We start from the raw sequence: 57,159 nt of genomic DNA on the forward strand, positions 1-57,159 counted from the left end.
GTCCCGGCCGAGGAGCTGTCCAACGGATGACAAATGAATTCAGAACACGTGATGCCCTTTGCCGGCAGTTCGATCCGGAACGTCGGCAACTGGCTGGAGGTCGACGTCGGCGGTTTCGAGTCGCGGAAATGGAGAGCGCGAACTCGGCGATCCTCGCCGATCTCTACACCGTGTGGGCAGGAGCACGCCGCATTCCGATCAATGGCGACGTGTGAGAATAGGCGTGATTGATGGTCGGAAGGAGCACTGACAATGGATTCTTCCTCGGAAGCGTCGTCCATGGCACAAGGACTTCGGATTGTGCGGCTGGTCGCTGACCGGGAGAAGTGGGGGCGACGGCTTCTCGGCGTTTCCCAGCTCGCCTCCGAGCTGGACATGGAACAAAGCCGCGTATCCCGTCTTACCCAGGAACTGTGTGATCTGGGACTTCTGGAACGTGTCGAACGGGGTCCGTTCCGGACAGGCCCACGATTTTTCGATCTCGCGGCTTCACTTAATACTGGCTGGGTTCGCGAATCAAGAACCGAGCTGGAGGCTTTGGTGGCCACGCTAAGCCTCCGATCCAGGGTTTCCGTCAGGGAGGCCTTCCGGGTAATTCTCCTGCGCGCGTCCAGCAATGACGCGCTCCCCGGCGGCTTCGTAAAACCTGGCATGGTGACGCCCATATGGTGTACAGGGTCGGGCCGCGCTCTTTTGTGGGACCACGAGCAGGTCGCGATTCAAGATCTCCTCAAGGACGTCAACTTCATCGGCGTCGGCGGGCCGGGCGCGGCCCACTCGGCCCTGGAGGTCTGCGAACTCATGGACCGGGACAGGGCCCGTGGCTTCACTTTGGCAGCGGAAGAATTCGAGCACGGCGTCTACGAATTGGCCCTGCCCATCCGCAACCGTGAAGGAACGATTCTTGCTTCACTTAGTGTTCTGGGCAGCAGGTCCGAGATCGAACCCAGGGCCGGGAAAATTGCCAAGGTTCTGACGGAGTCAGCCGATCGGCTGGGATCTCGCGATCACCGCAGGGGAGACAGTACGGGAGGCGCAGGCCTTGCGAGCTAGGCCTGCGCCTGCGCCAACGACTGACCCAGCGTCGATTCCAGCCACTTTCCCCACGACACAAGAGCCGAGGCGCAGAGCTCCCGCCGCGGCTCCAGCCGTGTCTTAGGACCCACTACCTGCAGGGCCGCCACTACGTCCCCCTTGAAATCCCGGACCGGAACCGCCAAAGAATACAAGCCTGGTTCGGCTTCCTCGTCGACGATGGAATACCCCCGGCTCCGAGCCTCATGCAGCCGCGTCAGGAAGTCCTCGACATCCACTGGAGTCTTGGGGCCGTGACGAACAAACGCAGCAGACCCGAAAACTGTTCGTACCTCGGCGTCGGACGACTCCCAAAGCAGTGCCTGGCCGGCGTCACTGCAGTAGGCCGGGTACGGCCGGCCCAACCACGAACCGACCATGTTGCTGCTCGCCGGAATGCGCTCACCGACCGTCACTGTGCTGTCGCCGCTCAGAACTCCGAGGAAGCATCCTTCGTTCGTTTCACCAGCAAGCCCCTCCAAGGCGGTTATTCCGTCGGTCTGCAGCCGTTGTTCGGTCAAAAGCTGGGCGTCGGTAAATAGTGACCAGCTCAGGGTGTAGGACCGCCCGTCCGCGCGTTCCAGAAAGCCTTCCTGCTCGGCGCCCCGGAGGCTTCGCGAAACCTGGCTGCGGTCTTTGCTCAGATCCCCTGCAATGTCGGCGACTGTTCCGCCGGAGAGGCCTTCCGCGTTGCGGGAACCAACTGCAAGGACAGCCATGATTCCCCGTCCCATGCTGGATGTCTTAGGCATGGATTCGATTCTAGCCACCAGATGGCGCACCTCAGTGGATAGCAAACACCCGGGCCGGAAAGCCGCTGCCCTGAAGGGGCTTGGGCCACGTTGCAACAAGGGCGGCACCCTTTTCGGGAAGATCGCCCAGGTTCGTCAATAGCTCGATCTGCCAACGGTTCTGTTCCAGCACGTATGTCTCAAGACTGAAGTCCTTGCGGGAAGTGGCCACCCCCGGGTCGGTGTCCGTCTGTTCGTGACCTACAGCCGCAATCGACCGTTGTTCAAGCAAAAACGTGAGGACTTCCTGCGACCAGCCAGGCGTATGACTCACGCCTTCGCTGTCTCTGTTTGCCATGGCGTCTGCATCGGGCCAACGTTCGCTCCAGCCCGTCCGCAACGCCACAAAGCAACCCGTCGGGACAGTACCGTTTCGGCTTTCCCATGATTGGAGGTCCTCCATTGTGGGGGTGGCATCGGCATCAGCCCTGACCTTTTCGGTGATGTCCAGGACAACCAGCGGAAGGACCATGTCCTCTACCGGAATTTGGTCCAGGGTCCGGCCCCCGCGGATGAAATGCGACGGGGGATCGACGTGGGTTCCCCATTGCCCGATGATCGAATAGCGATGCGCGGTGAAACCGTCGCCCTTCTCCAGATCGAACACGGCATCCCTGGTCTCGTTGGGGAAAGCGGGGAAATGCGGCTGGCCAGGGTGGAATGCGTGCGTCAAGTCGGTGAACGTCCTTCCCGCTAGCAGGGGCCGGAGTCCGTCCCAAAATCCCGTCGTGGCGTGTTCGGTCATGATGCGGCTTCGCTCTCATATGCCGCAAGGGGCGCGGTGGCGGAGACACTTACGACGCCCGATAGCTCTATGACGGGCACCTCCCAGGGGTGGATTTCCACAAGGCGACGCATGAACCGCTCCACATCGGCATCGTCAAGTGATGCGTCGAAATAGGTGGTGAAGACAAAGGTCGGCGAAATGGTCCGCTGGCCTATTTCCCCCAACGTAGGGTTGGCGCCTGGCCCCACGGTGAATCCTTCGAATCCCACGCCAGACTCGAAAACATGCCTGTAGTTTCCGAAGTCCCCCAATTCCGGAGAGTCCGCCAGGGCCTGGAGCAGCGCCGTGATGCCTTGATCGTTCCTCAACGCCCCGTCCTCGCCCCTTGTTAGCCCGGAGAAAGTCTCCGACGTGATAGGCCAATGCACGCGCAGCTTGCGCACTGATTTCATTTTGATACCCAAGGTGATTCCTCTTCCCTCCACAGCTCGCAGATTGCTTGACTGCCATGGTGGCACAGCAAGGTTGATCATTACAAGCATTTACAAATGCTTATTATGATCACTATATTGAGTGAGTGGTCACGCCAAGGACATCTCGTCCGCACAGGCTTGAATTAACATCAACTGCTTGGAGATCCGAACGATGCCCCGTATCACCACGTTGTCCCACATGCTCGACGCCGGGTCGAACCTGACGGTGGACGGCGCGCTTGCCACTGAACTCGAGGCGCGCGGCTGCAATTTGGAGGACTCTCTTTGGTCGGCCAAAGTGCTTCGGGAACAACCGCAGCTGATCAGGCAGGTGCACCGCGACTACTTCAGTGCAGGTGCCAAAGTTGCAATCACAGCGAGCTATCAGGCCACGCCACAAGGATTTGGACAGCGCGGCGTCGGCGAAGTGGAAGCCTTGGAATTGGTGGTATTGAGCGTACGCCTGGCCGACGAGGCGAGGCGGGAATACTTGGTTGAAAACCCGGAAGCGGGACCCCTGCTGATTGCCGGATCCGTGGGCCCTTATGGCGCCTACCTCGCCGACGGGTCGGAGTACCGGGGCGACTACTCCCTCAGCCGGAGCGAGTTCATGGAGTTCCACCGGCCTCGGATCGCGGCGCTGGTGGAGGCTGGAGTGGACTTGCTGGCAGTAGAGACGTTGCCATCAGTGTCGGAGACGGGAGCTCTGGTGGCACTAGTGGAAGAATTCGATGTCGAATCGTGGTTCTCCTTCACGCTACGGGACGGGCGGCACATCAGTGACGGCACGCCCCTTGCCGACGTCGCAAGGCTCTGTTCGACGCAGCCGAGGGTTGTCGCCATCGGTGTAAATTGTGTGCCGTTGGACTTGGTCTCTCCGGCGCTTGAGGCCCTACACAAAGTCACCTCAACTCCATTGATCGCGTATCCGAATTCCGGCGAAAGCTATGACGCGCTAACCAAGACCTGGACACCCGGCCCAGCCGTGCGCGGCGCTGATGGCAGGCAACCTGCAAGCCTTGCGGAAGGAGTCGGCATCTGGCAAAAACTTGGTGCTCGGCTTATTGGCGGGTGCTGCAGGACGACACCGCAAGATATTGCTGGGATTTGGCCCGGATAGGTGAGCGAGCGTCTGGGATTTGGCCCGGATAGGTGAGCGAGCGTTCGGGGGCGGCGCCCTTCGGGCTTAGGCCTCCAGGACGTACGTCCGGAGATCGTCCAGGGTCTGCTGCATGTGCGCGTCCATGGCCTCGCGGGCGCGGGGAGAGTCGCCGGCTTCGAGGGCTTTCAGGATGGCACGGTGGTGTCCGATGGCGTGCTCCTGGATCTCCGGGATTTGCGAGGTCTGGGTGCGCCGGGTTTCCAGGACGCGGTGGAGGGGTTCGAAGAGTACGGCCACAAACACGTTGCCGGAGGCGTGCAGGATCACGTCGTGGAACCCGAGGTCTGCTTCGACGAACGCGCCTACATCACTTGAATCGTGGGCTTTCTGCATGGCGGATACATGGACGTGCAGCTGCTCGATTTCCTCGGGGGAGACCCGTGAAGCTGCGAGTTCGCAGGCGCCGGTCTCGAGCATGCGGCGCAGCTCGATGAGCTGGACGGCCGCTGCGGCGTCGTTCTTTCCCTCCGAAGCCGCGCGCAACACTGCTTCGAGGGATGCCCAGCGGTTCAGGGGATTGACGAACGTTCCCCGGCCACGCTCCACGCTCAGGATTCGCTGTGCCTCGAGGGTCTTCATGGCCTCTCGGACGGTCATGCGGCTGACTTCGTGTTTGGCGCTCAATTCGAGTTCGCCGGGAACCACAGTGCCCGGCGGAAATTCGCCCGCGACGATGCGGTCCAGCAGCTCGTCAGCGACGACGCCGACCAGCGACTTGCGTGCCATGGTGCTCCGTTCCTAGATGTCTGACATCTTACGCTGGCGGTTGCCGGCTTTCGTTCCAAAACGCGCCGAGCGCCAGGGCGCAAGCATGCGGTTGCTCCCAGTGGACGCTGTGTCCGGCGTCCGGGACTGCCACGAGTCTGCGAAGCGGACTGGCCGCGACGAAGGCTTCCGCTTGGTCCAGCGAGCGAACGAGGTCCCCGACGCCGGCAATCACGAGCGTCGGCGCTGACACCTTTTCGGGGACCTCCGCCGCCACCCCAGCCATCGCCGCGAGGCCGCTGGGGCCCAGGACATCAAAGGGTAGTTCGAATCCCTGGCCCAGCAAACGATGGTCCTCAGGGGACAACGCCCCAAACCAGGCCTTCATGCACTTGGAGCGCGTCGCGTCGTCAATGAAGCCTTGCCGCAGCTGCGATTCGAGCATCGACTTGAAGGCATCGTTCGGCGGAGCCGGAACCATGCCGATGAGGGCCACGCTCGCCACCAGCTCCGGACGCGCGGCCGCTAACGTCAACGCCACGCTGCCACCCATTGAATGACCGACGACGTGGACGGGCGAGGGGTTCCGGGCGGCAACTGCCGCCACAGAAGCCGCCGCCGCCTCCAGGGTCCACTCGAATCCCGGAGGCAAAACCTCACCACGGTGATACCCGGGCAACTCGACGATCCACACTGAACGTCCGGCGTCGAGCAATTCGGCGGCGAGCGGCTCCCAATAGGCCGACGTCGAGGCCCAGCCATGCAGCAACAGGACGGGAGGCTGGGACAGTTGTCCCGGCGTCGTGCTAGCGGCCGTTGGAAGGCGCATGTCCACATGTAGCGCCGCGACGGTGGGAGGCTCTTGAAGCATGCGCCAAGCATAGTGACGACTGACACTTGCACAGCCGAAAGCGGGTGTGTCACACTAGCATTCAAATATTAGATGTCTGACATCTTACATTTACTTTCAGAAGCAAAGATTTCCCACGATGGAGTGCACAGTGACCCTTGAAGCCGATGTTCTGGCCGCCTTCCCGGCTGAAGTCCAGATCCCCGCTCAGCTGGTTGCCGACGCCGTTGCAGCGTCTTCCGCAGCCTCGCCCCGCGTCCTTGTAGTCCTCGACGACGACCCCACGGGCACCCAATCAGTCGCCAACCTGCCGGTACTCACCCGCTGGGAGGTTGCCGATTTCACGTGGGTATTCGCCCACATTGTGGAAAGCCAGTCCCAGCCCGCGGTCTATGTGCTGACCAACACGCGCAGCCTGGACCCGGTGGAGGCTGCTGCCCGCAACGAGGAAATCGTGCGCAACGCCCTTGCCGCGGCGGGCAGCGCTGGTTCGAGGCTGCGCCTCGGTTTCGTCAGCCGCTCCGACTCCACCCTCCGCGGCCACTACCCGCTGGAACCGGACGTCATTGCCGCCATGGTCGCCGACGTAACAGGCGAGTCCACAGACGGCGTCGTGATGGTCCCAGCCTTCCCCGACGCCGGTCGCGTCACCATCGGCGGCGTGCACTACATGCGCGGCACCGGGGACGACGCCGGCAAGCTCACCCCGGTTGCCGAGACCGAGTTCGCCAAGGACGCGAGCTTCGGCTTCGCTAACTCCGAGCTGGCCAAATATGTGGAGGAGAAGTCGCATGGCCGCTTTCCGGCCGGCGATGTGATCGTCCTCGACCTCAACATCATCCGCGCCGGTGCGGCTGCTGCGGACGGATCGGCCGGAGATCCCGAGCTCTCCGCCAAGGCCATCGCCGACGCGATCGAACCCGCCACGAACTCCACGCCCATCGTCGCGGACATCGTCACCGAGAACGACCTCCGCGCGCTGGCCCTCGGACTGGAAGAAGCCGAACGCCGCGGCAAGAAGCTGCTCTACCGCGTGGGCCCGCCGTTCGTCCGCGGCCGCATCGGCCAGGAAATCCGCCAGCCGCTCAGCGGCGAGGAAGCCTACGAAGGCAACACTCCCTCCACGGCCGGCGGACTGATCGTTGTCGGCTCGCATGTCGGCCTCACCACGCGCCAGCTCAACGTCCTCACGGCCCAGCACAGCTCGGCACGCATCATCGAGATCGACGTCGAGAGACTCCTCGCCGCCGAAATCGAAGCTGACGCTTACATCGGAGCTGTGGTCGCCGCCGTCGTCGACGCCCTCCACCACGGCGACGTCATCGTCCACACGAGTCGCCTGCTGATCAAGACCGACGACGCCGCCGCGAGCCTGAAGATTGCCCGCAGCGTCTCTGCCGCCGTCGTCGCGGTCGTGAACCGGACGCTCAAGACCTTCCCACCGCGCTTCGTCATCGCCAAGGGCGGCATCACGTCCTCGGATGTCGCCGCGCACGGCCTGGAAATCCGGCACGCGATTGTCCGCGGCCCCATGCTGCCGGGCATCGTCTCCCTCTGGGAGCCGGTGGACGGACCCGCGAAGGGCATCCCGTACATCGTCTTTGCCGGCAATGTGGGCGACGACGAATCCCTGGCGCAAGTCACGCGCAAGCTCAGCAACACCTTCTAGAACCAACCGCCGCATTCAATGGAGAACACCATGACCAGCAACTACACCGTCGCCGTCCTCGGCCTGGGCGCCATGGGCCTGCCGATGGCCACCCGCCTGGCAAGCCAGCTCACCGTCCACGGCTTCGACATCGCCGAACCGCGGCTGAAGCTCGCCGCCGACGCAGGGATCCGCACCTTCGCTTCGGCCCGCGAAGCCTCTGAAGGCGCCGACGCCTTGCTCCTTGCCGTGCGCAACGGCGAACAGCTCGACGACGTCCTCTTCGGCGAGAGCGGCGTCGCCCCGGTGCTCAAGTCTGGCGCCGTCGTGATCCTCGGCAGTACGGTCGGTACCGAAGCCATCCCCGCCACCGTGGCCCGCTTGGCAGAGTACGGCGTCGAACTCGTTGACGCACCCCTTTCCGGCGGCCCCAAGCGCGCCGGCGAAGGCGACCTCCTGATCGTGGTGGGCGCGACCCCGGCCGCACAGGAAAAGGCCCGACCCGCCCTGGAACTGCTGGCCTCCACCCTGACTATCGTGGGCGACAAGCCCGGTGATGGCCAAGCCCTCAAGACCGTCAACCAGCTCCTCTGTGGCGTGCACATCGCCGCAGCCGCGGAGGCCATGGCCCTCGCCGATGCCCTTGGATTGGACCAGGCCAAGACCCTCGCCGCCCTCGAAGCAGGTGCCGCGGGCTCGTTTATGCTGTCCAACCGCGGTCCCCGCATCCTCGAGGCATACAACGACGAAGGCGCCGAGGTCCTCAGCCGTTTGGACATCTTCGTGAAGGACATGGGCATCGTCGGCAAGGCGACGCGCGCCGCCGGCCTGGCCGCTCCGGTCGCCGCCGCCGCCGAACAGCTCTACCTCCTCGGCCAGGCCCAAGGCCTCGCCGCCGCCGACGACTCCGCCGTCATCAAGGTCGTCGCTCCCACCAAACGCACCGCCTAGAAAAGCACCCCCAACAAAGCGTGCGACGACGGCGGTCCCCCTCCGCCGTCGTCGCCCCMTCTCGCCGGCCTCGAGTCCAGGCCGGTGTTGTCAAAGGAGACACATCTGATGAACCCCCTCATCCATTCCTTGGCAGTCCGGGCAGCTGATGCCCCTGCCATCAAGCCAGCCGTGGACCTTGGGACTCCGCTGCTGTTGACCATCGCCGTCGCAGGCGTCGCGCTGTTGCTGCTGATGATCATCCGCTTCAAGATCCAGGCCTTCGTGGCATTGCTAGCCGTGAGCATCCTGGTGGCCGTCGCCGCGCAGATCCCCTTGGCAGACGTTTTTACAGTTGTGGCCAACGGCGTCGGTGGCACCATGGGCAAAGTGGCGCTGTTGATTGCCCTCGGAGCCGTGCTAGGACGCATGATCGAAGTGTCCGGCGGCGTGCAATCGCTGGCCAACCACTTCACAGCGAAGCTCGGAGCCAAGCGCGTTGCCGTAGCCCTCACCGCCGTCGGCTTCCTCGTTGCCATCCCTGTGTTCTTCGAGGTGGGCATCATCGTGCTGGTGCCGATTGTCTACGCCTTCGCGAAGATCGCCAAGCTGCACCCCATCAAGTTCGGCCTTCCCATGGCCGGCATCATGCTTTCCATCCACGTTGCGGTTCCTCCCCACCCCGGCATTGTTGCCGGGGCGGGCGTCATGGGCGCCGACATCGGACTCATCGCGATGATTTCCCTCATCATCTGCGTGCCCTTGGGCTTCCTGTCCTACTGGGTTGCCAGCATTATGAACCGCAAGGACTACGAACTGCTTCCGGGCGTCCGCGACCAGATTGAAGAATTCGGCTCCGATTCCCTGGTGCGCGTCGGCCATGACGGTCCTGGCGCCAAAGTCGTCGCCCCGCCGCGTCCGGGCCTGATCATCTTCCTCATCGCCGCACCGATCGTGCAGATCCTCCTTGGGACGGCAGGTACGCTCCTGATCAACAAGAAGGACTACTGGTACGGCGTCGCGTCCTTCGTGGGCAACCCCTTCTTCGCGCTGCTGGTGGCCGTTGCGCTCGCCTTCTTCCTGCTGGCTGTGCGTGGCGGCTGGTCCCTGAAGGACACAGGCGAGATCTTCGAAGGCGCCCTGCCTCCTATCGCCTCCATCCTCATGGTGGTGGCCGCCGGTGGCGTGTTCGGCGGTGTCCTGCAGGTCTCCGGCATCGGAGCGGCGCTGTCCCAGACGCTTGATTCCCTGGGGGTACCGATCATCCTGCTCGGCTTCATCATCTCCCTGGCATTGCGTGCCGCGCAGGGTTCGGCCACGGTTGCCATTGTCACCACCACGGGCCTCCTCTCGGCTGCCGTTGCACACGGTGGCTACACCCCCGCGCAGATCGCCGTGATCGTGATCGCGATCGGCTTCGGCGGCCTGGGCTTGTCCCATGTGACCGACGCCGGCTTCTGGGTGGTGGTGCGCTACTACGGCCTCACAGTGTCCGATGGCCTCAAGACCTGGACCGTTCTCACCACCATCCTTGGCGTCGCCGGCTTCCTGCTCAGCTATGTGGCCTGGATCCTGGTGGGAGGCTTGGCCCACTAATGCGTGTACGCCTTGACGAGCTCGTAGGTTCCGCGCTGGAGCGAGGGGCAGCGGTCCCGGCCTTCACGTGCTACGACTTCACCACCGCCCTTGCGGTGGTGGCCGCAGCCGAAGCGTCAGGCCGGGGCGTCGTTCTGCTGGTGGCGCCGAAGACGGCCGCGTCTCTTGCCGGTTTGCGGCTGATCAGGGCGCTGCGTGCCCTGGCCGACGACGCCAGCGTCCCGGTCTCAGTACAGCTGGACCACGCCTCAGACCTGGAGGTCATCCGTGACTCAGTGGCTGCCGGTGCCGACGCCGTCCTGGCCGATGGTTCGTCCCTCCCGTTTGAGGAGAACATCGCCTTGGTCCGTTCGGTGCGTGAGGTCTTGGACGCCTCTGGTGGCTCCGACGTCGTGATCGAAGCGGAACTCGGCGGGCTGGCCGGTGACGAGGACAAGGCTTTCGGGGTTGATGTTCACGCTCATCCCGCAGGCCTGACGGATCCCGGCCAGGTGCAGAACTTCGTCTCCCGCACCGGCGCCGATCTTTTGGCCGTGGCCGTGGGAAATGCGCATGGCCGTTACACCGGCGCGCCCAAGCTGCACTGGGAGGTGCTGGAGGACATTGCGTCGCGCACGGAGCTTCCGCTTGTGCTCCACGGCGCGTCAGGCATCCCCGCCGCGGACCTGGTCAAGGCCACGTCGATGCGGGTGGGCAAGGTGAATTTCAACACCGAGTTACGTACCGGCATCCTCGCGACGCTCGAGGCTGAGACCACCGCGCACCGGGCCGACGGCGAGAACCTCCAGGGCCTGTTGGGCCGCTGGAACTTCTCCGCGTCGACGTTCGCCGAAGCAACACTGAACATGCTCAGCCGTTAGGCGAGCGTGGCACGGCTCGCGGCCGCTGGGTCGCGGCTCAAAGCAATACAGGGAGGCTAGGATCAGCACATGATCCTGGCCTCCCTGTTTTTTGCCCTCATTGCCGGCCTGCTGCATGTCTACATCTTCAGCATGGAGTCCATCACGTGGACCCGTCCGGCCACGTGGAAGCGTTTCAGCGTCACCTCCCAAGCCGACGCCGAAACCACCAAGCCCCTCGCTTACAACCAGGGTTTCTACAACCTCTTCCTTGCGATTGGCGCGCTCGCCGGGATCGTCATCGTCGCGCTCGGCCACCCGCAGGTGGGCTGGACCCTCGTTTTCAGCTCGTGCGGTTCCATGCTGCTGGCGGCAATCGTGCTTGCCTTGAGCGGCAAAAAGTACCTCCGCGCCGCGGTCCTCCAGGGCACGACGCCGCTACTCGCCGTCGTGCTCGGCATCCTGGCCGTGGCGCTCGGCTAAGCGAAACCCTCGCTCACGTATGTGGCACTTTCCCCCGACGCTCGCTCACCTATGTGGGCTTTTGGGGCGATCCTAGCTCACTTCTTGTGCGCGAGCGTTGACACTATCTGGCCGAAAAGTGATGGAGCGTCGGTGGATTGGGGTCGATATCTGCAGGAGCGTTTGACGAAGAACGACGCCGGTTGGCGGGCAAGGCGCCCACCGGCGCCCGCCGCCCTCAACACTGCCGTCAAGTGCCAGCTGGTTAGGCTGCGCCACCCGTTAGCACCCTAAACCCCAGCTCCGGATTGAAGCCGTGGATCTCCCGCGTATCCAAGGCCGACATGAAGGCCAGGATCTCCTCCGTGATGACTTGCCCCGGGACCAGGACGGGGAATCCCGGCGGGTAGGGGGTGACGAAGGAGGCAGACACCATTTCCTCGCCAGCAGCGACCCTGCGCGCAAGCTCTGCCGCGCTGAAGTACTCGCAGGAACCGGCTTTGTAGCTCTCGAAGTAGGCTGCCCGCATGTTCCCGTCGGGCGTTTCTGCGTCTTTCCGGAATCGCTCGGCGAAGCGGCTGAAGTCCGGCAGAGGCGGCGGTGTGCTGGTCAGCGCGGCGACTCGGGCATTGCGGGCCCGCTGCCCCAAGCCGCTCAAGCCGGACTGCTCGTCTTCGAAGGTCTCGGCCAGCTTGACCAGGACCTCGACGAGGTAGGCGACGGCACTCCGGGAGGTACCAATGTTGGTCATGAAAAGCACGCTGTTCCGTGACGTCTTGTTGACCTGGATCCCGTACTTGTCCATCAAGTAGTCATGCTTGAAAGTGTCCCCGTCCACGCCGGTGAGGCCGATATGCAGGGTCAAACGACTTGGATCGACGACAAATTCGTCCCGCTCCCAGGCCTCCGCCATCGCGGCCAGCCCATCGCGGAGCGGCATTTGCCGGCTGGTCTCGCGGTACTGCGCCGGAATAAGGTCCCGGGTGCCGAGGACGCGGAAGTACTTCCTCAGCAAGGGATGCCTCGCCACCGCATGGGCGATGCTGACGGCGAGATCCGCCTGCCGTTGCACTAGCTCGTATCCTTCGAACTCGACCTGACGCCGGCCCATGTCCAGCGAGGCCAGGATCTGGTAGTTGGGCGAGGTGGAGGTGTGGGTCATGTACGCCTCGCGGAAGCTCTCCTCATTCAGTTGACCGAAGTCCTGGTCATGGATGTGGATCATGGACCCCTGCCGGAGCGATGTCAGGGTCTTGTGGGTCGACTGCGTTGAGTAGACCCGCAGACGGGCCTTCGCTGGATCGGGCAGCAGCCGAGTTTTCAGGAGCAGCTCATCGCTCACGGGCCCGACGCCGGAACCCGGGCCGCCGCCGTCGGGCTCGCTGCCGCAACCGCCTGCCGCCGCCCCGCCTGCCGCCGCCCCGCCTGCCGCCGCGGCAAGCTCCCGCAATTGCTCGGCGTGGCGCCGAGCGTAGGCCGGATCCGCAAAGGATTTCTCGAGTGACCGGGCCGAAGCCATTGCTGTGCGGCGGCGGTAGATGTGGTGGAAGCCCGCGAACGCGAACCACGCCTCGTCCCACAGGAATACCAGGTCCGGTTTGATGGCGAGGCACTCTTCCATCACTCGTTCGACGTCGTACACAATGCCGTCGAACGTGCAGTTGGTGAGGGCGAGCATCTTGACCTCGTGGAGCCTGCCTGCGCGGCGGTAATCCAGGAGCATCCGCTTGATGCTTTCCAAAGGAACCGCGCCATAGAACGAGAAATCGTTCAACGGGTAGGCGTCCAAATAGGAGACCTGCGCGCCAGCCAACATGAGGGCATAGTGGTGCGATTTATGGCAGTTCCGGTCCACCAGCACAACGTCTCCAGGCGCAAGGATCGATTGGTGCACGATCTTGTTGGCCGTTGAGGTTCCGTTGGTGACAAACAGCGATTTCTGCGCACCGAATGCCCGGGCCGCCAGCTTCTGGGCCTGCTTCAGGGATCCATGGGGGTCCAACAGCGAATCGAGCCCGCCGGAGGTTGCCGATGTTTCGGCCAGAAGCAGATTGAGGCCATAGAACTCGCCGAGGTCGTTGATCCACTTGGAGTGGATCACTGATCCTCCTCGAGATACTGGCAGGGCGTGGAAAACCCCGGCTGGTTTGCGGCTGTATTGCTGGACCGCGTGGAAGAACGGCGCCTCATATCGTTCGGCGACGCCTGCCAGCAAGGACAAATGGAGTTCCAGCCCGTCCTGGCGCCGGAATATCCGGCGGAATTGCCGGGTCAAGGAACCGGCGAGCTCTTCGATCCCCACCCCTGCCACCAGGTAGAGATCAAGCTCGGGGCGGAGCTGGCCCAGCTTTTCCGCCAAGCTCAGGATGCGGTCCAACGGTCGCTGGGGGAGCGCCTTACCCAGGAACCCGCCTAGGAAACTGCGCACATCCCGGCTCAGCCGCTGCTTGCTGTTGAGGACAAAACCTGGCCGCAGCACGCACGCCTGGATATCGGGGTTCAGCAAGATGGCCACGATGGCGTCCTCGAAGCTTGGCACGAACACCAGCTCGTAGTTGAAGGCGTCCGCAGGGCGCCGCTGGCTGAGAAGTTCCGCTTGAAGGTCTTCACGGTCCACGTTGGAGACGTCATCGATCACGAGGACCTCGAACCGCTTCCGCGCATCGGCGGGTTCTTCAGTCCTGTCCGTTTCGCGTTCAGAGTCCGCTGAGGGTTCCTGGGCGTGTTGGTTGTGGCCAGCTACTCGCCGCGCGACCGGTTCGATGAGGCTGAGTGCCTCAGGAAATTCCCCGGCTTCCAAGCTTCGCCGCAGTTCCGTGACATATTGCTGCCCTGGAGATGCCCAATACATTTCGAGGGATTCAAGCAATGGCAGCAATCTTCGAACCTCCCGCGGCAACTCGCGCGGCATGCGGGCGCCGGCCGCTGGCCGGGCGCTGGCCGCGAGCTGCTTCACGGCGTAGCCAAGGAACTCCCAAGCGTCAGCCCGTACCCGCCAGGCACTGCTGGGGACCTCGCCGCCGGCTTCTGAATCGTCGGAGGCGCTTCGTTTCGCCGCCGATTCAGGGCCGAGGCCAAGTGCCGTGCCGCCAGCGAGGACGGGGGCTGGAGCGATGGGAGAGAGGGCTGACTGCACTGTCGCGAAATCGGCGCGTGCCACGATGACTCCTTTGTCATGGATTGATGCACTCTCTACTAAACGCCGGGACTCGCCGCACCGCAGGGCAATTGCGGGGGTTGCAGTCTGGGTTTCCAGATGCACCAGACCCTCCTTCACTTTTGGGGGCCAAAGCCGCAACTCTCCTTCAGTTCACATCTGCAGGAGGGGTGCGGCATTTCCGGTCATTGGTGAGTGAGGGTTGGGGGAATTGGGGTCATTGGTGAGCGAGCGTGTGGAGCCGCCTCGCGCCCTTACCCTTCACGCCACAGCGGCAACGGGACTACCCTGCGGCTGCGCCCGGTTTCGTCCAACACGTGCCCGAGGCGTTTGTAGTTGCGAACCACAGCTTGCCGGGAGATCACGGCGCTCCCGGGCGCGCGCTCCGCCAGTTCGCGCTCGTGGCTTTGGACTTCCAGGTAGTCGCGGACCCAAAGCGTCACGAGCAAGTTCTGGGCGCCCAGAACTTGGGCGCTGAGCCTGCAGTTCGGCAGCGCAGCGAAGTAGCGCCCGACGGCGTCAACATCGCGTGCGGGCACGTTGAGGATCAGGCTCACTTCCCGAAGCCCTTGTTGGGCCGAAGCGGACGTGTCGCACCTCAGCGTCATGTAGCCGGACGCGAGGAACCGCTCCACCCGCCGTCGTGCGGTTTGGGGAGAGACGCCGCAGGCGGCCCCCAGCTCCGCCCAACTGGCCCGCCCGTCCCGGGCCAGTTCTTCCAACAGGGACGCATCCAGCCGGTCGGGTGCGTAGGCGGCCGGGGCGGGCAGGGGATCCGCCGACATGAGCCGGGCCCTCGCCGGTTCAAGGGTGCCGCTGCGCCAATCGGAAGCCTGCCGGTACAGCTTGGTCACGAAAACGACCTCGCGGTGGGTGACGCCGGGGAGCCCGGCGAATGAGCCCGTGACGATGTCCATGAGCTCTTCGTGGCTTGAGGCGAAGCAGTCCACGAAGAGGTCGTGCGAGCCGGACACCAGTGAAACGGTGCCGAATGCGGGCTCCGCGCAGAGCTTCCGGACCAAGGCTTCGTTCTCGCTCGGAAGCGAAGAAAGGCTGATGAACGCAGACCAGCCCGCACTTAAATAGCGCGCCCCCGGTGCCGGGGTGATCCACGCCAGTCCCTGCTCGGCGAGGGCGTTCCACCGGCGTGCGACGGTAGGCCCGGACAGCCCGAGGACATCTCCAACCCGACTCCAGTCGGCCCGTGGATTGATCTGCAGCGCATTGACGATTTCAAGATCTGTTTCGGAGATCATGGACGATTCCTTCAAATTTCACGATTCTCAGATGATTTCAAACAAATTCTTAGCCAGTGTAGACGGCAAAACTAATGTTGTGACTCGCATCACCCGCTCGCATCCCAACACGCAGGCAACGACCCCCCCAACACTCAAGGAAGCACATGGCAAGCAAGACAGCACCTCCAACGACCGCGGCCGTCGCACGCAGGACCATCACTGGAATGATCGTGGCGATGGCCCTGATCGAATCACTCAGCGGAGTCACCCAGGGCTACCTGAACCCGATCCTCCCAGCTTTGGGGCCGACCTTCTCGATCGACGACCCCACCATCAACGGCATTTTCCTGATCTCCAACGTCAGCTTCGCCGTGCTCACGCCGATCATCTCGCGGCTCGGTGACAGCTACGGCTACAGGCTGGTACTGCGCTGGTCGACGGCGGTAGTCGCGGCGGGCGTCGTCATGATGGCGTTGTGGCCGTCGCTGTGGACGGTGACTGCCGGAGTCGTCATGCTCACGTGCGTGGTTGGGTTCATTCCGCTGATGATGGGCATCCTGCGCGTGAGCAACCCCGGGCAGACCCGCACCGGCGTCAGCGTGATGATCGGCATGCTCATGATCATGGTGGGCGCGGGCGGACTGCTCGCCGGGATCATCGGCGTCGACGATCCCACCCTCGGTTTCTGGGTAGCGGTGCCATTCGCCGTCGTCGCCCTTGTCTGCTCCTTCGTGCTGCCCGACGCCGGAACCCCCACCCGCGAGGGACTCGCCCTGGTGCCGCTTTTGGCGTGTTCGCTCGGGCTGATCGGCTTTGTGGTGGCCCTTTCGATGGGCCCGGACTGGGGCTGGCTGGATGGGAAGACCCTCGGAGCCGGAATCCTTGGCCTCGCACTGTTGGCTTACTGGGTAGTGCTGGATGCTCGGGGCACCCACGGAAAGCGGTTCATGGACCTGCGAATGCTTGCCATCCCGCGCATCCGGACGGTCTCGCTGGCCACCTTCTTCTTCGGCTTCGCCTCTATCAGCTACTTCGGAACCAATGGCATCTTCCTGTACTCGAACCCGGACAAGACCGGCTATGGGTTCGCGCTGAGTCCCCTCATGATCGCCATTGTCCTGGCGGTGGCATCGGTCCTCTCGCTCCTTTCCTCACTACTGACGTCAAGGGCTCTTAGCCTGTTCGGCGAGCGTGCCACCCTCGTGTTTGCGGGACTCCTGCTGGCAGGCGGCTTCTTGGTCATGGCAGCCGGTCACGCCTCCCTGGCCGGATACTGCGCCGGCTTCGCGATGTTCAACCTGAGCCTCGGCATGTACCAGGCGGGGACCCGGGCCCTGTCCGTGGAGGGCGTTCCGCTTGAGGAAACCTCGACGGCGGCCGGCCTCAACGAGCTGGCACTGTCTGTTGGCATCGCGGTGGGCGCCGCCGTCGTGAAACTCATCTCCTCGTCCTCCGTCCAGGCCGGGCACATCAGCGAGGGCGGGCTGCTGTCGATCTGGATCGCTCTGGCCGTGGCGGCCCTGATCGCTGCGGCAGCAGCCGCCCGTTACCCGAAGCGCCAAGCAGTAGGGGTCGCCGCATGAAAGCCGTCTCCATGGAAGTCGCTACCCCGGAAACCGCAACGCCCGTCGCTGCGTCTCGAGCCGCCGTCGAACGCTCCGTCTCTGCCGCGCTGGAAAGATGGGCGCCGGAAATCCTTGGACTGAGCCACGCGATCCATGCCGATCCAGAACTCAGCGGCCAGGAGTTCCGGGCGGTCAAGCGGGTTGGCCGGCTCCTCCGGAGCGCGGGCTTCAGCTTCGACTGCCCGCAACCGCTTCTCCCGGCTTCGTTCAGCGCGCGGTTCGGGACCGGGGAGCTTGTGGTCGCGCTGTGCGTTGAATACGACGCTTTGCCGACTATCGGCCATGCGTGCGGACACAATGTCAATGCGGCCTGTGCCGTGGGGGCGGCGATTGCGCTCGCTTCCGTAGCCGACGAGCTCGGGATCACCGTCAAGGTCCTCGGCACCCCGGCAGAGGAGACCAGCGGTGGCAAAGTCGACCTCATCGGTGAAGGGTTCTTCGAGGACGTGTCCCTCGCCATGATGGCCCATGCCGGCGGCGAAGACGTTATCGGCGGATCGTCCTTGGCCATGGGTATGTGGGACGTGCTCTACGAAGGCCGCCCGGCGCACGCAGCCGCCGCTCCCTCCCAGGGGGTCAACGCCCTCGACGCCCTCGTGGTTGCACAGACGGCCATTGCCTTGGCGCGGCAGCAGCTTCCGCCCGGCTCCGTTGTTTCGCTGATCGTGACCGAAGGCGGTAGCGCCGTCAACGTCATACCCGGACGGGCGCGTGCAAGCGTGGAAATGCGTTCACCCAGCATCAAGAATCTGCGCATCATCGAGGAACGGGTGCGGCGTTGCCTGGAGGCTGGCGCGCTTGCCAGCGGGAGCACCCTCAAGGTCACCCCCATGGGCAATGCCTACGCCGAACTCACGCAGGACCGGTTTCTTTCCGAGGCCTACCGGGACGCGATGGCGGCCAGGGGGAGGGCTGTTTTGTTCAACGAAGAACCAGTGGCTTCCACAGACATGGGCAACGTCTCGCAATTGGTTCCGAGCATCCATCCGCTGCTCGGCTATGACGTGGGCGGGGCCGCCCACCACACGGCCGAGTTTGCTGCCCACGGCTCCTCGGCCTCCGCGGACCGGGCGGTCCTGGACGGCGCTTTCGGCCTGGCCCTGGCCGCGAGTGCGGCGGCCAGCGATCCGCGGCAACGCGAACGGCTGCTGAACGTCCGTCGCTAAACGCCAAGACCGTGGGTGCGGTTCCACAGCTGCGTTCCGGAACGCGGCTCGCGGGCCGCATCCACGAATTCACCCTGTCCGCCCGCTCTGGTTCCCACCGTCGAGCGGGCGGACAATGGACTCAGCAGTTTGCAAGGGAGCGCAATGGGATTCTTGAGGCAACAGAAGGTATCCGCGGGCCGGGCTATGCCCGGCCGCTCACGTGATCCCGTGATTGATCTCGCCAGGTTCTTCTGCCTCATCTTGGTGGTGCTCTCGCATTGCATGATGGTCAGCCCGGTCCTGCACCCGGACGGCACCGTGACCACCGAAAATACGCTCATGGAACAGCGCTGGTTCGAACCCGTGCTGTGGGTGTTTCAGGTGATGCCGTTGTTCTTCGTCCTCGGCGGCATCACGGGACTGGGATCATGGCGGAGGCTCCGTGCGCGCGGCGGCACCGGCGTCGACTACGCGCAATTGCGGCTCCTGCGCCTCATCCGTCCGGCAACTGCGCTGCTGGCCTCGATGTTCGTGGGACTGTGGGCAGCACTGCTCCTGGGTGTTGACCCGCAGGTGGTCCAATTGATCGCGACGGGCGCGGGCATGCCCCTGTGGTTCCTGGCTGCTTACCTCGCGACACAGCTAAGCGTTCCCTTGCTCGCCCGGCTGCACGGACATTCCCCCTGGCTGACCCTCGGCGGACTGGTGGCCGCCGTGATCACGCTCGACTCCCTGCGCGGGGCGTTTCCGATGCTCGCCTTCGTCAACATGCTCTTTGTCTGGTGCGCGGTCCAGCAATTTGGCTTCTTCATTGCCGACGGCATCTTCGCCGGACGCAGCCGGGGTTGGTTCGTGGGCTTGATTGTGGGCAGTAACCTGCTGCTGGGCTTCGTGACCGGGATTGGCGTCTATTCCGGGAACATGATCGTGGACCTGAATCCGCCCAACTTCTGCATGCTGCTCCTGGGCCTGTCGCAGGCTGCCACTCTGCAGTTGCTGCGTCCGGGCCTTACTTGGGTGGCTGGCGTCCGCTGGATCCGGTGGGTGGTGGCCGTGGCGGGCCGACGGTCCATGACGGTTTATCTGTGGCATTTACCGCTGCTCGCTGCCATGTCCGGGCTGCTTCTGCTCACGAATTTCCCGAAGCCGGCGGCAGGTACCGCCGAATGGTGGTGGGCCCGTCCGCTGGTGCTGCTCGCCGTCGTCGTACTTTTGGTGCCGGTCCTGGTACTGTGCGGCAGGCTCGAAGAGCGTCCGACGGCGGCCGTCCACGCGCGCGGCAGGGCGCACGCCGCGGTGGTGACTGCCGGCGTCGTGGTCTTCATCCCGGTGGTGGACGCGGTCCTTAACGGACTGACGCTGACCCTTTTGGGTGGGGGAGCGGCGTGCTTCGCGTTGGGCGTGTTACTGCTGGGACGGGTCCCTGCCGGAGTCCTGCCCCCGGCAGTTCCCGATGCCCCCGCGGTGCCATTGCCAGAGCAAGGTTTAAGTGCGAATCTCGACTCATGACTGAGTTCACGGATTCAACCGCAGAGTCGTTCAGCCCGGATGTCACAACGGTCAGGAACGACAAATTCCACCGCTACGAGCTTTTGGTTGACGGTGAAGTGGCCGTGATCTCGCAGTTTATGGACAAGCCCGGCCACATCGACTTCCTGCACACCGAGACGCGCCCGCAGTTCAAGGGCCGCGGGCTGGCCAAGGTCCTGGCGCACTTTGCCCTTGACGACGTGCTGGCCTCGGGTAAGCGGATTATTCCGCATTGCCCGTTCATCGCCGCTTATCTGCGCAAGCATGAGGGTTACGATCTCGACGTCGATTGGCCGCCGGAAGCGCCTGTGGGCGAGCCGGACAACGAGTAGCCAGACGCGGTTATTGCCCCGGGGTTTGTGAGACAGGCAGTGGCACACAGCGCACGCCGTTTCGGGTCTGGGCGCGCTTCGAAAATTAATTTCACTTTTCGCGTCACGAATTGCGACAAGCTCCCACTTCTTAAAGTGGGTGGCCGTTTCTCCCGGCTCCCGTCCGGCCGCACGCCCTTGCCGGCACTTCACTGCGCTGTTGCGTTCGCTCCTCCTTTGGCGGGTTGACTGGGCGAAGGGATCTTTGCGGACCTTCGGGCTTGTGAAGCCATTTGCTCTGATGCGACCGACGGTGTTGTCGTCTGGAGGTAAGCGCGTCTCAGGCCCCTGCGGGCCCGGAGAAGCAATGCCGATACCGCGTTGGCGCTCACTCCGAAATGCTCTGCGGCGGCCGCGGGCCTGAGGCCTTCAATATCCACATACCGCAGAACGGATTGCCACCGCTCCGGAAGGGAGGAAAAAGCGCGCGCTATGGCCGATGGCTCGATGGTCCGCAGGACTATGTCGTCCTCCGTGTAGGGGGTGTCCAGCAAGAAGTTGTCGTCGATAAGTTGCAGGGCGGAGGACCTGCGGTTGTTGTCATGGGCGATTCGCCGGATCACCGTGAGCAGGTAGGGCCGGAAAAGCATGTCCGGCCCTTTGCCGGCCGCCAGGTTCTGATAGATCGAGGCGAATGCTTCTGCGACGATGTCTTCGATGTCGCTCGGGTTGTCGGCCTCTTGCCTCGCAGTGCGTGAAGCCGCAGTGAGATGCCTGGAGTACAGGATGTCGAACGCTCCTGGGCGACCATCGCGCACCTTTTGGATAAGAGAAGCTTCACTGTCTGGCCGCAGAGCCCCACTAGAGTTTTCGCCGGTGTTCACGTCGTTAGAGTCCCGGCGCATAACTCAAGGTATGGGGGCCAGTTCTTTGTGGGGGCCATGGAGCGAAGCCAGAGTCTGGGGGTGCAGAATCGGCCTGTTCCGCCTTCAGCGCGGGGTGTCCTGGGAAGGACATCAAGGGATAAGTCAAAGGCTGGGTGTTCATCGCATCTGCAGCCAGGACCATGGGATTACCGACGGCTCCGGGCGGCGGCAGCGGCCAGAGAGAAGACCAGCAGGCCGCCGATGAAGTAGATGGCCCAGATCGGGAATCCGATGTTGGTTTGGCGTCCTGCCAGGGTTTTTTGTTCGGGGGCGTCTTTGGGCAGGTCCGCGATCCGGGAGGCGTGGACAAGGAGTCGGTGTGAGTTCACTCCGATGGGGGTGCACGTGACCAGGGTGATGGAATCCTCGCCCGCGGTGACCTTGAGGGATGAGATGTCGTCCGGTTTCACGACTTCGATCTTGTTCACCTTGTACAGGAACGTGTGGTCCATGACTTCGGTGGAGAAGATGTCGCCGATTTTGGCGCTGTGGAGTGGGTTGAAGAGTTCGGCGTTGGGGATTCCCGAGTGGGATGTCAGGACGCTGTGGGTGCCGGGGCCGCCTACGGGAAGGGAAGAACCGTAGAGATGGCCGACTCCCTTGGCCAAGACGTCGTCGCTTATTCCGTGGAAGATCGGCAGGTCGATGTTCAGCGAGGGGTATCGCAGTCTGCCAATCACGTCGTCGTTGGCTACGTTCAACTGGCTCTGATAGTCCCGCAGTTGCCCTTCCACGGCCGGAGTAGGGGTCTGCACGGAGTAGGGGTCCCGCAGCTGCCCCGGTGGAATGCGGGAGTTGTATTCGCGTGCGCGGTCCAGCACTTTCGTCCGGGCTGAAGGTTCAAGCTGGTTGACTTCCTGCGCGTAGCCGGAGAGCTGGCTGTTGTGGGATATCGAGCTGAACCAGTCTGCTGCCTGCGGGTAGAGGACCAGGCCCAGCCCGATGGCGGCGATGACCATCATGGTGACAAATCTGCGGTCAGCAAGACGAGATCGGATGCGCTTGCGTCCAGCCGTTCTGCGGATCCTGCGGCGCGGAGGGGGGCCCTTCGGGCCAGGTTCGGAACCCTCCATGAAGTCTTCGAGGGTTTGGGTCATGGGGCCTCTTGCTTTGATGGGCGGGAGAGGTATGGGGCATCCACCGCAGTGGTGGATGCCCCATACCCTGCATCAACGGGTGCAGGTCACCGAGGGATGGTTACTTTGCCTCGTTGCGCTTCCGGCGGCCGGTGACCATGAAGAGTCCGGCGCCCGCGAGCACGAGGATCCCGCCGGCGGTCAGGGCCCAGGTTCCCACGCCACCGGTGAGCGGCAACTGGAATCCGGCGTTGTGCAGGACGTTGTTGATAGTCACCGTGACGACTGACGGGTCAGAGCTGGTGACCGTGGTTTCGACCGGCTGGGCGAGGAGTTCGTAGCCGGCCGGAGCCTTGGTCTCTACCAGCCAGTAGCTCTGGTAGCCGGGCTGGCCCGGGTTCACTGCGACCCCGTTGGCCCAGTTGGAGTAGCGCAGACCGGAGATCACCAGGTTGCCGGTGGCATCGGTGGTCCAGGAGCTGACGCCGGAGATGGTGATCGCGTTGGTGCCGGCCAGGGCATCAGCCTGGGTCGGGTAGACCGAGAACGTGGCGCCCGCAAGACTCGCGGAGGTCTTGGAGTCCTGCTTGTGAAGGACGATGTCGCCCCACTTGGTGATCACCGGAGGAGTGACCACAGGGCCGCCGGGCTGGCCCGGGGTGATGGTGAAGCTGGCCGCGTTCGGGTAGACGTTGGCCGTGTTCGCGATCTGGCCGACCGCGTTGACGGTGGTGTTCACTGTCACCACGACTTTGGCCGTGGGGTTGGCGGCCAGGATGGCCCGGCCGCTGGCGGTGAAGTCGACCGTGAGGGTGTTCGATGCCGTATCGAAGACAACGGTGTAGTCCGTGCCTAGCGTCAGTGTGGCGCCGTTGCTGAGTTTCACGGTCGCGCTGCTGTAGCTCAGTTTCGGGTCGAGCTTGTCGGTGATCCTGTAGCCATCGATCGGGTTGACATTGGGGATGTCGCCGGTGATGGTCCACTGAACGTTGTCGCCGATCTTGATGGCGGGGGCGTCAGTAACCGTCTTCGTCGCACCGGTCACGGCGTTCTTGGGGTACACGTTGACGTTGTACATCCAGTTGTTCTCGTTCACGGGGTCGGTCATGGGAAGCGTGACGAGGAACGGAGCCGAGGGGGTGACGCCAGCCGGGTAGCCGGTCTCCGTCACCAGGTACAGACCCAAGGGAAGGTTCGCCAGGGCGGCTGTTCCCGTCGCGTCGGTGGTGACCGTGGAGCCGGGCGTGGCCGCCTGCGCTGCGGCCTGGGCCGGTGTCAGGGCGGCCGCGGCAGTCCAGCCCGCGTTGGTCGTCAGGTCAATGTTGTTGACCTTCTGCACCGTGAACGTCACCCCGGCCATCGGGGTCAGTGCCGCCAGCTGGGCCGGGGTCAGTGCCGTTCCGTTGTTGGGCAGATTGGTCGGCGTGGCCGGCGTCTGGTACTTGTGGATGGTCAGCGTACCCGTCTGGGACGGATCGATGTTGGCAATGTTCGCCGCGTGCGCACCCCCGGCCCCGAGGGCCAGCATCGCTGTCGAGGCAATTACGGCCAGCGAAGCTACTATCCTGCGCCTCACTTTCGATGATTTCATCGTTTTCCTTTCTTGTAGTCCCCAGGGAGATGCACGGAGCTGCGCTCAGCAATCTGGGTTTGTGGGGTTTTGTCCGCTCGCCTGATCATGATCAGGGCGAGAGAAGTCATGAGGAGGAGGATCCCGAGAAGGGCGCCCCCGAGGAGGCCGGCGTTGCCTGGTCCGCCGGCGGCTGGAAGCTTGACGGCTGCCATGTCCAGGACGGTGATGGTCGCACCGTTTGCTGTCACGGACGTGCCCGCCGTGGCCGCGTCCAATGCGATGCTGCCGTTGGCCGCAACAGTGAACTTCACGGGAGTCGCCAGGAGCGAATAGCCGTTCGGGGCCTTGGTTTCCAGCAGCCAGTACGTTCCTGGAAGCAGGTTCCTGACCTCGACCAGCCCGGGCGACCCGGACACTGCACCGCTCACCCCGATCACCGTGGCGCCCATTTGCCCGGCAGCATCATTGCGGATCTCAAAGGTCGAGCCCGTCAGCGGGACCGTGGAACCTTGGGTTGGGCCGGGCCCGGACTTTTGCACGAACAGGTGTCCCGTGGTGGGGTTCGTGGTGAAACAGGCGGGGTCAAGCGGCGCCGCGCCGCCGGTGACGCATCGCGCCGGCGGGATGATCCCGTTGCCGGTTGCGCCGTTCTTCAGGGTGACGAGCCATGCATTCGTGTTGACCGTCACGGAATAGGTCAAAACCGCCGAGCCGTTGCCGGGCAGGGTGAATGAGGGTGTGACCAGTTTGCTGCCGGCACCCGGATCCGGTACCGCGAGGGGTGTGCCGCCATTGATGGTGAGCTTCGCCGACCCGGCTGTGAACGTGGCGTTGTTCAGCACCTGGCTCAGGTCATCGGTGAGGATGACACCGGTGATGGGGTTGGCCGTGGAGTTGGTGGCGGTCACCGTATACGTGATCACCCTGCTCGCAGCCGGGTCGCCCGGGTTGATGTAGGTTCCCGAGGCCGGAGAGGCGGTCTTGCCCAGCGTCCACACGCCCACGGGGTTGACCGTGCAGGTGGTGCTGCCCGCAGGGCAGGATGTCGGGGGAGTAACGGTGGTCGAGGGGGTCAGGTAATTCTCGAGCGAAGCATCGCCCAGGCTGCCGGGGTTGTTGACTTTCACCTGATAGGTGACGACGCTTTTCGCGCCGGCGGCCACGGTGCCGGTGATGCCCAAGGTCTTGGTTGCCGCACCCGAGTTGTTCGTGACAACCAAGGGCGTCCCGCCTGTGGTGGTCGTGGTGATGGAATTGGCTACAAGGGTTGAGGCATCAAGGACATCCCCGAGCCAATCGGTATAACTGACCGTCGCCGGGGCTGTACCGGTTGTGTTGTCGAAGGTCAGCGAGTACGTCAGAACTTGCCCCGGTTGGACCATGGTCCCGGCCACCGGATCCACGCTCTTGGAGGCCACCAGATTGGGCAGGAGGGCCGTGTTGACGAATCGGCAGGTGACCTCGGTTGAAACGGTGCCCGAGGAAACCGGAATTTCGGTGCTGTTGACGTTGAACGAGGTCCCTGTACCGCTCTTGAATGGTGCGGCGGTCAGGTCCGGAGTGTTCCAGCATTTCCAGGTGGTGGTGTATCCGCCGGTGGCCGTGGTCTGGCTTTCGGAGAAGGTGTAGTAGACCCCGCTCACTTGTGCAAGCACGGCGGCAGGGCCCACCTGGCGGCTCTGGACTCCTGACGCGCTGCCGGTGGTGGTGGTGGTTCCCAGAACGGCTCCATTGCCTGCGGTGTCGCCACGTTTGATGGACAGATTGAACTGGTCGCTGGCGTTGACTCGGCCGCCGACGATTTCCTTCTGCAATTTCACGTGGGGCGGCGCTGGCTGGCATGAGGCCAAATCGGTGCCGTAACCGTAGGCCAGTGCCGTCCGGGTACCCAGAGGCTGGAAAGTGTTGGGGTCATAGACGGTGACGTTGGTACTCGTACTGCCATTGTTCGACTCGATAATGAGCGAACCGTTCGAATCGAACGCGATGCCGTTGTACCCAGGATCGCTGGTCGAGTTGCCAACCAGGATGCTGCCTGTTGAGTTGGCCAGAGTCGCGCCCGGAGTGGCATCCACCCCGGTGAGGGTGAAGATTTGGACGCTGCCGGGATACGCCGTCTGTGCGTTGTCGACCTGGGAAAGGATGGCGTAAAGGTTTCCCTGGCTGTCAAAAGCGAAGTCGCCGTTGCGGTTGGCGGGGACCGGATCCCAGTTGTTCGTTACGGCGTTGTAGTTGTAGCCCAGGTAGGCGGAGGAGGAGACCTGAAGGCCGTTGACGACCAACGCAATGGCACCGGATACCGGATCGTAGCGCCAGATGTAAAGATTGACGGTCCACTGGGGCGGGTTGCTCCCGGCCACGGGGATGTCCGCGTACCCACCGAAGTAATACGCGCCGTCAACCGGATTGACAGCGCCGGCCACCACACCGTCATGCACCAGCGACGTATCGACATTTGTCTTGAGAAGAACAGGTGCGGGATTGGTCGCGGTGGGGTTGTAGGAGTAGATGTTGACCGATGAAGGGCCGGTGGGGCCGTTGTCGAAACGATCGACGTAATACATCATCCCTGTCTGGCTGCTGACGGCCAGCCCATTCGCTACGCCGAGTGTGTTGCTGGTGTTTGCCATCTGGTAGTCGAGCACCGGGTTGTTGCTGGAATTCACGTGCGAACGGTAGATCCCCCCGGAGCTGTCGATCGCGTAGAAAACGCCGGGTGCGCACACCTGCGAAACGGTCAACGCCATCGGCAATGCCATGCGTGGATTCGCCGGGACAGACTGGCTGGTACCCGGCACGGCCCCGGCGGCGTTCGCTGCCGCCGGAATCGCCACTAGCTGCAGCAGAAGGACCAGGGCGGTGGCAAGGCCCAGGACCAGCCTTGACCGGGCATGGGGTGCTTTCGGGGGCAGCACCTCTGAGGCCTTCTTGATGATCCTCGGGAAATTCCGGACGGTCATTAGGAACCCACCCTCATCCCATGCACTGCTGTGGTGAATTTGTTCAAGATCACCCGACACCTCACTAGCTAGTAACGACCAGGCTCACGCCTGGAATCTTGCATCTGGCTGGTAAGTGTCGGTGTCCACTGGAATGTGTCGCCGGTTCCGGTAGGAAACTCTCAACTTTTTTCAGCAACACCTGAGATGCGCCAGGTATCCTCCGCAAAATTGCGCGGCAGTGCCGCACCGCTCCTGGTCATTAGGCCTGCGTCTGCCGCACCGTCTCGTGGATCCTGAACGAAATGCAGGGGCTATTCAGGCAAGGAAATGGGGGTGATGGCGTCGTGTTCGTCCCAGAGTTTCGTCCTGGAGGCGGTGACTGCCTGGACGGCCATGGCGCTGATGAGCTCGCCTGCATGGCGTTGGTCGCTGTCAGTGACCACATACGTGAAGACCAGCTCGGCTTCCCCTCCGGCGGGCATCGGGCCGAAGCTCAAGACGGACGGGCCGGTCGTGTAGCGAAGTTCTTCCATTCCCGCGTTCGTGAAGGACCGCAGGATGAGGGCGACGTTGGTGAGCTCTTCCCCTGAATCATTGATGATCCAAGCGGAATAGGTCAGGGTGTCGTGAGGAGCCGCAGTGGCCTCGTGTGCATAATGAACCAGACGTAACCCAGCGCCGTGCAGCGGGCACGGCAGGAAGCCAACAGGAGCGGTGGCATCCCATGGATCCCACCTTTCCGGAAACGAAGGCCCAAGGTGGCCGGTGGAGCGGCCCGCATCGGCTATCGCGTGTCTTGTTTCACGGGGCTGCCGTTCAACTTGTTTATCCGGACTGCTTGGGATCTGCGGCATTAGGACCTCCTCGGGAATAGAGTGTTCAGCCATTGGTTTCTCAGTGGTTCCGCTCGTCGGCGTCCGCGGGCGGGTGTATCGCCAAGGGCATTTTTGGCATGAGGTGCCACTGGTTCCGGGTCTGCACCCATTGAAGAGGTGAACCGCCGTGTGCCGGTCGAGATGTCGCGTTCACTGGCTGCGTTGAGGCCTGGGAGAGTGAGTACGGCATCGATGATGGCAAGGATCCGTAGTGAGCCCACGTCCCTTCGTCGGGCCATGCCCGTGGCCGATGGGAACTGTTTTGGTGTACGGCCGTGGCACGTCATCGGGACTGCTGCCTTACCGGGATGCTTCTGAGCTGCGCAGTGGGAGGAGGAGCGACATGGCGTTCGCAGCGGGCGCCGAGGGCGCGGTTTGAATCTTCATGCCTAACTTGTGTCGCATGGAGACGGTTCATGTCGCGAGTGCTACGAAAATCTCAGAGCGCACAGCCCAATTCACCAAGTCAAGGACTGCGCATCGATTCCCTCTGGAAGCGAAGCTGAAGGCCTTGAGCGGCCCCGGCCCGCGCACGTCTTGAATTTAGTGCGTGAGTAGGTGTGCGGCCGGGGTCTCAGATTCGGCCGCACACCTTGCGGGGATCCTTGGATCCCCGCACGTGCCCCGGGCAGTAGGTAAGTATGGGGTACACCACCGCCTCGGGCACGGCCTGGCCCGCGATCCATAGAGGATGCCTCCCCTCGCATGCCAGACATTATCTATGTGTCACGGGGGCGCAAATCGTGTCGCGAACTTGGCCGAGGATCATTCCTGCAATTTGAGCAGCAGGCAAGGTGGCGTTTGACGTTCCGCTCGGAGACGGGCGGCAGTCCACCGAGGGCGAGAAATGCCAATTTGGATACGGAGGCTGCACCGGGTGCAGGCGCGGCTTGAGGGTGTCCGAATTGTCCGCCGGTGTCGTGGCACGATTTGCGGCTCCGGGACACTTAAAGGGTGCTTGATGCGCGAGAGTGGTTTTCTCGATGGGTATGTGGGGACGGTCGCGAGGGGCGACTCTGGATGTGTGTCAGGCCGTGTCCCAGGCAGTTGGCGGTTACCCAGACGGCCGCTTTGCCTGGGACACGCTTTTGAGCCGGGCTGACGTACAGGCATTAGCGCGCGGCATGGGCTGGTTGTCAGTACGCGGCGGTTGGCGTAGGGATGAGGCTTCGGCTGCGGCAAGCACGTCCATTCTGTGCTCCGTTCTCACGATGCTGGCACGTCCTGGGCGAGCTCGCCGCCGGTCCTGGACGGTTCCGTGTCGAACTGTGTGGGGGCTTCGAAAAGCTCGCTGACACTGCCGCATGTTTCCCGGGGCGACTTGCCCCTGCGGAAGGTGATGGCCGGGCCGAGGCCTGGTGTGACGGCGGTGCCGCCGACCGTGGCCGTGAAGCCGGGTTCTCCTGCTGTGCCGATGACGCGCAGGTGTGCGCCTTCCCTGAGTCCCAGGACCGGGACGTTGTTTTCTTCGAGGAATTCGCTGAGCCTGGTTTCGCGTGTTTCCCCGGCGTGGGTACTTGCCGGGTTCGCGTCCAGGTAGTGCGGGTTGATCTGGAACGGTACCAGGCCGAGGGTGGAGAAGCTCGGGGGTTCGACGATGGGCATGTCGTTGGTGGTGCGCAGGGTGGGGGAGGCGATGTTCGTTCCGGCGCTTGCCCCCATGTACCTGGCCCCGGACAGGACCACGTCCCGCAGGGGCGCCATGAGACCCTGCCTATGCAGCTGTGAGACGAGCCGGAAAGTGTTCCCTCCTCCCACAAAAATGGCACGGGCGTTGGCCAGCGCGTCCTGCGCTGAGTCAAAGGTGTGCAGCCCTCGGGTGGTCAGGCCGAGGGGGGCCAAGGCCTGGGCTACTTTCGCGGTATAGGCATCGTGGTCCTGCAGCGCATAGGGCACGAAGATGATTTCCTCGACACTCTGGAGGAAATTTGCGACCTCGCCGTGGGCGTGTTCTAGGTAGCCGCTGTTGGCGTTGGTCGAGTTGGAAAACAGCAGAAGATCGAGCATGTGTTCAGTCTTTCGTTCGTGGTCGGGTTTGGCCGGCCAGGCCTGTGCCCTGGCGCCAATTCCGTTGGGGCGGGGTTGTCTTGTTGGACAGAAGGTCGGAGAGTTCCTGGGCTGCTGCCAGGAGGTGGGGAAGGAAGCCCATCAGGTCTGTGCCGTCCTGTTGGACCTTGCTCTCGGAGATGGACAAGGAACCCACCGGGCGATGCCCCAGAAGCACCGGAACGGCCAGCGCCCTGGTGGAGGGGTCATACTCTCCTTCGGAGAAGGCGTAGCCGTCGGTGACTGTTTGATCAAACCAGGCTTCGAGGCGCTGCTCGTCGACCTCGGTGTGCTCGGAGTACCTTGGGTGCGGTCTGCCCTGAAGCAGGTTCCGTCGCTCTGCGGGACTGAGGAACGCGAAATATGACCTCGAGGTGGCCCCGGCATGCGCTGGGTACAAGTCACCGATCAGGGGGTGCGCCCGGAGGGGTCCGTGGAGGCCGTCGATGGCCGCGATGCACCTGACGTATGCCCCGTCGGGGATCGCGAACAACGCAGTCTTGGTGGTTTCCTGCGAAAGTCTGGTGAGGACGGTGTCGGCAAGCCTCGCCAGTCCGCCGGTGCGTTCCCACAGAGAAGCCATCCTCCACATGGCAGGTCCCAGACTGTAGCGGCGCGTCCACGGATCGGCACGGAGAAACCCCTGGGCCGCGAGGGATGCCAGGAGTCGCTGGGCTGAGGACTTGGTCAGCCCGAACGTCTCGGCAAGTTCAAGAACTCCCCAGTCCGCGCGGAACTCATTGAAGGACAGGAGTATCCCCAAAGCGCGGTCAACAGTCTGGAGCGGGGACTGCGCATCGGCGCCTGGAAGGGGCTTCGGGGACAAAGTCATGGGAAAAGCATAGGGGCCGCCGGCACCGCAAACGGCAATTCTGCGGACTTGTGTCCCAAAAAAAGATTTCACCTCCCAAATAGTGGGAATTGATTGTCTGTGGCGAGCTTCCCGTGGACTAATTGAGTCACCCCAAAATGTCGGGCACATCACAGTCGGCCGCGAGCTACACGGCGGGACGCCGGGAGAGGAACGAGATGAACGACTTGCCACGGCCCCCGGCCCCGGCCCGTACCGCGCGGACCCTGGGCATCATCACCATCGGGCAGACCCCGCGGACGGACCTCACCCCGGAACTCACGGACCTTCTTCCTGGTGTCGGAATCGTTGAACGAGGCGCCCTGGACGGGCTTTCAGCCTCGGAAATCGCCGAACTTGCCCCGCTACCGGGAGACCACGTCATGACGACCCGACTGCGCGACGGGACAGCCGCCATTATCGGCCAGGAACCCTTGGTGAGACGAGTCCAGGCAGCCATCCTGGACCTGCAGGGCGAAGCTGACGTGCTCCTGCTCGCATGCACAGGGACATTCCCGGAGTTCATCCACGACAAACCACTGGTTGAACCGGACCACGTCCTGGCCCATGTGCTGGCCGCCGTCGCCTCGCGGAGCCACCGGGTCGGCATCATTTGCCCCTTGGCCGCACAGGAAGAGGATGCGAAGGCCAAATACCGGGCCCTGCTGCCCGGCACGGTGGCACTCTCGACGGCGGCAGCCACGCCCTATTCGACGGACCTGGCCCCCATAAGCGCAGCCGCGGAACAACTCAGAGACGGCGGCGCGGAGATCATCGTTCTGGACTGCATCGGCTACACCACACAAATGCGCTCCCAGGTCATTCAAGCCAGCGGCCTACCCGTGCTGCTGGCACGATCCGTCGCCGCACGCATCGCCGCCGAGCTGCTCGGCTAACCCAACCCAAGTACAAAATCCGGTGCCGGGAACCCTGGCGCCGCAATGAAACCTGCATTGACCATCAAACAAGGAGCAAAACAATGTCCTGGAAGCACGTGCTGGAATCCTTTGACCTGCTGGACAGCCCGGCAGCCAATGGCGAGGCAGTCAGGGAGCTATGGCGGGACCACGGAGCCGGTGATGTCTTCGTGGAAACCGTCATCGGACACGCCGGAGCCACAGACTTCGTCCGCGTCCTTATCCCGGGAACCAGAGGAAAGAGCGCCGGCGGCACAGCGCCGACCCTTGGAATCATCGGCAGGCTCGGGGGACTGGGGGCCAGGCCGGAAAAGATCGGCTTCGTCTCCGACGGCGACGGCGCCCTGACAGTCGTGGCCGCCGCGGCCAAGCTCCTGGAAATGGCCTCCCGCGGAGACCGGCTCGAGGGCGACGTCATCGTCAGCACCCATATCGACCCCGACGCCCCGACACAACCCCACGACCCCGTCCCGTTCATGGGTTCCTCGACCGAGATGTCGATCAACAACAAGTACGAGGTCACCCCGGACATGGACGCCATCATCTCCGTAGACACCACGAAGGGAAACCGCATCTGCAACCACCGCGGATTCGCCATCACCCCCACCATCAAAGAAGGGTGGATCTTGCGCGTGGCCGAGCCGCTTCTCGACATCGCCGCGCACACCTCCGGGATGGCGCCCGCGGTCCTGCCGATCACGATGCAGGACATCACCCCCTACGGCAACGACGTGTACCACATGAACTCGATCGTCCAGCCCTGCACCGCAACCAGTGCGCCCGTTGTCGGGCTGGCCATCACCACCGTCTCGGCCGTTCCCGGATCGGCCACCGGAGCGACCGACCTGGGCAGCGTTGAATCGGCGGTCAGGTTCGTCATCGAAACGGCCAAAGACTATGGACGCGACAAGCTGGCGTTTTTCGACAGCGAAGACTACGCACAGCTGAGCGCCCGCTACGGGTCCATGTCGAGGCTTCAGCACCTCGACCAAACACTCGCCGCAGCCACCACGGCCTAAGCGGTAACCGCCCCACTCCCCAATGTTCCCTCCCACAGAAATCAGTCCTCCCATGGCACAGCCTCCCAAAGTCAAAGACGACACCACAGCACGTCACCCCGGAGCCTTTGGACCCGTGACCCGGCTGGTCACCGCTCTTTTGAGCACCCTGGGCAAGAACCCAGTGAAACACCCACGCAAAGACCAGTTTCCTGCCCGAAGTGCAGCTGCCGGACCTGGCAAAGCTGTCCCCGTGCTGGCTCTCGCGATCGTCTCTGCCGTGGCGTTGTCCGCGTGCGCGGGCGGCCAGGTCCGCACGTCCGCGTCCGGCTCCGCGGCGGGAAACAGCACCTTTGTCTATGCAACCAACAACAACGTGGTCACGGACTGGGACCCCGGGACCTCGTACTCCAACGAGATCATCGCCATGGAGAACATCTACGAGTCTCTGACCTTCTACGATCCGGCCACGAAGAAGGTATCGCCCCGGCTTGCCACGGCTTGGACGAGCACCGCCGACGGCAAGACCTGGACTTTCACACTGCCCGGCAACGCGAAGTTCCACAGCGGGCGCGCACTGGATGCGGCGGCGGCCAAGGAATCCATTGAGCGCACGATCAAATTGGATGGAGGCCCGGCTTACATCTGGGCGTCCGTCAGCACCATCACTGCCGCAAGCCCGACTTCTCTGGTTTTCAACTTGAAGTACCCGGCGCCGCTGGATCTGATCGCGTCTTCGGATTTCGGCGCGTACATCTACGACGTCAATGCTGCAGGTACAACGGAGCTGAAGAGCTGGCTCGGCAAGGGCCATGACGCGGGCAGCGGCCCCTACACGGTGGACACGTGGCAACAGGGCCAAGCGACCGAACTGCGTCTCAAAGCGGTCCCGGACTACTGGGCCAGTTGGAAAGGTCAGCACTACCAGAACATCGAATTCCGCGTTTCGCCCCAAGTGACCACATCCTGGCAGCTCCTTCAGCGAGGAGAGGTCAGCTTCATCAACAAGGTCAACCCCCAGATTTTCGAACAAGCCCAAACGACCAGTGGCGTGCACGCCTCCTCTACTCCGTCCTTCCAGAACGACCTGGCCATGTTTAACACCGCCAGCGGGCCGATGGCGGACATCCGCGTCCGCAGAGCGGTCCAAGCAGCCATCGACACGGATGGGTTGCTGGCAGCCCTCAAGGGCAACGGCGTCGCAGCCAGCCAGCTGATCCCTGCCGGATTGCTCGGCTACACCCCGGACCTGCAGTTGCGCCAAAACCTGGAAACGGCAAAATCGTTGCTGAATGAAGCCGGTTACGGGCCGGGCGGAAAGCAGCTCACCTTAAACCTCACTTACGCCCAGGGCGACAGCGATCAACAACTCTTCGTGACCTTGCTCACCTCGGCGTTGAACCAGCTGGGCGTAAAGCTGAATGCGCAGCCCATGCAATGGGATGCACAAGCGGCCCAGGCACGGTCCGCGAACCCGGCCTCACGGCAGGATATTCTCGTATTTCGCTGGTACCCCGACTACGCGGACCCGTACACCTGGTTCCTGAATCTCTTCCACAGCTCACAGCAGCCCCACTTCAACCTGACTTACCTCGACGACAAGTCGGTAGACGCGACCATCGATTCGATACCGCAGCTCACCGCAACCTCCCGGGATGAGGCGCAACGTACGTACGCTGCCTTGCAGGCAACTCTCGTGCAAGAGAAGGCAGCCGTCGCGCCGCTTTGGGTAACGAAGTACGAACGCGTCTATGCATCTTCGGTGGGCGGTTACATCGACAACCCTGCCTACCCCGACGTCGTCTTCGTTCACGATCTGACGCCCGGGAGCTGAGAACACCATGCGATATCTACTGCGCCGGCTCGGCCAGGCCGTGCTTGTGGTGGCCGGCGTCGTGATCCTGACCTTCGCCATTCAACGGGTGGTCCCCGGCGACCCCGCCGTGGCTGTTGTTGGCTCCCATGCGAGCCAACAACAGCTGGAGCAGGCACGGCAGCAACTCGGGCTCAACGAACCGCTGCCGGTTCAGCTGGGGCATTACCTGACAGATCTGCTGCGGGGTGACCTGGGAGCCAGCCTGCACACCCACCAGGCGGTGCTGCATGACCTGGGCCAGGCATTGCCCGCGTCATTGGAACTGGTGGTGACGGGGCTGGTGCTTGGGGTCCTCATCGGGCTCCCGCTCGGGCTGCTCGCAGCCCGCTACCGGCGCAGCCCTGTTGATGCTGCGGTTCGGGTGCAGTCAATGCTCGCCGTGTCGCTGCCGGTCTTCTGGCTCGCGCTCGTCTGTCAGCAGATCTTCGCGACAAAGCTCCAGTGGTTTCCGATCGCGGGCGAATACACCAGCGCCCTGGACCAGACAAACCCGCTTCAGGTCTACACAAACGTCACCCTGATCGACAGCCTGTTGACAGGAAACTGGCCCATCTTCGGCAGCGTCGTGGCACACCTCGTCCTTCCCGCCCTCGTCGTTGCCGCCTATCCGGCCGGTGTCATCGCACAACTGACCCGGGCCGCGGTCATTGAGGAGATCACCCAAGCCCACGTTCAGATGGAACGAGCCCTCGGGTTTTCTGAACGCGCCGTGCTCCTGCGGTTCGTGCTGCGGCCGGCACTGAATCCGATCCTGTCGGTGATCGCACTGATCTTTGCCTACTCCATCGTCAACACTTTCCTCGTGGAATCCGTCTTCAACTGGCCTGGTCTGGGCAGCTACGCCGTCGACTCAATCCGTTCTTCGGATACACCCGCAATCGCCGGCATTACGCTCCTTGTCGCCGGTGTCTACGTACTCGTAAACCTCATCGTCGACCTTGCCCAATCAGGAGTCGACCCGAGAGTAAGACTGACATGACTTCTTCGACCATCGCCCTTCGCCCCAATTGGTTCAGCCAATGGGCCGGACTTGTACGAACCGATATGCTCGCCGCGATCGGTGGGGTAGTGCTGCTACTGATCGTTCTGTGCGCCATACTCGCCCCATGGATCGCCCCGTTCCCGGCAGATGGCACCACCGCCACCGACGCTGCCCAGGCGCTGCTCCCGCCCAGCGGGACCCACATCATGGGCACCGATGCGGTCGGAAGGGACATCCTGTCCCGGCTCCTCTTCGGCGCCCGGACCTCGCTCTTCATCGCCGCCGCAGTGCTAGCCACGGCGGCTGTGACCGGCGTCCTGCTCGGAGTGGTCGCAGGCTACGCCGGCGGTTTCATCCGTGACATCATCATGCGCGTCACGGATATCTTCCTTGCCTTCCCCGCACTGCTGCTCTCATTGGCCCTCGCCGTCGTACTCCAGCCCAGTGTCCCTACGGCGATTATCGCCATCGCCGTCACCTGGTGGCCTTGGTATACGCGACTGACCGCCTCGCTTGCAGCCTCGATCCGCACCCGCAGCTACGTCGATGCCGCCCGCTGCCTCGGCGTCTCCCCGATACGGACAATCCTTCAACACGTCCTGCCCAACTCCCTGACTCCCGTGTTGGTCCAGTTGTCTCTGGATGCAGGCGGCGTCATCCTTACCGCCGCGTCGCTGTCATATCTGGGCCTTGGCGCACAGGAACCAACCAGTGAATGGGGACTCATGGTCAATGAAGGCCAGACATTGTTCACCACCGACTGGTGGGTAGTGACCTTTCCCGGGCTGGCCATCCTTGTCACGGCATTCGCGTTCAACGTACTCGGGGAAGGCCTCCGCGCATCCCTCGATCCCCGAGGAGGCCTCCGATGACTCCGGTCAAAAATACCCAAAACGATCGGCAACACGACGCCGCGGCCCTCGTTGAGGTCCGGGACCTCAAAGTCACCATCTCCGGCCGACAGGTTGCCTCGCTTCCCGATCTGAGCCTGCGCCCGGGCGAATGCGTGGCACTCGTCGGAGAGAGCGGATCGGGGAAGACCACTTCACTACTTGCACTGCTTGGACTACTCAGGGCTTCGGACTGCTCCGTCAGCGGATCAGTGCGGGTGTGCGACGTCGACATTCTTACCGCAAGCCCCACCCGGCTGCGCAGCCTCCGCGGCGCGCGCATCGCCCTCGTGATGCAAAGCCCACAAGGCTCACTCAACCCCACCATGCGATTAGKAGTACTCCTCAGGCGCGCTCTCACCCTGCATGGCATCAAAGGCAGGCCGGCCCTGTCACGGATCAAGCTGGCACTTGACAGCGTCCGCTTGCAGGAATCAATTCTGCGCCGCTACCCGCACCAGATTTCCGGCGGCCAGGCACAACGGTTCGGTATCGCCCTTGCCCTCGCCCTCGGAGCCGACATCATCGCAGCCGACGAACCCACCAGCGCCCTTGACGTCACCGTCCAGGCCGAGATCATGGCCCTGCTCCAGCAGCTTCGCCAGCAAAACGGAACGGCGCTGCTCCTCGTATCCCATGACCTGGCCCTCGTCTCCACCGTTGCCGACCACGTGATCGTCATGCGCGACGGGCAAGTGGTCGAGTCGGGACCGGCACAGCAAGTGCTCCAAAACCCGACCCAACCCTACACACGCGAGCTGTTGGCAGCCGTCCCGACCATGGAAGGTGCAAAGTGATCACCGAGGACGAAACGCCCCGTACCCCACCGCTGCTGTCTACCGAAAGACTCACGGTCAGCTATGGCAAATTCCAGGCTGTCTCCGACGTCAGCCTCACCATTGCTGCCGGTCGTGGCGGCGTGGGCCTCATCGGAGAAAGCGGCTCCGGGAAAACCACCGTCGCCCGCGCCCTGCTAGGGCTGACCCACCCCTACTCGGGGACCATCCGCTATCGCGGCCAAGACATCACGAGCCTGACCCGGCGGGACCGCTCGTCCTTCCGCGCCGAAGTCCAACCCGTCTTCCAGGACGGCAACGAGGCACTCGACCCGCGAATGCGGGTCCGGCAATCAGTGATGGAAGGACTCTCCATCAAAAAACTGCCCGGGCGGGAAGCAAGGGAAACCCGCGTTGCACAATTGCTCGCCGACGTCGGCCTTGACAGGAAGCTGGCCACCCGGCTGCCACACGAACTCTCCGGAGGACAGCGGCAACGCGTCATCATTGCCCGGGCACTGGCGCTCAACCCAAACCTGCTGATCCTCGACGAACCCACCAGCGCCCTTGACGTCACCGTCCAGGCCCGCATCACCACCCTGCTTGAAAGCCTCGGCGCCGAACATGACCTGAACATGCTGCTGATCACGCACAACCTCGCAATCGTCGAGCAGCTTTGCGCCACCTCGCACGTCATGTTCGCCGGACGAATCGTCGAGTCGGGCCCTACGCGCATACTCATGAGCTCGCCGGCCCACCCCTACACCCGTGCGCTGCGGGATGCCGTGCCACAGCTCGGAGGACCTCCTCCGGCCGCCAGCAGTCAGATGTGGCAGCCGCCGGCCGACAGCGGGTGTGCATTCCGCGCCCGCTGCCCGCTCGCGACAGAGATCTGCTCGACACAAAGACCGGAGCTTCGCACATTGGACCAGCAAACGGTCGCCTGCCACCACGCCGAACAAGCCAGATCCACGCCGGCATCGGTAATAAACCCAACCCCTGTCACAGCACTGAGACTGATACCCGGTGACAGGCAGAGCCGGCCCGCCTAATAAGCACGGTGCCGCATAAGCACGGCGCCGCGCCGCCAGCGGCGAGACGAAGAACCCTGAGCGGCGAACTCATTCGCCGGCACGTGCAAGTCCTGACCGCACACCGGAAAAGGAGAACACACCGCACACTGGAAGGAAGAAAGGTCCCATGCCCGAGGCCAGGAACGACCGGAAGCTCATGGTGCGACGCCTCATTGAACTGACCTTGGGGGTTTGGCGTCACACGATCGGGTGGACCCCTCGGGCGGACCTGGCACCCGATAAGAACCGCAACCTCCGTCCTCGACGACCCCTCTCATAGAAACAGTCCCCGCATGGCACAGCCTCTCAATGTCAAAGACGACACCACAGCCCACCACCCTAGGGCGTTCGAACCCGTGACCCTGGTGGTCACCATTCTCCTGAGTATCCTGGGCGCCGTTATCGGCCTGCACATGATCACGACCATCGGCATCTCCGCGAACACCTCTGTCATCGGCGCGCTCATCGCGATGATCGTCGGCAGGGTCTCCTTCTTCGGACTGGCCAAGATGCGCGACATCAATCGGCAAAACCTCGCCCAAAGCGCGATCTCCGGGGCCACCTTCGCCGCCGCAAATTCACTGCTCACGCCCATCGCGGTCCCCTTCGCGTTCGGTCGCACCGACTTGGTGGGACCCATGCTCGTCGGCGCGTCTATGGGCCTGCTGATTGATGCCTGGATCCTGTACAAGAGCTTCGGGTCCAAATTCCTCCCTGCGGACGCGGCGTGGCCCCCGGGCGTGGCCGCCGCCGAAACCATCCTCGCAGGCGACAAAGGAGGCAAAAGGGCACTCCTCATGGCCGCCGGAGGTGCCATCGGTGTCGGGGCATCCTTCTTCGGCCTGCCTATGTCAGCGGCCGGAGTGGCACTGATCGGCAACGTCTGGGCTCTGGGAATGTTCGCCGCCGGACTCCTGGTGAGCCAGTACGCTCCCGGGGTCCTGCACTTCACTCTTTCGTCCATGTATGTCCCGCACGGGGTCATGATCGGCGCAGGAATTGTCGCCCTCGTCCAGGCCGTCCTCATTCTCCTGGACAAAAAATCCACCAAAGACCGGCAGAAAGACAAGATGCTGGCCCAGACTCGAGCCGGAGCACCGGAAGACCCATCCCTCGTCACGACCGTCAGCGCCAGCAAGTTGCGCCGCACCTTCACCTCCGGCTACTTCCTCTACATCGCCGGGGCCCTGACCCTGGCCACCCTCGGTGGCGTCTGGACCCAGATGTCCATACCCGCCGTGATCGCCTGGATCCTCTTCGCCGCAGTCGCCGCGATCGTCCATGAACTCATCGTCGGCCTCGCAGCGATGCACGCCGGCTGGTTCCCCGCTTTCGCCGTGACGCTGATCTTCCTCGTCGCAGGCCTGCTGCTCCAGATCCCCGCCGTGCCCCTTGCCCTCCTCGTCGGATACTGCGCCGCCACCGGCCCGGCCTTCGCCGACATGGGTTACGACCTCAAAGCAGGCTGGATCCTCCGCCGCGAAAACCGCCCGTACACGGCCTTCGAAATCGAAGGCCGCAGGCAACAACTGCTCTCAGCCATGATCGGATTCACCGTCGCCATCGGCCTCGTCGCCCTGCTCTGGAACACCTATTTCACCGCCGGACACCTCCCACCCGCCGCCACGGTCTACGCAGACACCATCAAAACCGGCCTGACAGAACCCGACGTCATCCGCAACCTCATCCTCTGGGCTATCCCCGGAGCCGTCATCCAGATCATCGGCGGCGCCAAACGGCAAATGGGCGTCCTGCTTGCCACAGGCCTGCTCATCGGAACCCCTAACGCGGGCTGGCTTGTCCTCGCAGCGCTGCTCTTCCGCTTCATTTGGACCAAATACCGGCCACAAAACGGAGAAACCGAAGTCTCCCTCATCGGAGCAGGCCTGATCGCCGGCGACTCCGTCTACTCCGTCGGCCAAATCTTCAAAGGCTAACCCGTCGGTCCTTGGTTGATACAAGCCCGCACTAACCACCCGGACACCCTGGACACGCGCCGGGTGGTTAGACGCATGGACACATCATGAGCAGACCGAAAAACAGGCACCTGTCTGAACCCTAGGAACGCGCATCGTAGCGGTGACACGCAGGCTCGTTCGACGTCCTTACCGGCGCAGATCGACGACTCCACAGGCTAGTCAGCGACGAGGTTTGAGCTTCCTTTTGCAGGAAGTTTCCGGTTCGGCGTCATTTATGGCTTCCGGAGGCCACACAGGGTATATGGCCAAGAATTCTGAAGCTCTAGGGGAAGTCATGGCAGGCAGGGTTCGGGCAGCCGCGGTTGCCAGTGACAGTAAACTCATTGCGATGGTCCGTGCCGGTAACGCGGAAGCATATGAAGGGCTCTATACGAGGCACGTATCCATTGCCGTTTCCGTGGCACGGAGGAACGTGGACAACCCCAGCGACGCCGATGACGTCGTAGCGGAGGCATTCCATGCAGTGCTTCAAAGTCTCAAATCCGGGCGAGGCCCCGAGGTATTCTTCCGCGCATATTTGCTCTCTGCCGTCACCAGGCTGGCTCACCACACCAACAAGAAGGCACGCCGGACCGCGCCCGCAGACATCGAAGGGAACTTCGACCAGGAAGTGGTGGAAGAGGATCCGGTCATCCGCGCGTTCGAATCGCGGACCGTCGCGCGGGCGTATCGGGCGTTGCCCGAACGTTGGCAGTCGGTGCTCTGGTATCTGGATGTGGAAGGGATGAAGCCAGCCGCGGTTGCCCCGATCATGGGGCTCTCTCCCAATGCCGTTTCTGCGCTCGGAATACGGGCACGCGAGGGGCTACGCCGCCAGTACCTGCAATCCCACGTCAATGACATCGAGCAAAGAGGCTGTGCGGAGTTCAGGTCCCAGCTGGGAGCGTATCTTCGCGGCGGGCTGTCCAAGAAGAATGAAGCGACTGTCCGCAGCCACCTGGATGGCTGTGCAGCGTGCACGGCTGTCTTACTTGAACTCAAAGACGTTCGGGGAACCATGCGGACCGTGCTGCTGCCGTTGGTCACGGGAATCCCTTTGGCGGCCTGGGGCGAGAAGTCCATGGAACTCGGAGTCGCCGGCGCCCTGCCGAGAACCTCCACCGCGACGACCCTGGCGAGCCCCCTGATGGTGACAGCGGCTGCTGCTCTTGTGGCGACGTTGACCTTTGGCGGGGCCAGTGATTCGGCCAGTCTGGCCGAGCAGAGCGAGCTTGACGCACTTGGTGGCGGGACCTCACGGAACGACGTCCCGACAGGGCCTGTTTTGCCTGCACCTGCCCCTTCACGGCCTTGGATATCTGTAACGCCGGCGGCTCAACAGCCCTCCAGTCCCGTCCAGCCCTCCAGTCCCGTCCCGCCCTCCGAACCCGCGCCGGTCCCGGTTCCACAGCCAGCTGCTCCGCCACAGCCGCTGCCTACGGCCCCGATGCCTCGTCCTATACCCGGTGTTGTTTCTGATTCGATACCGCAGGCAGGCGTCCGGGGGAGCGCCTCCGTCGTAGCCGCCAACGGCGACCCCAGGATCCGAAGTATGACCGTTGCCTTTTCGATCACCGGCGGGGCGGATCTCGGCCGTGCAACCGCGGTATTCGCGCTGTCGAAGCACGCCTCGATAGATGCTTCCTCTGTAAGGGCACCTGCAGGATGGACCTGCCTCGTGAACTCCGGAGATACCGGAGTGATCACGTGCAGTACCGACCTCCTAAGAACCGGTACGACAGAGTTCCATTTCATCGTCAACACCACAGACAGGGGCCACGGTCACGTGCTTCGCTACAAGCTCGATGGTCCGGCCATTGAAACCAACTCGTACACGCATGGATTCTGAAACCGTCCTTTGAGGCCGCGGTCCGAACGGCCTTAGGGGACGGTGGATACCCGCCGTGGATGGTTCCGCCTCGGCGAGGATCTGACAACCCGGCTTCCAAGCGGACCGTGGGATACCCCTACCCTTGGTCCATCCGTGATCGATTTCGGAGGCGCAAGTTCTATGGGGTTGAGACGCTTCTTAGTTCCGATAGGAGCTGCGCCGCTCCTGTCGGTGTCGTTGGAATGCTCCGGTAGTCAAGTTGGCAGGGTCCCAGCAATCCGTTTCCAAGGGTTTCCAACCGGTGCCTGCATCGGAGCGCGTCAGCGAAGTTCCTTGGCGATCGGGGCATAAGGAAACGCACGGCACCGTGGATGTACGCCGCGGGGAAACTGCGGTCGTTGAACTCTTCGAGACAGACCAGGCCTAGATCGGCCAAGAGGGTCCAGTCCRCTTTGATGCCCCTGATCAACAGCGACACCCGGATTGTTCCCAACACATACCGGGATGCTTCCTCCTTTCCTGCAAGGCAAAGATCATGGAGCACGCGTTCGAAATGAGCCGATGTTGCCAAACCGGTGCTGACGTCGGTACAGGAAAATGGCTGAGCTTCCTCGCTTGCTTCAACCCATCCGACAGCGAGTTCCTGGAGGGCGTCACCGTCGACCGGATGGCCCGAGACGGTGAACAGGGACCGCAAGTCCGTCATGGTCTCGGCCAACCCGACACCTCGGTGTGACCGACTGATTCCTAGCGTCCTGGCTTCTTCGGTGCACGGGCGGCCCCGGAGCAGGGAACGTGCCAGGGGCGAGACTTCAGGAACGAACCAGTCACCGGCAACACGCCATCCGTCTGTGAGGCTTTGCTCCCGCCAGCGAAGAAGTAGTTTCCAGGTACCGCTGTTGGTCTGCAGGGGAGCCCCTTTTTGGATTTTCATACTTGTAAGTGCCGGCCGTGGGCCATTTGTGTCGGGAAACCGCACCCCGCCATAGCGGTATGTGAGAGCCATCATGATGTGGGGACCGGCCGGCGTCACGATGTGGGGCTGGTGACCACTTACTATCGGCAGCAGTATTGGCATTCATTCTGCTGGAGCCAGTCCTTTGGGGAAGAAGTGAAGTTGGGGAAGAAATGAAGGCAACGATGTTCGCCGTTGCTGGCTTTGTCGGCGCAGGCTCGGTGTATTGGGCAATGGTCCCCGCCGGTCAACAGTGGTTTATCCGAAAGTTCAGGACACCTCACCGTTTGAGGAGAACGACGGCGGCGCTCGGCGCCGGGATGATCGCAGCCCTGTTGTCGTGCGGTCTTTTCCCGGACCACCAGACGTGGCTACAGGTGATGGCTGTCCTCGCGGGAACCGGCTTGGTCATTGGAGCGCTGGTTGCCCCGACCCTCCGGATCGACCACACCCTGGCAACACAGCGCAGGAAGGTCCTCGCGATCGGTGCACACCCGGATGACCTGGAATTGGCGTGCGGGGCCACCCTCGCCAAGCTGGTGGACGCGGGCCACGAAGTACGAACCGTGGTGATGAGCACGGGAGGCAAGGGTGGCGACAGTGCGGTCAGGGTGGCGGAAGCTGCCACGGGCTCGGATTTCATGGGAGCTTCCGAGGTTCAGGTCCACGACTTCCGGGACACAAGCTTGTCCGATCACGGGCAGGAAATGGTCCAGATCATTGAAAACCTGATCAATACCTTCCGGCCCGACGTTGTTATTACGCATTCCGGCAACGATTACCACCAGGACCACCAAGCGGTTCACGCCGCCACCATGCGGGCGGCCCGCCAGCATTCCTCCATCCTGTGTTTCGAGAGCCCATCATCCACCCGCTATTTCAATCCGAGCGTGTTCGTGGACATCGAAGGATACGTGGACGTCAAGATCCACGCGGTTGCCATGCACCGGAACCAGAAAGGTAAACCATATATGAGCGCAGAACGGGTCCGCAGTCTCGCGGCCTTCCGTGGCTCGCAGGTCAAGACCTCCTACGCCGAAGGCTTTGAGCCCGTGCGCCTGCTCGGCTCAGCCGTGGGGGAATTCTGATGGCCAGGATTTTGGTGACCGGTGTAGGCGGGCCGGCTGGGTCCTCGCTGGCAAGGCAATTGATGGCACGTGGACACTACGTCCTGGGTGTGGACATGGAAGCGGTCCGCCCAGGTTTGGCCAGCGACACGCGTGTAGTGCCCCCGGCCAGTTCCCCCGACTACGTGCAGGCCCTCTGTCACGTTGCGGTGAAATGGGGGATGGACCTCGTGGTGCCCACCGTAAGTGACGAACTTCCCCAGGTATCCGAAGCGAGGCCCTTGTTCGGCGCGGGGGTAGAGGTATTGATCGCTCCGCGTTTGGCGGTCCACACAGCGAATGACAAGTACCTGACCATGACCGCGCTCAGGGCTGCCGGGATCAGTATTCCGGAATTCGGACTCCCCGTGGATTTCGCCTCGGCACAGGACGCCCTGGACCACATGGGCGGCTCAATAGTGATCAAGCCGCGCGTATCGCGCGGCGGACGGGGAGTGCAGCTTATTGAACACGCTCCCGACGCCGGTCGTTGGGACGAGCTGGGCAGCTCACTGATCGTGCAGCGCTTCGCGCCCGGTACCGAGTACGCGCCGGTGGTTTTGCGGAACCCGGGCACCGGCAGGGACAGCGACCCGGACGACGTCGTGGTTGTTCTTGAAAAGACCGAACTCAAGGAGGGACGCGTCGGCAACGCCGTTTCGGTTCAAAGGGTGGAGCCACCGGCAGCAGGGGATGTTGCGGCGCTCGCGGTAGCCGCCGTCGGGGCTTTGGGACTGACGGGACCCGCGGACGTCGATATCCGGCGGATGCCGGACGGCACCCCGGTGATCCTCGAGGTGAACGCCCGATTCGGGGCCAACAGCGCGCAGGCTCCCGAACTCGTTGACGGAGTCCTGCGCAAGTTGCGCGTCGGCGCTGGTGGGATGGCCTGAGTGACGTTCCTTGAGTTCTTGCTGGAGTTCGTCCGGATCAGCGGCGTCATCATCCTGGGTTTCGGAGCGGTCAAGATCGCCTATGTTCCACTGGCCCTTTTTTTCAATTGGTACTACCGCGATCGGTCTTCCATGCACCGGCTGACCGTCCTTGACCGGAAGCCTCTCGTGTCTGTGATCGTCCCCGGCTATAACGAGGCCGTCGTGATCACCAAGTGCGTGGAATCCATCTTGGCCAGCCGGTACCGGAGGTTTGAAGTGATTCTGGTGGATGACGGTTCCACCGATGAGACGGCCGCCATCATGGCCGCGCTCACTGCCGAACACGGCAGGGTCCGCTCCGTCACGCAAGCCAACGCGGGGAAAGGTGCGGCGTTGAACCGCGGGATTGCCGCGTCCCACGGCGACATCCTGATGTTCGTGGATGCCGACGGGATTTTCGCACCGGATACCCTTCTCCACATGCTTCAGGGATTCGACCATCCCAGTGTCGGCGCGGTGTGCGGCGACGACCGGCCAGTGAACCTGGACCGCGTGCAGACCCGCATGCTGGCCGTCCTGAGCCACGTGGGCACGGGACTTGTGCGCCGGGCGCTGTCCCTCCTGCATTGCCTGCCCATCGTGTCCGGCAACATGGGAGCCTTCCGCCGCGAACTGGTCCACAACGTGGGTGGGTTCCATGAGGATTCCCTGGGCGAGGACCTTGAGCTGACGTGGCGTGTCTACAAGGCCGGGTACCGGGTCCGTTTCCAACCCAAGGCCTTGGTCTATGCGGAGTCTCCATCCACCGTCCGCGGGCTGTGGCGGCAAAGGGTCCGATGGTCCCGGGGACTCCTGCAGAGCCTCCGGATTCATTTCGGCATGGTGGGAAACCTGCGCTACGGGTCCTTCGGCGCGTTCATGGTGTTCAACACGATCACCATGGTGATCATCCCCATCCTCCAACTCCTGGTGCTGGCCGTACTGCCCTACTTGTATCTTGTTGGCCATGGTCCGGTGCCCGGCGAAGTATTGGCCATCCTGGGCTGGTTGGGACTCTTCGTTTCTTTGGCGCTCATTGTCATTTCCCTTGGCTTGAATCGTTCCTGGCACGATCTGCGGTATGTGTGGACCTTGCCGCTGTGGCCGCTCTATTCGGTCTTCGTGGGGTTGGCGTTGGCCAGTGCCGTGGGCAAGGAACTCAGGGGAAGTCCTGCACGGTGGAACAAGCTCCAGCGCACCGGAGTGGTTTCGGTATCCGCCTCCGGAATCAACGCTCCCGAAATGTCCCGCGCATGAGCGGCGGGTCTCCCAGCGGGTTGACGCGACCGGCCTTCCTCGTCGGAATCCTCGCTACAACCGTCCTTCTGACGGCTTCGGGCCCGGAAGGGCAGCCCAGGTCCAGGCCAGCGGAGCGGATGGTCAACCTCGGCTTCGAGGACGTGGCAGTGGAGGATCCAGCCCACCTCAAACAGCTGGGCGAGCGCCTGGACGAGGTGCAGGCTACGGCCGTGTCCATCGCGGTCGGACGGACCGATTGGACCGCCTTCCCTTGGGAAGCGCATCCGGAATCCGCCTCCGACGCCGTTAAACGGACCGGCCGCGATTTTGTGGCCGAATCCATCGCAGCGCTGCAGCAGCCTGGTACGCTCCAGCAATCCGGAACGGGGCTGAAGAGGGACGTCATCCTCACCATCGACGTTCTGCTGGACAAAGCCGTCACCGCCGATCCTTCTTTGGCTGGCCGTAACCCGGCGGGCAAGGCTTCGGGCAGCTTCGCCAGTCTTTCCTCGCTCCGGACCGGCGCAGCAGGTGCCCGGCTTGCGGAGTTCGCGGCGGCCGTGGCCAAGCGATATCGGCCCACCGCCGTCAACCTGACCGAACTCATGTTCGACGAATACACCTTCGGCCCGGACGATCTGCAGGACTTCACATCAGCCATGCACCGGAGCGACTGGCCTCGCCGCGCGGATGGAACCATAGACACTGCCGCGCCGGACGTGACCACGTGGCGCACCCACGCGATGGCGGACATCGTGCGCAAGGTCCGCTCCGCCGTCGAACCTTTTGGGGTGGACCTGGACATGGACGTCCGCGCGCCGAGCGTGTCCGCCGCCGCGGACCGCGCGGACAGTGGCCAGGACTATGGCCTCCTGTTGGAGGAACTGGACCGGATCCATGTGTGGGAGTATGTGGGCCTTAACAACGAGAGGTCGCCGAGGACGGAAGAACTCGTCAAGGCGTTGCGGCAGCGCGCCGGGACGCGGTACTCGCTCTCCATCGGACTTTGGTCCCCGGATGGCACCATTTCTCCGGACGAGTTGGAACGGACCCTACGCCTTGCAGCCGACGGCGGCGCAGCATCCGTTTCGGTCACGCCGGCCAGCCTCATGGGTGACGGGCATTGGGACGCGCTCCGCAGGGCGTGGGCAGCATGAGAGCCAGGCGCCTATTGCGCGGCCGCTCCGCTGAGGGTGGGCGACAATAACGAGAACATCGGGGATCCGTCTCAAGGCATCTGGCTGCTTGCCATTTGTACCGGAGCCGATGCTCATCGAACTGGTCCTCAGAGCAGACTCTTGGGAGGATGGGTTCATCATCAAGCAGTGTTCCCGCGCTTGAATCACGGCGGATGTCCAGAGGATGGAAAACTCCCGGGAAAATAGATTCCGAAACCGCGTCATGACTGGCGGTCTCTGGCCACTCTCTACATATGGTGAAGAATTTCTACGCTCAAGGGGACTCCGGCAATGGCGCCTAGCACTGCTCCCCTAACGGCCGACACTGTCAGCGACGGCCAACTCATCGCCATGGTCCGTAACGGGGACCTGGATGCCTATGACGGGCTGTACGCTCGGCACGTCTCGATCGCCTCCACAGTGGCTCGTAAAAACGTTGACAACCTCAGCGACGCCGAGGACGTCGTCGCTGAAGCATTCCAGTCCGTTCTGCAGAGCCTGGTGGCGGGCAAAGGGCCTGAACACTTCTTCCGTGCGTACTTGTTGTCGGCGGTGACCCGGCTTTCCCACCACAAGAACCGGAAAGCCGGCCGCACGCTGCCGACCAGCGACGAGACGGTCCTTGACCACAAAATGACACCGGACGATCCCTCAATCCGGGCCTTCGAATCACAAACGGTGGCCCGCGCTTTCCGCTCGCTACCGGAGCGTTGGCAGTCGGCGCTGTGGTACCTGGACGTGGAACGGATGAAGCCGGCCGCCGTCGCTCCGATCCTGGGGCTCTCACCTAACGCCGTCTCCACCCTTGGCGTGCGGGCACGGGAAGGGCTGCGGCGGCAATATCTGCAGATGCATGTCAGCGATACTCCGCAGGGCGCCTGCACGGAATTCGTCTCCCAGTTGGGATCCTATGTTCGCGGCGGTTTGTCCAAATCGGCCGAGGCGAAAGTCCGGGACCACCTTGATGGCTGCGCCAAATGCACGGCCGTGCTGCTGGACCTCAAGGACGTCCAGGGAACCATGCGGGCCGTGCTCCTGCCCTTGATCACGGGCGTCCCCTTGGCTGCGTGGGGAGTGAACGCCTCAGGGCTGGGCGTTGTGGGCAAGCTACCTGCGGCGCCGGCGGCATCCCGGGTGGCCGGAATCTCCCACCCCTTGCTGATGTCGATCTTGGCAGCACTCGCCGTGGGACTCGTGATGGGCGCCGTCGGCATCGTAGAGGTCCTGACCGGCCAGCCCACACCAAGGACGTATCAGGGCGCCGAGATACACACCACCCAGCCAGCGCGCCCAACGCCGGCACAGTCCCAGGCGCCCGCGCCCGTTCCCTCCACAGCGCCCGTACCGTCGCCGCCTCCGGCATGGCCGAGCGAACCGGAGACACCGGTGATCGCGGGACCTCCCCTTGCCGCGCCGGCACCTGTGCCAGTTGCGGTGCCGATGCCGACCCTCGCGCCAACCCCCTCAACGACCCCGTCGCCTGTGCCGACTCCCACTCCCACTTCGACCCCCACGCCGAATCGTGCGAAAGTCAGCGCTGCCACGAGCCGGACAGATTCCGGTACGGATCCCACGACGGCAACACTCCAGACCGTCTTCACCCTGTCGCGAGGATCCGGGACAGCCACCGCCGACTTCTCGGTCAACACGCCCGGCTCGATTTCGGCCAGCTCAGTGACTGCCCCCGCGGGCTGGAGCTGCGCTGCGAAGCCACTGGATCCCTCCAGCATCAGTTGCACCACAGGTTCGGTGCAACCTGGCGAACTGAAATTCACGTTCAACGTCAACACTCCGGACTTCTGGAATCGCCACACCCTGACTTATGGCTTGAGTGGACCCGGGATTGCAGCGAACACCTTTTCCTACGACTTCTGACGGCAGCGGGACATCGCGGAACGGTGGAACCGTTCCTGCGTACCAATTGCACGGTTGCATTCGGGCCTGGTCAGTCGGGATACAGGCAAACCGGCCCGTGAATTTGACGAAGATCGGTATTGCGCGATTGACCTCAATCGCTCGGAGTATCGGCGACACGATTTCCAACGTCCCGTTACTAAGCAAGTGGCACACCTTACCGGGTCTGCCGGTCCCTTGCCACATGAAAGGACATGAGAATGCTTCGTCAAATTATTGGGGTCACCGTTGCTGTTGCCGCATTGGGACTGACTGGCTGCTCGGGCGGCGGTTCCACGCCGATATCAAGCGGCACAACCAACGCATCGTCCTCTCCGACGGTAACGAGCCCGACGGCCAGCGCGAGCCCCTCGACCCCGTCCCCGTCCCGGAGCGCACTTGCGGGCGATTTCACCAAGGAGGGAACCCAGCTAAGAATCGGGGAGGTCGCAACCATTCCCTACGACTATGCCAAGAAAACGGCCACCCTCAAGGTGGCAGTGGAAAAGATCGAGAAGGGCACGGAGGCCGATCTTGCCCCGCTCCAACTCGGCGACAAAGCAAAGGGCATGACGCCGTTCTATGTCCGGGTCAGCATCACCGGCGGCGAGAAGGCCAACGACATGGCCTTCTCAAGCCTGTCCGGCATCCACGGTTTGCTGGCCGATGGTTCCATGGCCACTCCGGTGTACGTGATGGGCTCATTTGACCGGTGCAGCGATGACTCCTTCCCCAAGGACTTTGCCGAGGGAAAAACCGTGCAGTCGTGCTACGTATTCGTCGCCTCGGGTTCCGCCCAAGTCACAGGTGCACGATGGCAGGGCAGCGGCAAAGCGTACAGCGACACTAAAACCGGGCTGACCTGGAAATGACTGGAATCCATCGCGCCGACGGCATGGATGCAGGTAAAGAACAAGACCAGCAAACAAGGGAGTTCCAAATGGCCGCAGGATTCAATCTCTACGCTGATGCGGACGCCCGCGTGAGATTCCAACTTGTCACCGAAAATGGAGACGTGTTGCTCGCGTCCAATGCTTTTGAGAACGAGGACGCGGCAATCGCCGCGATTTGGTCTCTGCGCGAGGCCGCGGCCAACGGGCGCATCGTTGATCTCACCGGCGTGAAGCCAGAAAACCACACCGCCGGCTAGCGAAACTTGGATGGTGCTGATCTCCTCCTTCCAACCCAAGTGAGCACTGTTCCGACGGCCAGGAGCAAGACCGCCGGCTGCGTGACTGCCGTGCCGCTAGCGCCAGTGTGGGCCAAAGGTTCGGCTGTCGCCTGGGGCGTGGCTGGCGGCAGGATGGCCGCTGAAGTGGCGCTCGGGGTCGGAGCCCCGATAGCCGGAGGAGTGGTGGGCCTGGTGGATCCCGAGGGGTTGGGAGTTGGGCTAGCCGTGCTTGTCGGGGTGGGCGTCGGAGAGGGCAGGGCAGATCCGTTCGCGGTCCGGCTGGCGCTGCTTCGGCGGACTTCAACCGTGACGGGCGTGTCCTTCCCTGCGATGGTGACGTGGCCGGAATTTGTGTAGGAGTCGAGGGTAGCGTCGGTGACCTTGGTGACGACAATGAGCTGAACCAGTTCGCCCTTAGGCAGGGCTGTCCAGGTGGCGGTCAGCAGCGAGGGCGTGCATGTGATCACGGCAGGGTATGTGGCTTCATCGCTTGGAGTGGCAATGTTGCCGTCCTGGTCCAAAGACGTCCCTACGCGCGGAACGATCCGGCTGCAGTCGATCTGGGTGCCCGGGCCGGGCGTGTCCGTGATGGTGACGTCGCTCGACGCCAAGGTGGTTGCCGGCAAATGGAAAACCGACTTCAACTCTGTCTGGGCGGTATCTAGCCACCACATGCCCTTTTCGGGGGATGTGGGCGGTTTGGGAGCGCAATCCTGTTGGCACGGTTGGTCGATGGTCACTGGAACGCGGATCACCGTGGAGCCAACCTGGAAGTCAAGCTGCGTTGTCCCTCCCGACGTCGGATTCTGCGTGTAGAGGGTACTGAAGTTGCACGTGCCCCCGATGCTCTTGGGGTGCGTAGCGACAAAGTCGCTCAGGGTGAAGACGACGAGCCCGGAGTCGGATGCGTGGGCCGTGGCCACGGCCTGTCCGGCAGGATCCTTGAGTGCAAAGTCTGCCTGACCGAACCAACGCAGTTGCGGTGGAAGCTGCAGGGTGAAGGTGTCGCCCGGCTGGGACCCGTCGGGGACCGCCCACTGGCAGGTGAAGTCCACCTGCGACCACTGGCTGCCAACGGTGGATGTGGTGCTGATGGACGTTATCGCGTTCGGAACGACGGCGGCTTGGGCCGCCTGGACGGGCCAAGAGAGCCCGACGGCGGCCAGTAAAGCGGCCAGCAGAGTCCCCAGCAAAGCCCAGGGCGGCGCTGTGATCTTGGTTGCGTTCTTGGGATGGATGTGGTTCCTCATGCGAGTCCTTTCGGTTCCCCCTTGATTGGGTCGCTGAAGATTGAGTGGTGCGAGACACCGATTTGTGACGCCGGCGAAGTCGACCGACTCGGCCCGGATGATTGAGTATCCGGCAATCTCGACGGCGGGTGCGGGCTCGCCTGAGGCCAGCTGAGTCACGAAGTTGACCGGAGCGCTTGGGTCGGTGAATTGGTAGCCAAAGCGGCCTGTGAAGTCAGCTGTGTCCTCGGAGCAGCGGTTCTTCCCCGCTCGTAGGAATGTGTAGGAACACGTCTGTAGGCACTCGCCTCATTACAGGGCGGTCACCTACTTTTGTGCTTTCCTTTTCTGCCATTGCCAGGCGTGCCAGAACAGAAGCGTCGCCAGGATTAAAGCCGCTGCCTGGAGGAGTTGTGGCGTCATGTTCACCAGGACGTACGCGAAAGGCATCGTATTTCCCGGGCTGGGGGTGAACGGGGTCATTGCCTCATTGATGATCATCATGATCGCCATGACCAGCAGGAATTCCAGGGCCCACTTTTGAGGCACTCTACCGCGTGCGGCCCGCCGCGGTCACCACCGCCGTCGTCGTGCGTGAATACCAGCAACCCCACTCGGGGACCATCGGGACTAGTCTGGGCGCATGACAACTCGCGCCAACGAACTCACAGCCTTGGTCACCGGTGCCACCGCCGGCCTCGGGGCGGAATTCGCCCGCCAGCTGGCCGAATCCGGCCACCACCTCGTCCTCGTGGCCCGGGACGAAGGTCGCTTGCGGGCCACCGCGGAGGTGCTCGAACGGGACTTCAGTATCTCGGCGGAGGTATTGCCGGCGGACCTGACCTCCGACGTCGGGGTTGCGGCTGTCGCGGACCGTTTGCGGGACGCTTCCCGGCCAGTGGACGTGCTGGTCAACAATGCCGGAATCGGTTTGCTGAACTCTTTCGAGAAGAACGATGTGGAAGACGAAAAGCGGCATTTGCGGCTGCATGTCCAGACACCCATGGAGCTGTGCCACGCGGCCTTGGAGGTCATGTTGGCACGCCGGACGGGCAGGATCATCAACGTCGCCAGCGTTGCGGCATTCGCCAACCGTGGCAGTTATTCGGCAGCCAAGGCCTGGCAAGTGGTCTTCAGCCGTTGGGCAAACATCGCCTATGCCGCCAGCGGGGTGAAAGTCACGGCAGTCTGCCCGGGGTTCACCCACACGGAATTCCACGATCGCATGGGCATGGACAAGTCGGTAGCTCCCCGCTTCCTGTGGCTGAAAGCCGAGCGTGTGGTCCGCGAAGGGCTGGAAGACAACGTCCGGGGTAAGGGTGTATCCATCCCCACCAAGCGCTACAAAGCGATCACTGCCGCCATGCGTTTCCTGCCGCCGAAGCTCACCTCGGGACCGCCCCGCCGCCCCTTGAAGTAGCTCGACCCCGCGAAGTAAACCAGCCCCGCGAAGTAGCCCTCGGCGCCTGGATCAGCACGGCCACAGCGATCCCGATCACCGCGCCCACGAAAGTCTCCACAGCGCGTTCCAGGACCAGCACCCCAGGATCCGCGGGTGCCGCCAACTGGGTCATGAGCAAGATGACCGGGGTGAAGAACACCATGGCCCAGCCGTAGTGCCGAGCCATGAACAACTCGGTGGGGAATTGGAACCCGATCACCAGCAGGGCCAGGATGATGGTGGTTTGCCCGGGGAAATAGTGCAGCGGGGACAGCGGTCCCGGGAAGAGTACGACGGCGACAATCGCCAATCCGAGGAACGTCCCCACGATGCGATGGATGCCGCGGTGTAGCCGGCTGGGCATGTCGGCTCCGGCCAGCGGAACAGCGGCGGCGGCCATGGCCCAGTGCGGGTGGCCGCTGCCCGTGAGCACTCCGCAAGCACCTGCCGCGCCGACGGCGAGCACATACCTGGCCGCGTGAAGCCCGGCTGCTTGACGCAGCTGCGCCGAGGACGCCGGAATGTCCCGAATGGCACCACGTTCCCACGCCCGGTGCCGAAGCCAGCCGGCAAAACCCACCACCATCGAGAACGCTGCCGATGCCGCGCAGATCAGGACCGCGGCAAGGAAGGGAATGCTTGCGGGGACGGAGGCGCATGCCCCCAGGGCCAAGATTCCGAAGAACGGGCCGTTGGGTTTGAGCCGTACCTTGTCCGAGACCAGCGAGCCCACGCCCGCCAGGAGCGCTTCGACTATTACCAATCCCCATGAATGGATGTGGGAGACGGACAAGAAGGTGCCCACCGAGACGCCGGCCAGAAGCACCGCTGCGGCCTGAGCCTGGTGCTTGAGCCGAAGTTGGTGAGATTCGGCACGGCCGTACATGCCGGTCAGGGCGCCGAACACGGCGTAGATGATGAGGTCCGCCCGGCCAACCGCGAGAAGCACAAGTGCCGGCACGGCGACGCTCAGTGCGACGCGGACGGCAGCAAGGTGGTCGTTGCTTGCCGGTGGAATCCTATGAAGGGCGCGGGCATGGGCCATGATTGATCGCAACGGGACACCACCAATCAATTCAGCCGACTATTGGGAAGTTATCAGCACCCCAAGATCCGCGCCATTAGCTGGGTCACAACGTTTCTTTGTGCGTCCCCCGCTGGCGGTCGTTCACGAAGTGGGCGCGATTGCCATGACCGTCATGACAGTGACGACGCGAGGCCAGGTGTGTGTTCGTAGATCAGACCGACGGGAACATGAGGTGCGAGTGCCACGGTGAATCGGTAGTGTCCATCCCGCATTACGAGTATGCCGCAGGTGCCGTCCTGGATTGCTTCTCGCGTGCCACTGTCACTGCATGATTCAGCTGGGACTCCATGTCAGAAGTATCGCTGGCGTGGAAATCGGCAATGATGTGAATGTCGTTCATTTATGGCCTTTCACAGGCTGATGAGGAAGATGGGAATCGTTGAAGCTGGCTTGAGGTTTGTCACTCAGCTGTGAAATAGATCGCGCGGGAAGATCATTCCTCAGATTCACGTTCGCGCTAGCCGTTCTATGTCTTCAAGGAAATCACGGACAATCGCTTCGGTTACTGTGGCGCGCGTCTGACTGATGGCTTCAAGATAATGCTCGGTGGTCAGTTCCGCCTCCGTCGCAGAAAGACCATGGCGAACGGCGTATTCCAGCGCGTGTTGTGAGGCCTTACGTGCGGCAAACTCTATGTCGGCAGGAGAGAACCGTTCGGTGTTCTCCGCCAAAGTTGAGAGATCGATGTCTGTTGCCGTGGATGGAACGTATCGGGTCCAGATTGCCCTTCGCGCAGCGGCATCCGGCGGCCCAATCGGAAGGACGTAGTCGAAGCGCCCGTGACGCAGGAATGCTCTGTCGAGTGACCGAATGAAATTCGTGGCACAAATCAGGAGACGACCTTGCTGTTCGCGAAAGGATGGGATGATCTTGAGCAATTCATTTGTCACTCCGTGCGATGCCGTGGGGTGTTCGCCATTTCTGGTTGAGGCTATCTCTTCAACTTCATCGATGAACACCACTGCGTGTTCCAAGTGAGCGATGTCAAGAAAGGCCTGGCGGAGGGCAGACGCCAGCCCTTGCGGATCAGACGCCAGACGGGACGGAAAGACTTCGACAAACGGCCAGCCTAGGCGGGATGCCACGGCTTTGGCGAAGGTCGTCTTTCCGGTGCCTGGTGGCCCGAAAAGGACGACGGCTTTGGGCGGCAGCACTCCCAGGGTTTGGGCCAATTCGTCTTGAGCGAGCGGCAGGATCACGCGTTGTTCGATCAGGTGCTTTTCATCCGTCATCCCGGCCAAAGCATCCCAGAGTCCGCCTGGCAGCAATCTACCTCCGACCTGGCTGAGGCAGCCGGTTTCTTTCGGCCGGCCAGGCACGGCGCGCTCGAAATACATGAGGGTCTCCTCAACCGTGAACCGGCTGTTGCGGAATGCTTCGACCCTGGATTCGGCAGCAGGCAGTAGTGCGGAAATTCGGAAGACGCCGCGCAGACTAAGGCGAGACTCAAGTCCGGCGATTAGGGCGCTTCCGAGCCCTTGATCCCGCCAACCAGCTGCCTGCCCCAGCATGAGGACCCATGCCCGATCCTCTTCGATCCGGCAGGCCGCCGCTCCGACAATACGTTCAGCCGAAACGGCCACAACTCCCAACTCGTCTGAACAGGCAGCGATGATCTCGGCGAGACTGTATACGGGGTGGACCCCTGCGGTTCGAGATTCCTGCCACACCTGAACCAGCTGATCCAAATCATCAGGGTGGTAGTTCCGGACTCGCCATGGGTGCATCGTGGCCTCGTTTGCTATCGGTTGGTTAGGTGGGATCCCGACAAGGCTTGACCGAGGTCTGCATGTCGGCGCGTGCGTCTACAGGGCTTCTTGATTTTCGCCACGAGCTGATATGGGAGCGCAGTCGATCGCGTCTGGGCCGAAGGAAATGTGCGATATTGCTCCGGCGTCATATGCAGAACGGGAACCAAGCCCGTCCAGCCGAGACTCCGCGATCAGTTCTTCTCTGAAGTGGGCTCGGGAGGAATATCCGGCAGCGAATGTGTAGTCCTGCCCGATATGCCTGTCATAGCGGGATCGGGCGAGCCTGCGTGACATCATGCGAATCACTTCCTGTTTTCGAAGCTCATAGCTTGTTGATCCCTCGAATTCACACTAGCTACGGCCCACTCAAGGAGTCTGTGCGCGCTGCACATCGGTTTCCTCTTTTCTGTGCTCGTGGACCTCCGCCAGCATGCCATCTTCACCCACACACGGTGCCTCGTCCTCGGCGGACCGGGTGTGGGTTTGATCCGTGCAAGTTCTCCGGCGATCGGCTGGTCCCGGTGGGTCACAGAGCCCGACCGTGCACCGCGCACGGTTTCCTCTACATCGGCGTCCTAGGGTTTTGTCTCGGCGACTATCGGAAACCGACCCGCGAGGAAGTCACTGGACGGTGCCGGATGGTTCAACGAACCCAGCCATCTTGTCGCCCGACGCCCAGCAACTCAACCACCGCGCGGCGGGACCTTCCACTACAGAACGGATGAACCACATGAGCCCACTCGACAAACCCAGGGAACGCGCAGAGATTCTCGGCGTGATCCATGGCATGTACGCCAACTACCTCGTAGGGAACCGAGGCGCAATAGATGCGGTTCTTGCCGCGGACTTCACGATGTTCGACTCCGACCATGCAGAGCTGATTGTCGGTTTTGATCAGCTCAACGCCGTGCGAAATTCGCGGCCAGCAGGATCTGAAGTACCCGATGAATCCCTATCCGTGTTTGGAGAGCATCTCTGTTTCGCCGACCGTTTGGCCGTGGCCACTTACTGGCTACGAGTGGATTTCGTGGGTCCCGGAAGCGCTGGCCGCGAGCCGGAACTGGTCCGTAATACGGCTGTGCTCGTGCACGGCGGCTCCGGCTGGAGGATTCTTCACATTCATGAAGACGTGCATGGCCAAACCACCCAGACCGCGTGATGCAGGCCGCCTCCAGTGACCGGGATAGCTGTGCGCCGTGCACAGCGGCTCAAGCATGGCCGTTTGTAGCGTGTGGGGTATTAGTTACTCAGCTCACACACAGGAGGAGCCATGACCTATCGAGTCGCCATGGACATTGGCGGAACGTTCACGGATGTCGTTGCCTACGACGAGAACACGG

Annotated in this window: 51 protein-coding genes and 1 pseudogene (1 of these 52 only partly in view); 31 read left to right on the forward strand and 21 right to left on the reverse strand. The window is 63.0% G+C overall.

Annotation, left to right across the window (positions count from 1 at the left end; all coding sequences use genetic code 11):
* Window positions 1-252 precede the first annotated feature (252 nt).
* Complete coding sequence (locus tag AC1DLO_RS17180; RefSeq protein WP_476890891.1) at window positions 253-1,053, forward strand: IclR family transcriptional regulator; 801 nt, start codon at window positions 253-255, stop codon at window positions 1,051-1,053.
* On the opposite strand, the gene AC1DLO_RS17185 is transcribed toward AC1DLO_RS17180, so the two are convergent.
* From AC1DLO_RS17185 to AC1DLO_RS17195, 3 genes are read right to left on the reverse strand one after another with little or no spacing between them, the layout of a single operon-like run.
* Window positions 1,050-1,826: an IclR family transcriptional regulator gene (locus tag AC1DLO_RS17185; protein ID WP_476890892.1), complete on the reverse strand. Its 777-nt coding sequence runs from the start codon at window positions 1,824-1,826 to the stop codon at window positions 1,050-1,052. The genes AC1DLO_RS17180 and AC1DLO_RS17185 overlap by 4 nt on opposite strands.
* 31 nt (window positions 1,827-1,857) lie before the next feature.
* Window positions 1,858-2,610, reverse strand: coding sequence for a cyclase family protein (locus AC1DLO_RS17190; RefSeq protein ID WP_476890893.1), 753 nt, complete (start codon window positions 2,608-2,610; stop codon window positions 1,858-1,860).
* Window positions 2,607-3,134, reverse strand: coding sequence for a hypothetical protein (locus AC1DLO_RS17195; RefSeq protein WP_476914536.1), 528 nt, complete (start codon window positions 3,132-3,134; stop codon window positions 2,607-2,609). Before AC1DLO_RS17195 ends, AC1DLO_RS17190 begins: the two co-directional genes overlap by 4 nt.
* Before the next feature lie 103 nt (window positions 3,135-3,237).
* Between AC1DLO_RS17195 and mmuM the strand changes: the two genes are divergently transcribed.
* The gene (gene mmuM / locus AC1DLO_RS17200) at window positions 3,238-4,185 is read left to right on the forward strand and encodes a homocysteine S-methyltransferase (RefSeq protein ID WP_476890949.1); all 948 of its coding nucleotides are present in this window, start codon (window positions 3,238-3,240) and stop codon (window positions 4,183-4,185) included.
* Between the two features lie 66 nt (window positions 4,186-4,251).
* Here mmuM and AC1DLO_RS17205 read toward each other — a convergent pair whose 3' ends face one another.
* Window positions 4,252-4,953 (reverse strand): FadR/GntR family transcriptional regulator, encoded by a 702-nt coding sequence (locus AC1DLO_RS17205; protein ID WP_476890895.1) that lies wholly within the window; start codon window positions 4,951-4,953, stop codon window positions 4,252-4,254.
* 28 nt (window positions 4,954-4,981) lie between these two features.
* Window positions 4,982-5,803 carry an alpha/beta fold hydrolase gene (locus tag AC1DLO_RS17210; RefSeq protein WP_476890896.1) on the reverse strand — a complete coding sequence of 274 codons (822 nt, stop codon included), beginning with the start codon at window positions 5,801-5,803 and terminating at the stop codon, window positions 4,982-4,984.
* Between the two features lie 130 nt (window positions 5,804-5,933).
* On the opposite strand from AC1DLO_RS17210, the gene AC1DLO_RS17215 reads away from it, so the two are divergent.
* The 5 genes from AC1DLO_RS17215 (at window position 5,934) to AC1DLO_RS17235 (ending at window position 11,278) form a co-directional block, all read left to right on the forward strand.
* Window positions 5,934-7,451 carry a four-carbon acid sugar kinase family protein gene (locus AC1DLO_RS17215; protein ID WP_476890897.1) on the forward strand — a complete coding sequence of 506 codons (1,518 nt, stop codon included), beginning with the start codon at window positions 5,934-5,936 and terminating at the stop codon, window positions 7,449-7,451.
* A 30-nt stretch (window positions 7,452-7,481) separates the two neighbouring features.
* Window positions 7,482-8,381: an NAD(P)-dependent oxidoreductase gene (locus AC1DLO_RS17220; RefSeq protein ID WP_476890898.1), complete on the forward strand. Its 900-nt coding sequence runs from the start codon at window positions 7,482-7,484 to the stop codon at window positions 8,379-8,381.
* A 108-nt stretch (window positions 8,382-8,489) separates the two neighbouring features.
* Window positions 8,490-9,956: a GntP family transporter gene (locus AC1DLO_RS17225; protein WP_184740708.1), complete on the forward strand. Its 1,467-nt coding sequence runs from the start codon at window positions 8,490-8,492 to the stop codon at window positions 9,954-9,956.
* A complete protein-coding gene (locus tag AC1DLO_RS17230) occupies window positions 9,956-10,816 on the forward strand; it encodes a class II fructose-bisphosphate aldolase (RefSeq protein ID WP_476890899.1) in 861 nt (286 codons plus the stop codon). The genes AC1DLO_RS17225 and AC1DLO_RS17230 overlap by 1 nt, the downstream gene beginning before the upstream one ends.
* A 69-nt stretch (window positions 10,817-10,885) precedes the next feature.
* Window positions 10,886-11,278, forward strand: a complete 393-nt coding sequence (locus tag AC1DLO_RS17235; protein ID WP_476890900.1) for a DUF1304 domain-containing protein — start codon at window positions 10,886-10,888, stop codon at window positions 11,276-11,278.
* Between the two features lie 244 nt (window positions 11,279-11,522).
* On the opposite strand, the gene AC1DLO_RS17240 is transcribed toward AC1DLO_RS17235, so the two are convergent.
* On the reverse strand, window positions 11,523-14,417 hold the full coding sequence (locus tag AC1DLO_RS17240; RefSeq protein WP_476890901.1) for an aminotransferase class I/II-fold pyridoxal phosphate-dependent enzyme: 2,895 nt from the start codon (window positions 14,415-14,417) through the stop codon (window positions 11,523-11,525).
* Between the two features lie 251 nt (window positions 14,418-14,668).
* Complete coding sequence (locus tag AC1DLO_RS17245) at window positions 14,669-15,670, reverse strand: Lrp/AsnC family transcriptional regulator (RefSeq protein ID WP_476890902.1); 1,002 nt, start codon at window positions 15,668-15,670, stop codon at window positions 14,669-14,671.
* Between the two features lie 146 nt (window positions 15,671-15,816).
* Here AC1DLO_RS17245 and AC1DLO_RS17250 point away from each other — a divergent pair, with 146 nt between their 5' ends.
* From AC1DLO_RS17250 to AC1DLO_RS17265, 4 genes are all read left to right on the forward strand, one after another.
* Window positions 15,817-17,235, forward strand: coding sequence for an MFS transporter (locus AC1DLO_RS17250; RefSeq protein WP_476890903.1), 1,419 nt, complete (start codon window positions 15,817-15,819; stop codon window positions 17,233-17,235).
* Window positions 17,232-18,443 carry an amidohydrolase gene (locus AC1DLO_RS17255; protein ID WP_476890904.1) on the forward strand — a complete coding sequence of 404 codons (1,212 nt, stop codon included), beginning with the start codon at window positions 17,232-17,234 and terminating at the stop codon, window positions 18,441-18,443. Before AC1DLO_RS17250 ends, AC1DLO_RS17255 begins: the two co-directional genes overlap by 4 nt.
* A 186-nt stretch (window positions 18,444-18,629) precedes the next feature.
* Window positions 18,630-19,934 (forward strand): acyltransferase family protein, encoded by a 1,305-nt coding sequence (locus AC1DLO_RS17260; protein ID WP_476890950.1) that lies wholly within the window; start codon window positions 18,630-18,632, stop codon window positions 19,932-19,934.
* Entirely contained in the window at window positions 19,931-20,287 is a 357-nt protein-coding gene (locus tag AC1DLO_RS17265) for a GNAT family N-acetyltransferase (RefSeq protein ID WP_184740714.1), read from the forward strand. Before AC1DLO_RS17260 ends, AC1DLO_RS17265 begins: the two co-directional genes overlap by 4 nt.
* Window positions 20,288-20,475: 188 nt before the next feature.
* On the opposite strand, the gene AC1DLO_RS17270 is transcribed toward AC1DLO_RS17265, so the two are convergent.
* From AC1DLO_RS17270 to AC1DLO_RS17305, 8 genes are all read right to left on the reverse strand, one after another.
* Window positions 20,476-21,084 (reverse strand): sigma-70 family RNA polymerase sigma factor, encoded by a 609-nt coding sequence (locus AC1DLO_RS17270; protein WP_476890905.1) that lies wholly within the window; start codon window positions 21,082-21,084, stop codon window positions 20,476-20,478.
* Window positions 21,085-21,338: 254 nt separating this feature from the next.
* A complete protein-coding gene (locus tag AC1DLO_RS17275) occupies window positions 21,339-22,289 on the reverse strand; it encodes a class C sortase (protein ID WP_476890906.1) in 951 nt (316 codons plus the stop codon).
* Window positions 22,290-22,389: 100 nt separating this feature from the next.
* Complete coding sequence (locus tag AC1DLO_RS17280; protein ID WP_476890907.1) at window positions 22,390-23,859, reverse strand: SpaH/EbpB family LPXTG-anchored major pilin; 1,470 nt, start codon at window positions 23,857-23,859, stop codon at window positions 22,390-22,392.
* Complete coding sequence (locus AC1DLO_RS17285; RefSeq protein WP_476890908.1) at window positions 23,856-26,801, reverse strand: DUF7927 domain-containing protein; 2,946 nt, start codon at window positions 26,799-26,801, stop codon at window positions 23,856-23,858. Before AC1DLO_RS17285 ends, AC1DLO_RS17280 begins: the two co-directional genes overlap by 4 nt.
* Before the next feature lie 293 nt (window positions 26,802-27,094).
* The gene (locus AC1DLO_RS17290) at window positions 27,095-27,637 is read right to left on the reverse strand and encodes a hypothetical protein (protein ID WP_476890909.1); all 543 of its coding nucleotides are present in this window, start codon (window positions 27,635-27,637) and stop codon (window positions 27,095-27,097) included.
* Window positions 27,638-28,377: 740 nt separating this feature from the next.
* Window positions 28,378-28,605, reverse strand: a complete 228-nt coding sequence (locus tag AC1DLO_RS17295; protein ID WP_476890910.1) for a zf-HC2 domain-containing protein — start codon at window positions 28,603-28,605, stop codon at window positions 28,378-28,380.
* A 259-nt stretch (window positions 28,606-28,864) separates the two neighbouring features.
* Window positions 28,865-29,665 carry a dipeptidase PepE gene (gene pepE, locus AC1DLO_RS17300; RefSeq protein WP_476890911.1) on the reverse strand — a complete coding sequence of 267 codons (801 nt, stop codon included), beginning with the start codon at window positions 29,663-29,665 and terminating at the stop codon, window positions 28,865-28,867.
* A 4-nt stretch (window positions 29,666-29,669) separates the two neighbouring features.
* A complete protein-coding gene (locus AC1DLO_RS17305; RefSeq protein WP_476890912.1) occupies window positions 29,670-30,536 on the reverse strand; it encodes an IclR family transcriptional regulator in 867 nt (288 codons plus the stop codon).
* Window positions 30,537-30,733: 197 nt separating this feature from the next.
* Between AC1DLO_RS17305 and AC1DLO_RS17310 the strand changes: the two genes are divergently transcribed.
* The 17 genes from AC1DLO_RS17310 to AC1DLO_RS17390 all read left to right on the forward strand — a co-directional run bounded on the left by AC1DLO_RS17310 (window position 30,734) and on the right by AC1DLO_RS17390 (window position 50,290).
* Window positions 30,734-31,450 (forward strand): AroM family protein, encoded by a 717-nt coding sequence (locus tag AC1DLO_RS17310; protein WP_476890913.1) that lies wholly within the window; start codon window positions 30,734-30,736, stop codon window positions 31,448-31,450.
* 83 nt (window positions 31,451-31,533) lie between these two features.
* Window positions 31,534-32,490 (forward strand): DUF1177 domain-containing protein, encoded by a 957-nt coding sequence (locus AC1DLO_RS17315; protein WP_476890914.1) that lies wholly within the window; start codon window positions 31,534-31,536, stop codon window positions 32,488-32,490.
* Window positions 32,491-32,542: 52 nt separating this feature from the next.
* A complete protein-coding gene (locus tag AC1DLO_RS17320) occupies window positions 32,543-34,303 on the forward strand; it encodes an ABC transporter substrate-binding protein (RefSeq protein ID WP_476890915.1) in 1,761 nt (586 codons plus the stop codon).
* Between the two features lie 7 nt (window positions 34,304-34,310).
* Complete coding sequence (locus AC1DLO_RS17325; RefSeq protein WP_476890916.1) at window positions 34,311-35,324, forward strand: ABC transporter permease; 1,014 nt, start codon at window positions 34,311-34,313, stop codon at window positions 35,322-35,324.
* Window positions 35,321-36,199: an ABC transporter permease gene (locus AC1DLO_RS17330; RefSeq protein ID WP_476890917.1), complete on the forward strand. Its 879-nt coding sequence runs from the start codon at window positions 35,321-35,323 to the stop codon at window positions 36,197-36,199. Before AC1DLO_RS17325 ends, AC1DLO_RS17330 begins: the two co-directional genes overlap by 4 nt.
* The gene (locus AC1DLO_RS17335) at window positions 36,196-37,014 is read left to right on the forward strand and encodes an ATP-binding cassette domain-containing protein (RefSeq protein ID WP_476914537.1); all 819 of its coding nucleotides are present in this window, start codon (window positions 36,196-36,198) and stop codon (window positions 37,012-37,014) included. Before AC1DLO_RS17330 ends, AC1DLO_RS17335 begins: the two co-directional genes overlap by 4 nt.
* Window positions 37,011-38,045 (forward strand): ABC transporter ATP-binding protein, encoded by a 1,035-nt coding sequence (locus AC1DLO_RS17340; RefSeq protein ID WP_476890919.1) that lies wholly within the window; start codon window positions 37,011-37,013, stop codon window positions 38,043-38,045. Before AC1DLO_RS17335 ends, AC1DLO_RS17340 begins: the two co-directional genes overlap by 4 nt.
* A gap of 314 nt (window positions 38,046-38,359) precedes the next feature.
* A complete protein-coding gene (locus AC1DLO_RS17345; protein ID WP_476890920.1) occupies window positions 38,360-40,003 on the forward strand; it encodes an OPT/YSL family transporter in 1,644 nt (547 codons plus the stop codon).
* A gap of 283 nt (window positions 40,004-40,286) precedes the next feature.
* Window positions 40,287-41,873 (forward strand): sigma-70 family RNA polymerase sigma factor, encoded by a 1,587-nt coding sequence (locus AC1DLO_RS17350; protein WP_476890921.1) that lies wholly within the window; start codon window positions 40,287-40,289, stop codon window positions 41,871-41,873.
* A gap of 517 nt (window positions 41,874-42,390) precedes the next feature.
* Window positions 42,391-42,591 carry a hypothetical protein gene (locus AC1DLO_RS17355; protein WP_476890922.1) on the forward strand — a complete coding sequence of 67 codons (201 nt, stop codon included), beginning with the start codon at window positions 42,391-42,393 and terminating at the stop codon, window positions 42,589-42,591.
* Window positions 42,592-42,983: 392 nt separating this feature from the next.
* Window positions 42,984-43,898, forward strand: a complete 915-nt coding sequence (locus AC1DLO_RS17360) for a PIG-L deacetylase family protein (protein WP_476890923.1) — start codon at window positions 42,984-42,986, stop codon at window positions 43,896-43,898.
* Between the two features lie 62 nt (window positions 43,899-43,960).
* Window positions 43,961-44,809, forward strand: coding sequence for an ATP-grasp domain-containing protein (locus tag AC1DLO_RS17365; RefSeq protein ID WP_476890924.1), 849 nt, complete (start codon window positions 43,961-43,963; stop codon window positions 44,807-44,809).
* On the forward strand, window positions 44,810-46,087 hold the full coding sequence (locus AC1DLO_RS17370; protein ID WP_476890925.1) for a glycosyltransferase family 2 protein: 1,278 nt from the start codon (window positions 44,810-44,812) through the stop codon (window positions 46,085-46,087). It abuts the gene before it with no gap.
* Window positions 46,084-47,226 carry a hypothetical protein gene (locus tag AC1DLO_RS17375; RefSeq protein WP_476890926.1) on the forward strand — a complete coding sequence of 381 codons (1,143 nt, stop codon included), beginning with the start codon at window positions 46,084-46,086 and terminating at the stop codon, window positions 47,224-47,226. Before AC1DLO_RS17370 ends, AC1DLO_RS17375 begins: the two co-directional genes overlap by 4 nt.
* 312 nt (window positions 47,227-47,538) lie before the next feature.
* Window positions 47,539-49,122 (forward strand): zf-HC2 domain-containing protein, encoded by a 1,584-nt coding sequence (locus AC1DLO_RS17380; protein WP_476890927.1) that lies wholly within the window; start codon window positions 47,539-47,541, stop codon window positions 49,120-49,122.
* A gap of 239 nt (window positions 49,123-49,361) precedes the next feature.
* On the forward strand, window positions 49,362-50,012 hold the full coding sequence (locus AC1DLO_RS17385; RefSeq protein WP_476890928.1) for a hypothetical protein: 651 nt from the start codon (window positions 49,362-49,364) through the stop codon (window positions 50,010-50,012).
* A 68-nt stretch (window positions 50,013-50,080) separates the two neighbouring features.
* Window positions 50,081-50,290, forward strand: coding sequence for a YegP family protein (locus AC1DLO_RS17390; protein ID WP_476890929.1), 210 nt, complete (start codon window positions 50,081-50,083; stop codon window positions 50,288-50,290).
* Here AC1DLO_RS17390 and AC1DLO_RS17395 read toward each other — a convergent pair.
* Window positions 50,287-51,561, reverse strand: coding sequence for an Ig-like domain-containing protein (locus AC1DLO_RS17395; protein ID WP_476890930.1), 1,275 nt, complete (start codon window positions 51,559-51,561; stop codon window positions 50,287-50,289). The genes AC1DLO_RS17390 and AC1DLO_RS17395 overlap by 4 nt on opposite strands.
* 306 nt (window positions 51,562-51,867) lie before the next feature.
* The gene (locus tag AC1DLO_RS17400) at window positions 51,868-52,089 is read right to left on the reverse strand and encodes a hypothetical protein (protein ID WP_476890931.1); all 222 of its coding nucleotides are present in this window, start codon (window positions 52,087-52,089) and stop codon (window positions 51,868-51,870) included.
* Window positions 52,090-52,183: 94 nt separating this feature from the next.
* On the opposite strand from AC1DLO_RS17400, the gene AC1DLO_RS17405 reads away from it, so the two are divergent.
* Entirely contained in the window at window positions 52,184-52,960 is a 777-nt protein-coding gene (locus AC1DLO_RS17405) for an SDR family NAD(P)-dependent oxidoreductase (RefSeq protein ID WP_476890932.1), read from the forward strand.
* Here AC1DLO_RS17405 and AC1DLO_RS17410 read toward each other — a convergent pair.
* The 4 genes and pseudogenes from AC1DLO_RS17410 to AC1DLO_RS17425 form a co-directional block, all read right to left on the reverse strand.
* Window positions 52,926-54,026 (reverse strand): FUSC family protein, encoded by a 1,101-nt coding sequence (locus tag AC1DLO_RS17410; RefSeq protein ID WP_476890933.1) that lies wholly within the window; start codon window positions 54,024-54,026, stop codon window positions 52,926-52,928. The genes AC1DLO_RS17405 and AC1DLO_RS17410 overlap by 35 nt on opposite strands.
* A 253-nt stretch (window positions 54,027-54,279) precedes the next feature.
* Entirely contained in the window at window positions 54,280-54,408 is a 129-nt protein-coding gene (locus AC1DLO_RS17415) for a hypothetical protein (RefSeq protein ID WP_476890934.1), read from the reverse strand.
* A 106-nt stretch (window positions 54,409-54,514) separates the two neighbouring features.
* Entirely contained in the window at window positions 54,515-55,405 is an 891-nt protein-coding gene (locus AC1DLO_RS17420) for an ATP-binding protein (protein WP_476890951.1), read from the reverse strand.
* An 87-nt stretch (window positions 55,406-55,492) separates the two neighbouring features.
* Window positions 55,493-55,795: pseudogene (locus AC1DLO_RS17425) on the reverse strand (GNAT family N-acetyltransferase); the annotation flags it as partial.
* A 754-nt stretch (window positions 55,796-56,549) separates the two neighbouring features.
* Between AC1DLO_RS17425 and AC1DLO_RS17430 the strand changes: the two are divergent.
* Together AC1DLO_RS17430 and AC1DLO_RS17435 are read left to right on the forward strand one after the other, a co-directional pair.
* The gene (locus tag AC1DLO_RS17430; RefSeq protein ID WP_476890935.1) at window positions 56,550-56,978 is read left to right on the forward strand and encodes a nuclear transport factor 2 family protein; all 429 of its coding nucleotides are present in this window, start codon (window positions 56,550-56,552) and stop codon (window positions 56,976-56,978) included.
* Between the two features lie 111 nt (window positions 56,979-57,089).
* Window positions 57,090-57,159, forward strand: the 5' portion of a protein-coding gene (locus tag AC1DLO_RS17435) for a hydantoinase/oxoprolinase family protein (RefSeq protein ID WP_476890936.1). It continues 1,967 nt past the right edge of the window; only the first 70 of its 2,037 coding nucleotides appear in the window; it begins with the start codon at window positions 57,090-57,092; its stop codon lies off the right edge, out of view.

The organism is Arthrobacter sp. 01T419 (genome assembly GCF_056398865.1).

Excerpts from the sequence above, each read along its gene's own strand:
- AC1DLO_RS17360 (WP_476890923.1), top strand. The coding sequence starts at position 42,984 with ATGAAGGCAACGATGTTCGCCGTTGCTGGCTTTGTCGGCGCAGGCTCG.
- AC1DLO_RS17350 (WP_476890921.1), top strand. The coding sequence starts at position 40,287 with ATGGCCAAGAATTCTGAAGCTCTAGGGGAAGTCATGGCAGGCAGGGTT.
- AC1DLO_RS17310 (WP_476890913.1), top strand. The coding sequence starts at position 30,734 with ATGAACGACTTGCCACGGCCCCCGGCCCCGGCCCGTACCGCGCGGACC.
- AC1DLO_RS17290 (WP_476890909.1), bottom strand. The coding sequence starts at position 27,637 with ATGCCGCAGATCCCAAGCAGTCCGGATAAACAAGTTGAACGGCAGCCC.
- AC1DLO_RS17195 (WP_476914536.1), bottom strand. The coding sequence starts at position 3,134 with ATGCTTGTAATGATCAACCTTGCTGTGCCACCATGGCAGTCAAGCAAT.
- AC1DLO_RS17420 (WP_476890951.1), bottom strand. The coding sequence starts at position 55,405 with ATGTATTTCGAGCGCGCCGTGCCTGGCCGGCCGAAAGAAACCGGCTGC.
- AC1DLO_RS17230 (WP_476890899.1), top strand. The coding sequence starts at position 9,956 with ATGCGTGTACGCCTTGACGAGCTCGTAGGTTCCGCGCTGGAGCGAGGG.
- AC1DLO_RS17285 (WP_476890908.1), bottom strand. The coding sequence starts at position 26,801 with ATGACCGTCCGGAATTTCCCGAGGATCATCAAGAAGGCCTCAGAGGTG.
- AC1DLO_RS17190 (WP_476890893.1), bottom strand. The coding sequence starts at position 2,610 with ATGACCGAACACGCCACGACGGGATTTTGGGACGGACTCCGGCCCCTG.
- AC1DLO_RS17395 (WP_476890930.1), bottom strand. The coding sequence starts at position 51,561 with ATGAGGAACCACATCCATCCCAAGAACGCAACCAAGATCACAGCGCCG.
- AC1DLO_RS17415 (WP_476890934.1), bottom strand. The coding sequence starts at position 54,408 with ATGAACGACATTCACATCATTGCCGATTTCCACGCCAGCGATACTTCT.
- AC1DLO_RS17305 (WP_476890912.1), bottom strand. The coding sequence starts at position 30,536 with ATGACTTTGTCCCCGAAGCCCCTTCCAGGCGCCGATGCGCAGTCCCCG.
- AC1DLO_RS17255 (WP_476890904.1), top strand. The coding sequence starts at position 17,232 with ATGAAAGCCGTCTCCATGGAAGTCGCTACCCCGGAAACCGCAACGCCC.
- AC1DLO_RS17405 (WP_476890932.1), top strand. The coding sequence starts at position 52,184 with ATGACAACTCGCGCCAACGAACTCACAGCCTTGGTCACCGGTGCCACC.
- AC1DLO_RS17375 (WP_476890926.1), top strand. The coding sequence starts at position 46,084 with ATGAGCGGCGGGTCTCCCAGCGGGTTGACGCGACCGGCCTTCCTCGTC.
- AC1DLO_RS17390 (WP_476890929.1), top strand. The coding sequence starts at position 50,081 with ATGGCCGCAGGATTCAATCTCTACGCTGATGCGGACGCCCGCGTGAGA.
- AC1DLO_RS17365 (WP_476890924.1), top strand. The coding sequence starts at position 43,961 with ATGGCACGTGGACACTACGTCCTGGGTGTGGACATGGAAGCGGTCCGC.
- AC1DLO_RS17225 (WP_184740708.1), top strand. The coding sequence starts at position 8,490 with ATGAACCCCCTCATCCATTCCTTGGCAGTCCGGGCAGCTGATGCCCCT.
- AC1DLO_RS17260 (WP_476890950.1), top strand. The coding sequence starts at position 18,630 with ATGCCCGGCCGCTCACGTGATCCCGTGATTGATCTCGCCAGGTTCTTC.
- AC1DLO_RS17250 (WP_476890903.1), top strand. The coding sequence starts at position 15,817 with ATGGCAAGCAAGACAGCACCTCCAACGACCGCGGCCGTCGCACGCAGG.
- AC1DLO_RS17325 (WP_476890916.1), top strand. The coding sequence starts at position 34,311 with ATGCGATATCTACTGCGCCGGCTCGGCCAGGCCGTGCTTGTGGTGGCC.
- AC1DLO_RS17315 (WP_476890914.1), top strand. The coding sequence starts at position 31,534 with ATGTCCTGGAAGCACGTGCTGGAATCCTTTGACCTGCTGGACAGCCCG.
- AC1DLO_RS17180 (WP_476890891.1), top strand. The coding sequence starts at position 253 with ATGGATTCTTCCTCGGAAGCGTCGTCCATGGCACAAGGACTTCGGATT.
- AC1DLO_RS17245 (WP_476890902.1), bottom strand. The coding sequence starts at position 15,670 with ATGATCTCCGAAACAGATCTTGAAATCGTCAATGCGCTGCAGATCAAT.
- AC1DLO_RS17235 (WP_476890900.1), top strand. The coding sequence starts at position 10,886 with ATGATCCTGGCCTCCCTGTTTTTTGCCCTCATTGCCGGCCTGCTGCAT.
- AC1DLO_RS17205 (WP_476890895.1), bottom strand. The coding sequence starts at position 4,953 with ATGGCACGCAAGTCGCTGGTCGGCGTCGTCGCTGACGAGCTGCTGGAC.
- AC1DLO_RS17380 (WP_476890927.1), top strand. The coding sequence starts at position 47,539 with ATGGCGCCTAGCACTGCTCCCCTAACGGCCGACACTGTCAGCGACGGC.
- AC1DLO_RS17275 (WP_476890906.1), bottom strand. The coding sequence starts at position 22,289 with ATGACCCAAACCCTCGAAGACTTCATGGAGGGTTCCGAACCTGGCCCG.
- AC1DLO_RS17320 (WP_476890915.1), top strand. The coding sequence starts at position 32,543 with ATGGCACAGCCTCCCAAAGTCAAAGACGACACCACAGCACGTCACCCC.
- AC1DLO_RS17265 (WP_184740714.1), top strand. The coding sequence starts at position 19,931 with ATGACTGAGTTCACGGATTCAACCGCAGAGTCGTTCAGCCCGGATGTC.
- pepE (WP_476890911.1), bottom strand. The coding sequence starts at position 29,665 with ATGCTCGATCTTCTGCTGTTTTCCAACTCGACCAACGCCAACAGCGGC.
- AC1DLO_RS17410 (WP_476890933.1), bottom strand. The coding sequence starts at position 54,026 with ATGGCCCATGCCCGCGCCCTTCATAGGATTCCACCGGCAAGCAACGAC.
- AC1DLO_RS17210 (WP_476890896.1), bottom strand. The coding sequence starts at position 5,803 with ATGCTTCAAGAGCCTCCCACCGTCGCGGCGCTACATGTGGACATGCGC.
- AC1DLO_RS17385 (WP_476890928.1), top strand. The coding sequence starts at position 49,362 with ATGCTTCGTCAAATTATTGGGGTCACCGTTGCTGTTGCCGCATTGGGA.
- AC1DLO_RS17280 (WP_476890907.1), bottom strand. The coding sequence starts at position 23,859 with ATGAAATCATCGAAAGTGAGGCGCAGGATAGTAGCTTCGCTGGCCGTA.
- AC1DLO_RS17220 (WP_476890898.1), top strand. The coding sequence starts at position 7,482 with ATGACCAGCAACTACACCGTCGCCGTCCTCGGCCTGGGCGCCATGGGC.
- AC1DLO_RS17185 (WP_476890892.1), bottom strand. The coding sequence starts at position 1,826 with ATGCCTAAGACATCCAGCATGGGACGGGGAATCATGGCTGTCCTTGCA.
- AC1DLO_RS17330 (WP_476890917.1), top strand. The coding sequence starts at position 35,321 with ATGACTTCTTCGACCATCGCCCTTCGCCCCAATTGGTTCAGCCAATGG.
- AC1DLO_RS17355 (WP_476890922.1), top strand. The coding sequence starts at position 42,391 with ATGGAGCACGCGTTCGAAATGAGCCGATGTTGCCAAACCGGTGCTGAC.
- AC1DLO_RS17345 (WP_476890920.1), top strand. The coding sequence starts at position 38,360 with ATGGCACAGCCTCTCAATGTCAAAGACGACACCACAGCCCACCACCCT.
- AC1DLO_RS17430 (WP_476890935.1), top strand. The coding sequence starts at position 56,550 with ATGAGCCCACTCGACAAACCCAGGGAACGCGCAGAGATTCTCGGCGTG.
- mmuM (WP_476890949.1), top strand. The coding sequence starts at position 3,238 with ATGCCCCGTATCACCACGTTGTCCCACATGCTCGACGCCGGGTCGAAC.